The 49,407-nt window shown below is 41.6% G+C and carries 33 protein-coding genes, 18 tRNA genes, 3 rRNA genes and 6 pseudogenes; 6 read left to right on the top strand and 54 right to left on the bottom strand.

Features of this window, described 5'->3' with window-relative positions; all coding sequences use genetic code 11:
* From MHH90_RS10155 to MHH90_RS10105, 11 genes and pseudogenes are all read right to left on the bottom strand, one after another.
* Positions 1-634, bottom strand: a pseudogene (locus MHH90_RS10155) (IS3 family transposase); the annotation flags it as partial.
* 172 nt (positions 635-806) lie between these two features.
* On the bottom strand, positions 807-2,354 hold the full coding sequence (gene purH / locus MHH90_RS10150) for a bifunctional phosphoribosylaminoimidazolecarboxamide formyltransferase/IMP cyclohydrolase (RefSeq protein WP_100262638.1): 1,548 nt from the start codon (positions 2,352-2,354) through the stop codon (positions 807-809).
* 68 nt (positions 2,355-2,422) lie between these two features.
* Positions 2,423-2,977 carry a phosphoribosylglycinamide formyltransferase gene (gene purN / locus MHH90_RS10145; RefSeq protein ID WP_084828409.1) on the bottom strand — a complete coding sequence of 185 codons (555 nt, stop codon included), beginning with the start codon at positions 2,975-2,977 and terminating at the stop codon, positions 2,423-2,425.
* Complete coding sequence (gene purM / locus MHH90_RS10140; RefSeq protein ID WP_282473546.1) at positions 2,977-3,999, bottom strand: phosphoribosylformylglycinamidine cyclo-ligase; 1,023 nt, start codon at positions 3,997-3,999, stop codon at positions 2,977-2,979. Before purM ends, purN begins: the two co-directional genes overlap by 1 nt.
* Positions 4,000-4,026: 27 nt before the next feature.
* Entirely contained in the window at positions 4,027-5,466 is a 1,440-nt protein-coding gene (gene purF / locus MHH90_RS10135; protein WP_011680591.1) for an amidophosphoribosyltransferase, read from the bottom strand.
* A gap of 168 nt (positions 5,467-5,634) precedes the next feature.
* Positions 5,635-9,360: a phosphoribosylformylglycinamidine synthase gene (locus tag MHH90_RS10130; protein ID WP_340725926.1), complete on the bottom strand. Its 3,726-nt coding sequence runs from the start codon at positions 9,358-9,360 to the stop codon at positions 5,635-5,637.
* Between the two features lie 55 nt (positions 9,361-9,415).
* Positions 9,416-10,123: a phosphoribosylaminoimidazolesuccinocarboxamide synthase gene (purC, locus tag MHH90_RS10125; RefSeq protein ID WP_011680589.1), complete on the bottom strand. Its 708-nt coding sequence runs from the start codon at positions 10,121-10,123 to the stop codon at positions 9,416-9,418.
* A gap of 284 nt (positions 10,124-10,407) precedes the next feature.
* Entirely contained in the window at positions 10,408-10,653 is a 246-nt protein-coding gene (locus tag MHH90_RS10120; protein WP_002949008.1) for a phosphopantetheine-binding protein, read from the bottom strand.
* Positions 10,653-11,657: a phosphate acyltransferase PlsX gene (gene plsX / locus MHH90_RS10115; protein WP_014727281.1), complete on the bottom strand. Its 1,005-nt coding sequence runs from the start codon at positions 11,655-11,657 to the stop codon at positions 10,653-10,655. The genes MHH90_RS10120 and plsX overlap by 1 nt, the downstream gene beginning before the upstream one ends.
* Positions 11,658-11,872: 215 nt before the next feature.
* Positions 11,873-12,646, bottom strand: a complete 774-nt coding sequence (gene recO / locus MHH90_RS10110; protein WP_002946256.1) for a DNA repair protein RecO — start codon at positions 12,644-12,646, stop codon at positions 11,873-11,875.
* Positions 12,633-13,808: a pyridoxal phosphate-dependent aminotransferase gene (locus MHH90_RS10105; protein ID WP_014607821.1), complete on the bottom strand. Its 1,176-nt coding sequence runs from the start codon at positions 13,806-13,808 to the stop codon at positions 12,633-12,635. Before MHH90_RS10105 ends, recO begins: the two co-directional genes overlap by 14 nt.
* Positions 13,809-13,962: 154 nt before the next feature.
* Between MHH90_RS10105 and MHH90_RS10100 the strand changes: the two genes are divergently transcribed.
* A protein-coding gene (locus MHH90_RS10100) for an IS3-like element ISSth1b family transposase (protein ID WP_113870474.1) occupies positions 13,963-15,533 on the top strand; the annotation gives its coding sequence in 2 pieces (ribosomal slippage) (positions 13,963-14,608 and positions 14,608-15,533; 1,572 coding nt in all).
* A gap of 174 nt (positions 15,534-15,707) precedes the next feature.
* Positions 15,708-16,553: pseudogene (locus tag MHH90_RS10095) on the top strand (transposase).
* 48 nt (positions 16,554-16,601) lie between these two features.
* On the opposite strand, the gene MHH90_RS10090 reads toward MHH90_RS10095, so the two are convergent.
* The 33 genes from MHH90_RS10090 to MHH90_RS09930 form a co-directional block, all read right to left on the bottom strand.
* Positions 16,602-17,567, bottom strand: coding sequence for a ribose-phosphate diphosphokinase (locus MHH90_RS10090; protein ID WP_002948994.1), 966 nt, complete (start codon positions 17,565-17,567; stop codon positions 16,602-16,604).
* Between the two features lie 213 nt (positions 17,568-17,780).
* Positions 17,781-19,205, bottom strand: a complete 1,425-nt coding sequence (locus tag MHH90_RS10085; RefSeq protein WP_046206377.1) for a CHAP domain-containing protein — start codon at positions 19,203-19,205, stop codon at positions 17,781-17,783.
* An 84-nt stretch (positions 19,206-19,289) separates the two neighbouring features.
* Positions 19,290-19,814 (bottom strand): rod shape-determining protein MreD, encoded by a 525-nt coding sequence (gene mreD / locus MHH90_RS10080; protein ID WP_002948139.1) that lies wholly within the window; start codon positions 19,812-19,814, stop codon positions 19,290-19,292.
* A 1-nt stretch (position 19,815) separates the two neighbouring features.
* Positions 19,816-20,646, bottom strand: a complete 831-nt coding sequence (gene mreC / locus MHH90_RS10075) for a rod shape-determining protein MreC (RefSeq protein WP_340725925.1) — start codon at positions 20,644-20,646, stop codon at positions 19,816-19,818.
* Between the two features lie 56 nt (positions 20,647-20,702).
* A tRNA-Ser gene (locus tag MHH90_RS10070) sits at positions 20,703-20,790 on the bottom strand.
* Between the two features lie 4 nt (positions 20,791-20,794).
* Positions 20,795-20,868 (bottom strand) — tRNA-Ile (locus MHH90_RS10065).
* Between the two features lie 33 nt (positions 20,869-20,901).
* Positions 20,902-20,972: transfer RNA gene (locus tag MHH90_RS10060), tRNA-Gly, on the bottom strand.
* A 12-nt stretch (positions 20,973-20,984) separates the two neighbouring features.
* Positions 20,985-21,057, bottom strand: a tRNA-Phe gene (locus MHH90_RS10055).
* Positions 21,058-21,060: 3 nt separating this feature from the next.
* Positions 21,061-21,134: transfer RNA gene (locus tag MHH90_RS10050), tRNA-Met, on the bottom strand.
* A 9-nt stretch (positions 21,135-21,143) separates the two neighbouring features.
* A tRNA-Ser gene (locus tag MHH90_RS10045) sits at positions 21,144-21,233 on the bottom strand.
* Positions 21,234-21,252: 19 nt separating this feature from the next.
* Positions 21,253-21,326 (bottom strand) — tRNA-Ile (locus MHH90_RS10040).
* A gap of 14 nt (positions 21,327-21,340) precedes the next feature.
* Positions 21,341-21,414, bottom strand: a tRNA-Met gene (locus tag MHH90_RS10035).
* Between the two features lie 5 nt (positions 21,415-21,419).
* Positions 21,420-21,493 (bottom strand) — tRNA-Pro (locus MHH90_RS10030).
* A gap of 7 nt (positions 21,494-21,500) precedes the next feature.
* Positions 21,501-21,574: transfer RNA gene (locus MHH90_RS10025), tRNA-Arg, on the bottom strand.
* Positions 21,575-21,588: 14 nt separating this feature from the next.
* Positions 21,589-21,674, bottom strand: a tRNA-Leu gene (locus MHH90_RS10020).
* Positions 21,675-21,680: 6 nt separating this feature from the next.
* Positions 21,681-21,752 (bottom strand) — tRNA-Gly (locus MHH90_RS10015).
* A gap of 6 nt (positions 21,753-21,758) precedes the next feature.
* Positions 21,759-21,831: transfer RNA gene (locus MHH90_RS10010), tRNA-Thr, on the bottom strand.
* Between the two features lie 14 nt (positions 21,832-21,845).
* A tRNA-Leu gene (locus MHH90_RS10005) sits at positions 21,846-21,927 on the bottom strand.
* 5 nt (positions 21,928-21,932) lie between these two features.
* A tRNA-Lys gene (locus MHH90_RS10000) sits at positions 21,933-22,005 on the bottom strand.
* A gap of 19 nt (positions 22,006-22,024) precedes the next feature.
* Positions 22,025-22,097: transfer RNA gene (locus tag MHH90_RS09995), tRNA-Asp, on the bottom strand.
* Positions 22,098-22,099: 2 nt separating this feature from the next.
* Positions 22,100-22,172 (bottom strand) — tRNA-Val (locus MHH90_RS09990).
* Between the two features lie 5 nt (positions 22,173-22,177).
* A 5S ribosomal RNA gene (gene rrf / locus MHH90_RS09985) occupies positions 22,178-22,293 on the bottom strand.
* Between the two features lie 83 nt (positions 22,294-22,376).
* A 23S ribosomal RNA gene (locus MHH90_RS09980) occupies positions 22,377-25,276 on the bottom strand.
* Positions 25,277-25,422: 146 nt separating this feature from the next.
* A tRNA-Ala gene (locus MHH90_RS09975) sits at positions 25,423-25,495 on the bottom strand.
* Between the two features lie 54 nt (positions 25,496-25,549).
* A 16S ribosomal RNA gene (locus MHH90_RS09970) occupies positions 25,550-27,097 on the bottom strand.
* Together the 16S, 23S and 5S rRNA genes with 18 tRNA genes alongside form the textbook arrangement of a ribosomal RNA operon.
* Positions 27,098-27,511: 414 nt before the next feature.
* Positions 27,512-27,910, bottom strand: coding sequence for a transcriptional regulator Spx (gene spx, locus MHH90_RS09965; RefSeq protein WP_002949058.1), 399 nt, complete (start codon positions 27,908-27,910; stop codon positions 27,512-27,514).
* 176 nt (positions 27,911-28,086) lie between these two features.
* A complete protein-coding gene (gene recA, locus MHH90_RS09960) occupies positions 28,087-29,226 on the bottom strand; it encodes a recombinase RecA (protein WP_011680606.1) in 1,140 nt (379 codons plus the stop codon).
* A 35-nt stretch (positions 29,227-29,261) separates the two neighbouring features.
* Positions 29,262-30,533, bottom strand: coding sequence for a competence/damage-inducible protein A (locus tag MHH90_RS09955; protein WP_340725924.1), 1,272 nt, complete (start codon positions 30,531-30,533; stop codon positions 29,262-29,264).
* 95 nt (positions 30,534-30,628) lie between these two features.
* Positions 30,629-31,183: a DNA-3-methyladenine glycosylase I gene (locus tag MHH90_RS09950; protein ID WP_014621014.1), complete on the bottom strand. Its 555-nt coding sequence runs from the start codon at positions 31,181-31,183 to the stop codon at positions 30,629-30,631.
* A gap of 6 nt (positions 31,184-31,189) precedes the next feature.
* Complete coding sequence (ruvA, locus tag MHH90_RS09945; protein ID WP_011680603.1) at positions 31,190-31,780, bottom strand: Holliday junction branch migration protein RuvA; 591 nt, start codon at positions 31,778-31,780, stop codon at positions 31,190-31,192.
* A 151-nt stretch (positions 31,781-31,931) separates the two neighbouring features.
* Positions 31,932-32,153, bottom strand: a complete 222-nt coding sequence (locus MHH90_RS09940; RefSeq protein ID WP_011680602.1) for a hypothetical protein — start codon at positions 32,151-32,153, stop codon at positions 31,932-31,934.
* 129 nt (positions 32,154-32,282) lie between these two features.
* Positions 32,283-34,226: a DNA mismatch repair endonuclease MutL gene (gene mutL, locus MHH90_RS09935; RefSeq protein ID WP_113870458.1), complete on the bottom strand. Its 1,944-nt coding sequence runs from the start codon at positions 34,224-34,226 to the stop codon at positions 32,283-32,285.
* A gap of 51 nt (positions 34,227-34,277) precedes the next feature.
* Positions 34,278-34,583 carry a hypothetical protein gene (locus MHH90_RS09930; RefSeq protein WP_014621013.1) on the bottom strand — a complete coding sequence of 102 codons (306 nt, stop codon included), beginning with the start codon at positions 34,581-34,583 and terminating at the stop codon, positions 34,278-34,280.
* A gap of 223 nt (positions 34,584-34,806) precedes the next feature.
* Between MHH90_RS09930 and MHH90_RS09925 the strand changes: the two are divergent.
* Positions 34,807-35,198, top strand: a pseudogene (locus tag MHH90_RS09925) (LytTR family DNA-binding domain-containing protein).
* The gene (locus MHH90_RS09920; protein WP_011680598.1) at positions 35,195-35,650 is read left to right on the top strand and encodes a DUF3021 domain-containing protein; all 456 of its coding nucleotides are present in this window, start codon (positions 35,195-35,197) and stop codon (positions 35,648-35,650) included. Before MHH90_RS09925 ends, MHH90_RS09920 begins: the two are co-directional and overlap by 4 nt.
* Before the next feature lie 33 nt (positions 35,651-35,683).
* On the opposite strand, the gene mutS is transcribed toward MHH90_RS09920, so the two are convergent.
* From mutS to argR, 3 genes are read right to left on the bottom strand one after another with little or no spacing between them, the layout of a single operon-like run.
* Positions 35,684-38,242: a DNA mismatch repair protein MutS gene (gene mutS, locus MHH90_RS09915; protein WP_011680597.1), complete on the bottom strand. Its 2,559-nt coding sequence runs from the start codon at positions 38,240-38,242 to the stop codon at positions 35,684-35,686.
* A complete protein-coding gene (locus MHH90_RS09910; RefSeq protein ID WP_011225277.1) occupies positions 38,235-38,594 on the bottom strand; it encodes a YlbF family regulator in 360 nt (119 codons plus the stop codon). The genes mutS and MHH90_RS09910 overlap by 8 nt, the downstream gene beginning before the upstream one ends.
* Positions 38,594-39,022, bottom strand: coding sequence for an arginine repressor (gene argR / locus MHH90_RS09905; protein ID WP_024704313.1), 429 nt, complete (start codon positions 39,020-39,022; stop codon positions 38,594-38,596). Before argR ends, MHH90_RS09910 begins: the two co-directional genes overlap by 1 nt.
* Positions 39,023-39,176: 154 nt before the next feature.
* On the opposite strand from argR, the gene argS reads away from it, so the two are divergent.
* Positions 39,177-40,868 (top strand): arginine--tRNA ligase, encoded by a 1,692-nt coding sequence (gene argS / locus MHH90_RS09900; protein ID WP_014607827.1) that lies wholly within the window; start codon positions 39,177-39,179, stop codon positions 40,866-40,868.
* Positions 40,869-41,731: 863 nt separating this feature from the next.
* On the opposite strand, the gene purB is transcribed toward argS, so the two are convergent.
* The 6 genes and pseudogenes from purB to purD form a co-directional block, all read right to left on the bottom strand.
* Positions 41,732-43,030 carry an adenylosuccinate lyase gene (gene purB, locus MHH90_RS09895; protein ID WP_340725922.1) on the bottom strand — a complete coding sequence of 433 codons (1,299 nt, stop codon included), beginning with the start codon at positions 43,028-43,030 and terminating at the stop codon, positions 41,732-41,734.
* A 278-nt stretch (positions 43,031-43,308) separates the two neighbouring features.
* A pseudogene (locus tag MHH90_RS09890) lies at positions 43,309-43,536 on the bottom strand (phosphoribosylaminoimidazole carboxylase).
* Positions 43,537-43,544: 8 nt separating this feature from the next.
* Positions 43,545-44,456 (bottom strand): annotated as a pseudogene (locus tag MHH90_RS09885) (ketopantoate reductase family protein).
* Between the two features lie 36 nt (positions 44,457-44,492).
* The gene (gene purK, locus MHH90_RS09880) at positions 44,493-45,584 is read right to left on the bottom strand and encodes a 5-(carboxyamino)imidazole ribonucleotide synthase (RefSeq protein WP_023909294.1); all 1,092 of its coding nucleotides are present in this window, start codon (positions 45,582-45,584) and stop codon (positions 44,493-44,495) included.
* Positions 45,571-46,059 carry a 5-(carboxyamino)imidazole ribonucleotide mutase gene (gene purE / locus MHH90_RS09875; protein WP_002948169.1) on the bottom strand — a complete coding sequence of 163 codons (489 nt, stop codon included), beginning with the start codon at positions 46,057-46,059 and terminating at the stop codon, positions 45,571-45,573. Before purE ends, purK begins: the two co-directional genes overlap by 14 nt.
* Before the next feature lie 345 nt (positions 46,060-46,404).
* Complete coding sequence (gene purD, locus MHH90_RS09870) at positions 46,405-47,667, bottom strand: phosphoribosylamine--glycine ligase (protein WP_002948170.1); 1,263 nt, start codon at positions 47,665-47,667, stop codon at positions 46,405-46,407.
* A gap of 307 nt (positions 47,668-47,974) precedes the next feature.
* On the opposite strand from purD, the gene MHH90_RS09865 reads away from it, so the two are divergent.
* Positions 47,975-48,814: a CHAP domain-containing protein gene (locus MHH90_RS09865; RefSeq protein ID WP_084828411.1), complete on the top strand. Its 840-nt coding sequence runs from the start codon at positions 47,975-47,977 to the stop codon at positions 48,812-48,814.
* Between the two features lie 104 nt (positions 48,815-48,918).
* On the opposite strand, the pseudogene MHH90_RS09860 reads toward MHH90_RS09865, so the two are convergent.
* Positions 48,919-49,407 (bottom strand): annotated as a pseudogene (locus MHH90_RS09860) (IS3 family transposase); the annotation flags it as partial.

The following is a 49,407-nucleotide window of genomic DNA, read 5'->3' as shown; positions in this document are numbered from 1 at the left end:
ATTTCCACTTTGATAGATTGATTTTTATCTACTTGATTCAGTTTCTTTAAGTGGTAATAATAGGTTGAACGAGCAAGTTTGATAATGTTTAGAAGGATATCTAAAGGAAACTCTGTTACCAATCCTTGAACAATTTCTGTTTTTCTTCTTGCTCCTTTTCGTCCCTCAATCGGAGTTCTCTCAACTTTTTTAGAATAGCATTCTCCGCTCTCAGGTACTCATTTTCTGCTTGAAGACGTTCTAACTCTGTCATCTCTTCGGGTTTCTTCTTTGGTTTACGCCCCATTTTAGGTACTCTCCCTCCTCTTTTCTCAAGAAGAGTATACCCATTTTTCTTATATTGTGCTATCCAATTAGGCAACATTCCACCACTTGAAAGACAATAATCAAGACTTACACTTTTTTGTGAACGACCTTCAAGTAGCACTTTATCAATCATTTCTTGTTTTAAGTCTGGAGAATCGTAACGATGCTTACCTTTCTTGATAATTTCTATTCCGTAACGTTCAATCAATCTCGTCATATATCTTAATCCAGAAGCATCCACACCAAATCGTTTTGAAAGTTGGTTGAAGGTTTGACCTTGCTTTCTCAATTCATATATTTGAACTTTATCTTCATAAGTTAATTTCATAATAAAAACACCCCAAAAGTTAGATTTTTCTGTCTAACTTTTGGGGTACAGTTCATTTTAGGAGATTTATGAAAAAAAAGTTTTTTAGGATGACCTTAGTATAGCTTGGATAGCTTAAAGAAAGCTTAAGGCATCTTAAAAACATCCAATTACTTAGATGCTTCGTAATTTTTTAATGACGGAAGTGACGAACGCCTGTAAAGATCATCGTTAATCCATATTTATCAGCTGCTTCGATAGACTCTTGGTCACGTACTGAGCCACCTGGTTGGATAATAGCCTTGATACCTGCTTTGGCGATTTCTTCCACGTTATCTGCAAATGGGAAGAAGGCATCTGAAGCAAGAACAGCACCGTCAAGACGCCCTTTGGCTTGGTCAATAGCGATACGGACGGAAGCCACACGGTTAGTTTGGCCAGGGCCAACACCAAGTGTCATGTGGTCGTTAGTCACGATGATACCATTTGATTTGACGTACTTGACGGCTTTCCAAGCAAACTCAAGAGCTGTCGCTTCTGTATCAGTTGGTTGGCGTTTAGTAACCACTTGCCAGTCAGCTGGACTTTCTTTAACAACGTCTTGGTTTTGAACAAGGAGACCTCCAACAACACCAGTGTATTCCGCTTCCACTCCACTAGCATCTTGAGCATCAAATGGCAACTCAAGGATACGTAAATTTTTCTTCTTGGTAGTCAAAATTTCAATCGCTTCATCTGTATAGCTTGGTGCAATAATGATTTCAAGGAAGACACCATGCATTTTCTTAGCTGTCTCAGCATTCACTTCACGGTTAAGAACTACAATACCACCGAAGATTGACACTGGGTCAGCTTCATAAGCGTAGTCCCAAGCTGTTTCGATGTCATCAGCTTGACCGATACCACATGGGTTCATGTGTTTGAGAGCCACAACTGTTGGACGGTCTTTGAAATCACGGATGATACGGATAGCGGCATCAGCGTCACGGATATTGTTGAATGACAATTCTTTACCGTTAAGCTGTTTTGCTGAAGCAATTGAGTAAGCCGTTGGCAAACCTTTTTGGTAGAAGTCTGCGTCTTGTTGAGGGTTTTCACCGTAACGCATTGGTTGCTTAAGGTCATAAGTCAAAGTGAGTTTTTCAGGTTTTGTTTCACCCACTTGAGCTGTGAAGTATTCCGCAATCAAAGCATCATATGAAGCTGTGTGACGGTATACTTTCGCTGCCAAACGTTGGCGAGTTTCGTAACTTGTTTCACCGTTTGCTGACAATTCGTCAAGAACAACAGCATAGTCAGCAGGATCTACAACAACTGTTACGCTAGCGTGGTTTTTAGCCGCTGAACGAAGCATTGATGGCCCACCGATATCGATGTTTTCAACTGCGTCAGCGTAAGTCACGTCTGGTTTGAGAATGGTTTCCTTGAATGGATAAAGGTTTACCACAACAAGGTCAATCAATTCGATATTATTGTCCTTAGCCGCTTGAAGGTGGCTATCGAGGTCACGACGAGCGAGGAGACCACCGTGGATATTTGGGTGAAGGGTCTTAACACGTCCGTCCATCATTTCTGGGAAACCAGTCACATCGTCGATGGCGATAGTGTCTACCCCAGCATTGTCAAGGGCAACTTTAGTACCACCTGTTGAGATGATGTCCCAACCTAGTTTTTTGAGTTCTTGGGCAAATTCAACGATGCCCGCTTTATCTGAGACACTAATTAGTGCGCGTTTAGTCATTTTATTTTCCTTTTTTAGAGTTCTTTCTCTGCTACAGTCGAAAATTTTCATTCAACTCTAGCACTTCCTCATTTTCTCGCTACTCCCAAACTATCCAATACTTCTGGATAGAGCTTGTACTCTGTTTCGTGGATGCGAGTCTCGAAAGTATCAAGGGTATCACCTTCAAGGCGTGGGACACGGACTTGTTTGATGACCTTACCGGTATCAACGCCAGAATCCACCCAGTGAATAGTCACGCCAGACTGGTCAACACCTGCATTCCAAGCATCCTCAATGCCATGAGCTCCCGGAAATTCAGGAAGATAAGCCGGGTGAATATTGATGATACGGCCTTCATAAGCTGCTAGCAAGGTTGGACCGACGATTTTCATATAACCGGCCAAACAAACCAAGTCAATCTGGTGTTCATCCAAGAGTTTGACGATGGCTTCTTCATAAGCTGCTTTATTGTCAAATTCCTTGAGTTCAAAGGCATGGCTAGCCACGCCTAGATTTTTGGCACGTTCTAAGACATAGGCATCACGGTGATCTGAAAAGACAAATTCTACTGGAAATTGTTCCGCAATCACCTGGAAGTTTGAGCCGTTGCCAGAGGCAAATACAGCAATCCTTTTAGCCATTATTTAATCACCACACTTGCGCCATCCTTCTTCACAATTCGACCGATTTCATAAACAGGTTCGTCAAGAAGTTCTTTGACACGTTCCACATTTTCTGGTTTCACCGCAAGCATGAGACCAATACCCATGTTGAAGATTTCAAACATTTCTTCATGTTTGATTTCACCATATTTTTCAAGAGCTTTGAAAATTGGAAGTACTGGGACCTTGCTTTCGTCAATCTCAGCAGCCAAGTCATCTGAGAACATACGTGGTACATTTTCGATGAAACCACCACCTGTGATGTGGGCAATACCGTTAACCAATTCTTCTTTAATCAATGGCAAAGCTGCTTTGACGTAGATACGAGTTGGTTCAAGAAGAACGTCTTTAAGTTTTTGGCCTTCAAGTTCTGGGAGGACTTCTTCACCTGTGTAATCAGCAAAAACACGACGAACGAGTGAGTAACCATTTGAGTGGATACCGCTTGAGGCAAGTCCAAGAAGCACATCACCTTCGGCTACTTTTGAACCGTCGATGATTTGTGATTTTTCAGCGACACCTACTGCGAAACCAGCCAAGTCATAGTCGTCTTCGCCATACATACCAGGCATCTCAGCAGTCTCACCACCAATGAGGGCCACACCAGATTGCACACAACCCTCAGCCACACCAGCAACGACTTGTTCCAATTTAGCTGGTTCATTTTTACCAGTTGCTACGTAGTCAAGGAAGTAAAGGGGTTCAGCACCTGCAGCGATAATATCGTTAACACACATAGCCACACAGTCTTGACCGATAGTATCATGCTTATCATACTTGATAGCAAGCATGAGTTTAGTTCCGACACCATCTGTCCCTGAAATCAAAACGGGCTCTTTGACACCTGTTTTTGAAAGGTCAAACATACCACCAAAGCCACCAAGACCTCCCATGACACCTGCACGCTCTGTACGGGCAACGTGTTTTTTGATACGTTCAACAACTTCATAACCTGCTTCAACGTCTACACCAGACTGCGCGTAAGCATTTTTAGACATAATTTTTCCTCTTTTTCTTCTGCACTGCTCTTAATAGAAAGAAGTGTGTTCTTCCAAACTTTCCAAATAGCTTTTTTCGTAGTCATACAATGGTGTTGAATATTTGCCAGTGAAGTAGTCCACACAAAGGCCACCATTTGGTTCATCTGTGTCAATTCCAATGGAATCAATCAAGCCATCGATAGACAAGTAAGTCAAGCTATCCGCACCAATGATTTCACGGATTTCTTCTACTGTGTGATTGGCAGCAATCAATTCCTTACGTGTTTGAATATCGATACCGTAGAAACATGGGTAAGCAAGGGCTGGACTTCCGATAGCCACGTGAACCTCAGTCGCCCCTGCTTCTTTCAAGAGTTGAACGATACGACGGGACGTTGTTCCACGAACAATGGAATCGTCAATCATGACCACACGTTTTCCTTTAACAACACCTGATACGGCAGAGAGTTTCATACGAACTCCTTGCTCACGCAATTCTTGTGTTGGTTGGATAAAGGTACGTTGGGTGTATTGGTTTTTTATCAAGCCCATTTCATTTGGCAAGCCTGATTCTTCCGCAAATCCCATGGCTGCACTAAGTGATGAATTAGGCACACCAACGACAATATCTGCTTCATGTTTGAACTCACGTGCTAATTGAGCACCCATACGTTTACGAGCTGTATGGACATTGACCCCTCGGATATTTGAATCAGGACGGGCAAAGTAGATATACTCCATTGAGCAAACAGCCAATTGAGTGTCCGTTGTATAGTTATCGTAAGTGATGCCGTTATCATCGATGATAACAACTTCACCTGGATTTACATCGCGAATCCACTCTGCTCCAACTACTTCAAAGGCACAGGTTTCAGATGAAACCACGATAGCTCCATTGGCCATCTTACCAATAGAAAGGGGACGAAAACCATTTGGATCCAAAGCTGCAATAAGCTTGTCCTCAATCATAAGAAGGTAAGCAAATCCACCTTTGACAGTGTTCAGAGCTTCTTTTACTTTTCCCATAAATGATGGGTTATGGCTACGACGAATCAAGTGAGCTAAGATTTCTGAATCAGAAGTTGAGCTAAAAATGGCCCCATTCTTCTCCAACTCACGTCTTAGTGACACTGCATTAGTCAAATTCCCATTATGAGCAAGACCAAGCTGTCCATCGTGAAACTTAAACATGAATGGTTGAATATTGTCTACAGAAGCCTCACCGGCAGTCGCATAACGAACATGACCGATAGCAGCCTTACCAGTCAGCTTGTCTAAGTTGGCTGGATCACGGAAAACTTCTGAGAGAAGCCCCATATCACGATGACGCTTCAATTGACCCGCATCATTTGAGAGAATTCCTGCCCCCTCTTGGCCACGGTGTTGAAGACTATAAAGTCCGAAATAAGTTAATTTGGCAGCATCTGGGTGACCCCAAATTCCAAAAACACCACATTCTTCATTAAGAGATTTAACTTCGTATGTCATTTTATATACCTTTTATTTGTGATATTTTTCTTAGGTAACATGAACGAGTGTAGCTATCTCTAGCGTCTCATTCTTCCAATTTGATCTCGATTTTGCAAAATTCTCCAGTTCTCTAAGAATATCGCTACAGCGAAAAATATCATTACTGAGTGCGCTAAACTCACTCTATTATTTTCCAGTGAAGTATTTAACCGCTGACGCAAATAGGTGCTGTTCTTTATTTCCTGGAATATTTTTGAAGAGACCATCTTCGAAACGTTCTGAGTGTCCCATCTTACCAATAATTTGACCGTTCTTGCTTGTGATACCTTCAATAGCATTGACAGAACCATTTGGATTATATTTAGAATCCATGCTAGGTTTGCCTTCGAAGTCAACATATTGGCTAAAGATTTGACCATTATCGCGAAGCTCCGCAAATTCTTCAGTCGTCACGACAAATTTACCTTCACCGTGTGATACTGGGATGGTATGGATGTCACCAACTTTCACTCCAGCAAGCCAAGGTGAGTTAGTATTGGCAATACGTGTTTCAACCATCTTAGCCACGTGTTGGTTGGCATCATTGTAGAAGAGGGTTGGACTAGTACTGCTTGCATCTTCAAAGTTACCGTATGGAAGGAGACCTGATTTGACAAGAGCTTGGAACCCGTTACAGATACCGATGATTAAACCACCACGTTCGATGAAGCTATCAATAGCTGCACGTACTTTTTCATTGAGCAAGATGTTAACGATAAATTTAGCTGCTCCATCTGGTTCATCCGCTGCTGAGAAGCCACCTGCAAGGAAGATAATGTTAGCTTTTTCAATATTGTCAACCATGGTGTCAACAGACTTGACAATCGCTTCTTCATTCAATGTTACAAATGGTACTAAGTTGACTTTGGCACCTTCTTTTTCAAAGGCCTTAGCAGAGTCATACTCAGAGTTAGTACCTGGGAATACTGGGATGTAAACCACTGGTTTCTCAACTACTTCTTTAGCTTTTATAACAGTATCTGATGTCACAGCAGGTACTTCTTCTAACTCAGTTGCTTGTGCAAATTCAGTTGGGTAAACCTCTTCCAATTTACCTTGAAAGGCACTGTCAAGTTTATATCCATCAAGCGTTACACCGTTGACAGCAAGTGTAAAGTCAGCTACTGTTTGTCCAATCTTGCCAACACTTGCAATCTCTTCCGGAGATGTGAAGATGAATCCTCCCAATTGAGCTGTTAAGGCAGTCTCAAGATTTTCAAGGGTTACAGTCGCCCCGATATGGTTCCCAAACGTTGCAAGTGCAAGAGCTTCAATGACACCACCATATTTGACAGCTGATGCAGCTGTCACTTTGTGATCAGCTTGGATAGCTTCAAACTGAGCAAAGTTAGACTTGATGAGATCAAAATCAATCTCTTGGGCCAAAGCTTGACCTGGGATGTAGTAGATATTTTCACCAGCAGCCTTAAATTCTGGAGAAAGGACCTTATGACTGTCTGCTGTTGTCACCCCAAAAGCAACCAAGGTTGGTGGTACTGTCAATTCTTCAAAGGTGCCTGACATAGAGTCCTTACCACCAATAGATGGCAAACCAAGTTGAATCTGAGCTTCGATTGATCCAAGAAGAGCTGATACTGGTTTACCAAAACGCTCTGCTTTTTTATCCATACGCTCGAAGTATTCTTGATAAGAGAAACGAGCCTTAGACCAATTTGCACCAACAGCAACCAAACGAGCTGTTGCTTCGATGACTGCATATGCAGCACCATGATATGGAGACCATTCTGCGATGTATGGGTTAAATCCTTGGGCTATGACAGAGGCAGTTGTTGTCACGCCATATTGGACTGGCAATTTCTGAACGGAAGCTTCAGTTGGAGTAATTTGGTATCGACCACCAAGTGGGTGATTGACTGTTGAACGACCAACCGAGCTATCAAACATAGTTTGTAAACCTTTTTGACTTGCATGGTTAAGGTCAGCCAAAACTTCAAGCGTATCTGCTTCAAGGGTTTCAGCAGAGGTTTTGCGTTCTTCTGGAAGCTTGACATCCTTGTCAACCACCTTAACATCTACTACTGTACGCACACCATTTGTATCAAGGAAACGACGTTCCAAATCAACAATTGTTTTACCATTCCAGTGCATGACGAGATTTGGTTTTTCAGTCACGGTTGCAACGACAACTGCATCAATATTTTCTTTGTTACATTCAGCAACGAAGATATCTACATCTTCTGGACGAACCACCACAGCCATACGTTCTTGAGATTCAGAGATGGCAATTTCGGTACCGTTCAAACCTTGGTATTTCAATGGCACTTTGTCTAGATCAATTTCAAGACCATCTGCCAATTCACCGATAGCCACACAGACACCACCAGCACCAAAGTCATTGGATTTCTTGATAAGACGTGTTACTTCACCATTGCGGAAAAGACGTTGAATCTTACGTTCTTCGATAGCATTACCTTTTTGAACCTCAGCACCAGCTGTTTCAACTGATTCAACCGTTTGAACTTTTGAAGAACCTGTCGCACCACCGATACCGTCGCGTCCAGTCTTACCACCGAGCAAGATAACCACATCTCCAGCTTCAGGTTTTTCACGGACAACATTCTCCTTAGGAGCTGCACCGACAACTGCACCTAGCTCCATACGCTTGGCAACGAAACCTGGGTGGAAGTATTCACGAACATAAGTTGTTGCAAGACCAATTTGGTTACCATATGAAGAATAACCATGAGCCGCTTTTTTAGAAATGACTTGTTGTGGCAATTTTCCAGCACGTGTTTCAGCGATTGGTGTTGTAATATCACCGGCACCTGAAATACGCATAGCTTGGTAAACGTATGAACGACCTGACAATGGGTCACGAATGGCACCACCGATACAAGTAGCCGCTCCACCAAATGGTTCGATTTCCGTTGGGTGGTTATGAGTTTCGTTCTTGAACATAAGAAGCCATGGTTCTTTGACACCATTGACATCTACTTCAATTTCAACTGAGCAGGCATTGATTTCGTCAGAAACTTCCATGTCATCCAAACGGCCATTGGCACGCTCATAACGACCAAAAATAGTCGCCATATCCATTAAGGTTTGAGGCTTTTCTGCACGTCCCAACTCATCACGCATGGCAATATATTTGTCATAAGTTGCTTGCAATTGTTTTTGGAATTTAGAAGCTGAGAAGTCGATGTTTTTCAACTCAGTCTCGAAAGTTGTGTGGCGGCAGTGGTCAGACCAGTAAGTATCCAAAACCTTAAGTTCAGTCTCAGTTGGCACACGTCCAATTGACTTGAAGTAATCTTGAATGAAGAGCAGGTCATCCACTTCCATGGCCAATCCTTGATCTGCCTTATACTGTGCAAAATCTTCTGCTGTATAAGTTTCAAAGAAATCCAAGTTTGGAATCGTTTTGTCAGACTCAGAGAAATCCTGTTTAGCAATACCAACAGTGATATCTTTGAAACGAGAGTCCACTGGGTTCAATAGATAATTTTTAACAGCTTCCAATTCATTAGCAGCAATGTCCTTGTTAACCAAGTACAATTGAGCAGTATTAACCGTTACATCACTTGAGCTACCAAGCAAAAGCAAAGCTTCTTGTGAAGATGCTGCACGTTGATCAAATTGACCAGGCAAGCTTTCGATAGCAAAGAAAGCATACTTCTCAAGGTCAGTCTTAACTGTAGCTTCATCCAAAACAGTATCGGTCACTTGCTCAGAAAAGATATATTTTTCCGCACGGGCAAACAAATCCTCTGCCAAATTAAAGACATCGTAAACTTGTACAATACGAAGATCATTCAAGGTTTTCAACTGAATATTATGCTGTAATTCTTTTAATAAAGAGCGAGATTTCACACGAAAATCAGCTTTTTTCTCAACGAAAATACGTTTATCCATTTTATTTCCTTTATCTATTTCCACTAAAAGATTGTAGTGACGACCAAGTAAAACTTTACTTCAATCCTTGCAATTTTTCCAATACAACTTCATACACATCTGTCAAGCTACCGAGATCACGACGGAAAACATCCTTATCCATATGGTGCCCTTCCGCATCCCAAAGACGACAGTTATCTGGTGAAAATTCATCTGCCAAAATAATCTTGCCATCCTTATCAAAACCAAATTCCAATTTGAAGTCAATCAAACGAAGACCAATTTGCTCAAACCAATCTTTTAGCAATTCGTTGATACGACGTGTTTCATCCTTGATATAAGCAATTTGCTCATCATTAGCAATATTCAAAAACTTCACATGCTCATCATTGATAAATGGATCATCCAAATCATCGTTTTTGTAGTAAAATTCAACAATTGGAGTTTTCAAGTCCAGACCTTCTTCCACACCGAAACGTTTTGAGAAAGAACCCGCAGTCACGTTACGAAGCACAACCTCCAAAGGAATGATTGTAACCTTCTTGTTAAGTTGTTCTGTATCAGAGATACGTTCGATAAAATGAGTAGCCACACCCGAAGCGTTCAATTTTTCAAAAATAAGAGACGAAATCTGATTATTAAGCACGCCTTTCCCTTTAATGGTCTCCTTACGAGCACCATTAAGCATGGTTGCCTGGTCCTTATAGACCGACTTAATCACATTTTCGTCTTCTGTACTATAAATATCTTTAGCTTTCCCAGTATAAATCAGTTGGTTTGACATAGAATCGTTCGCCTTTCAAGTTTGTCCATCTTAATTATATCACACAAAAATCCAAAAACAAACATATATCAAACTTTTTTGTTTTGTTAAACAAATAACGTTCGGATTTTTAGTGTTGGTTAGAGTTTTTTAATAAAAAAGTATAGAAAAAAGGAGTGAGATAGTGCTAAATCAATGTAACTTTTAGCTTTTTATCTCACTCCAATAAAATGAAAACATGCAACAACATATAGTTGCTTCATTATTATATTCCTCTAGAATCTAACAACTAGAGTCTAGTTTTCTTATTTGTTATTCAATTGCTCAGACAAATAGTCTAACAAATCTGATACCTTATCCATATGATCAATGGTATTATCAGAAATCTCTAGGGAAAACTCATCCTCCAAATTAATAATGAACTCCATAAGCTCTATTGAATCTACACCCAAGTCATTTAATTTGGTAGCTTCGGTTAAAACAATGTCCTCTCTATCCAATTGCTCTTGAATAACGAGCTGCATTTCCTGAAGAATTTCTACTCTACTCATCAGTTAACCTCCTCTTTCGGGTCGAAAGCGTCAACTAGTTGCTCCACCACCTTAGTATCGAGCATCTTACGAACCTGCTTAATGGTATAGTAGACTGCTTTAGCATCACTAGATCCATGACATTTTACTACAGGAGCCTTGAGCCCAAAAAGAACAGCTCCACCGGCACTTGAGTAATCCATCGTCTCTTTCATACCTTTAAGTCTATCCTTCAATAGGAAGGCACCTAACTTAGCTTTGAGACCACCATTCATTATGGCTGACTTAAGAGTCTTCATTGTGCCAAGTCCAGTTCCTTCAATTGCCTTAAGAACCGCATTTCCTGTGAAACCATCAGCCACTACCACATCAGCAGCTCCAGACATGATTTCACGCGCCTCGACATTACCAATGAAGTTAATACTTGCTTCCTTGGATAAAAGCTCAAAAGCCTCCTTACGAAGACTATCCCCCTTTGTTTTCTCAGTCCCATTATTAAGGAGGCCTACACGAGGGGTGGCAATTCCACGTACATTTTTAGCATAGAAAGAGCCTAAAATAGCATATTGATGCAAGTGATTAGCTGTATTTTCAGCATTAGCTCCTAAATCAAGCATATCAAAGGGTTGACCAGTAAAACTTGGCATCGTTGACATAAGACCTGGTCTTTCAACTCCCTTAATACGTCCAACAACAAAAAGACCGGCGGCCAAAAGAGCACCTGTATTCCCTGCAGAGATTACAGCATCCGCTGCTTTCTCCTTAACAGCTTGTGCACCCAAAACCATCGAAGCTTTCTTTTTCTTTCGAATTGCTTTGACGGGCTCGTCATCCGAATTTATCTTTTCATCAGTATGTACAATGCTCACACGTTCATTCGCTATCAAATAGTTTTTGATTTTAGCTTCGTCACCATAAAGCTGGATTTCAATATCTTTGAACTCTGCTAAAGCTTGGTTAACTCCCTCTACGATCGCTTGTGGCGCATTATCGCCACCCATAGCATCCACTGCAATTACAGGCATAGCATTCTCCCTCTCATCCTCTGCTCTTAAACAATAGACTCAAATTCTATTAATAAATCACTCTGTATCAAAGATAGACATCCCTCGGTCACTATCCCCAGCAGAGTCTTTCAGCTTATTGTCCTCTTATTATAGCACGAACTGACCTGCATTTTAACCCCTGAGACTGAAAACCTCTACATTCCTGTTTCACGTGAAACAAAAGAAGACAATGCTTAATCAGCATTATCTTCTTTACTCATAATATGACCCCAAGAATTTAGATTATCAATAAACTTCTTGCTTTTAAGATGAATCCCAACATAATTATCATAAAGCTCATCAATAAATTGTCTCAACTTTCGTTTCATTTCATCCTTAACAGATATGCTTCTCAATTCTTCAAACGAAAGACCCTGGAAACGATCCAAAAGATAAGGCACATTAGGGTCCAAATGACTACGCCTTTCATCTTCTTCGTAATGATTGGGACAAAGTAAACCTGAGAACTTATACGAGAAATCAAAAGGAAGACCAACACGATGACAAAAGACACATTCATGAAAATTCAATCGTACGCCAAAACGGTCCAAAACTTGAATCTCAAAGATATTAGTCAATATTTCATAATCTAAGCCCTCTTCCATTAACACAAGGGTTTTCTCTAAAAATGCAAATAATTGTGCATCTACCACACCGTCAGCAATAGCAGCATCAGTCAAGGCAGCTAAATAGGTCGCGTAAGACAGTTTAAAAATATCACTTGTAATTTCCTTAAAAGACTCTGCCTGACTATAATCCTCTATGAAAGATAAACCTTCATCATTTACAGTCATCATAAATTCAGCGATGTTTAAAGGTTGAATCACAGCACTCAATTTACCTGACCCACCACCTCTAACAAAAAACATCCGTTTACCAGCTTGTTTAGTAAAAATCTTAACCAGCTTATCATTCTCACGATAATTACGATTGAAGAGGATAAACCCCCTACTCTCAAGCTTCTGCATGTTCTTCCATAAACTCTTTCAAACGAGTCATAGCTGTTTCAATAGTGTCCATGCTAGCTGCATACGACAATCGAACATAACCTTCGCCATATTTCCCAAAAGCAACGCCAGGAATAATAGCAATAGCTTTTTCACGAGCAAAGTCTTGACAGAACTTAAAGGAGTCTTGATTATATCCTTCTGGAATCTTAGCAAAGATATAGAAGGCACCATCAGGTTTAATAATTTTGAAACCAAGTTCAGTCATTTTTTCAAGAATATAATCCCGACGTTTCAAATACTCAACTTTCATTGGTTGTGCATCATCCTTACCAGCAGATAATGCTTCGATAGCTGCAAATTGTGCCATAGTAGCTGCAGCCGTCACCAAATACTGGTGACTCTTAATCAACTGAGCCGTCAAACTTTCTGGTGCAAAAATAAAACCAATACGCCATCCTGTCATCGCATGAGATTTCGACAAGCCGTTGATTAAAATAGTTTGCTCAGGCAAATATTCAGCAATAGAAACATGTTGATCTACATAAGTTAGTTCTGAATATACTTCATCACTAACAACAAAAATATCATATTTTTTCAGAACTTCAGCAATATCCTCAATCTGTTGGCGTGAATAAGTCACACCTGTTGGGTTGGTTGGGTAGTTAAGTAAAACAGCCTTAAGCTTATCACCTTGCTCTAAAATTGCCTTTTCTAACATCTCCGGTGTCAAAACAAAATCATTAGCTGTTGTATCAATTTCAACAATTTTAGCCCCAACTAGATTTGCAATCGGCTCATATCCTGGATAGGCTGGTGCAGGCAAAAGAATCGTATCACCTGGCTCCAAAATAGCTGTTAAAGACGCAGAAAGAGCTTCTGTGGCCCCAATAGTTACCAAAATTTCATTATCGGGATTATAAGTTAGATTGTATTTTTCCTTAACAAAATTCGCAGCAGCTTGGCGCAAATCAGGAAGTCCAGCCATACCTGTATAGTGTGACTGGTTCGCATCAATCGCAGTTTTAGCTGCTTCTTTCACATGATCTGGAGTCGTAAAATCAGGTTCTCCAAGCGTCAACTTTTTAATACCTGGAACATCTGAAATTGATTGGTCAAACTGACGAATCATTGAGACTTCAATCTTATCTAAATTTTTATTAAAACGTTGTGTTAAATCCATCACAGTCACCTCTTTGCAATTATTCCTAACATTATATCAAAAACTCAAACGCATTTAAACACCAAAAAACTGTCCTAGGCTATGATATACTCCCCTTATAGTGGACAGTGAAAAAATAAAAATTTTCACTAGAAACTATAAGGGGAGTTTTATTATGTCCAAAAGAAGTCCAAAATCTGTATCTGAGAAACTAGAAATTGTTCTGCTTCACTTGGAAGAAGGTAAATCACTTAGTTGGTTAACTAGAAACCAAGGTATCTCTAAAGACACCCTATCGAACTGGGTTCGGAAGTACAAAGAAGCTGGTGTTGATGGGCTAGAGGAAAGCCGTCAATGGAAGAAGTATAGTAAGGAACTAAAGGAACAAGCTGTTTCCGACTATCTTAATGGCTTGGGAAGTCTCAAAGATCTGACCAAAAAATATGGAATTTCTGACCCTTATGTTCTCAGATCATGGATAAAAAGTTATACTAGTGGTAAAGAACTGAAAGCTACTAGTAAAGGAATGAGACGCATGAAGCAAGGACGCAAGACAACATTTGAAGAACGAATTGAGATTGTCAATTTTACCCTTGCCCACGAGAAAGATTACCAAGGGACTGTTGAGAAGTATGGTGTTTCCTACCAGCAGATCTATTCTTGGGTCAGAAAGTTCGAGAAGGACGGTTCTAACGGTCTCCTAGATCGTCGTGGAAAAGGTCTTACAAGTAAACCAAACCTTACTCCAGAAGAAGAGTTACGCCTCAAAATCAAGCAACAGGAAGAGCGGATTAAGTATCTTGAAATGGAGAACGGCCTGCTAAAAAAGTTAGAAGAAATCAAACGACGAAACCGACGGTAAGACTTGGTCGGCACTTGGAAACCTTCCAAGCGATTAAAGAATATGCGGATGAGTATGAAGAGGTTTCTATCAGCCACTTGTGCCATATTCTAAAGGTATCTCGCTCAGGCTATTACAAGTGGTTACAACATCAAGAAACAACTTCTGAACAGGAAAATTTAGGCTTGATGGATATCATCAAGAAACTTCATAGCCAGCATAATGGTATTCTTGGTTATCGTCGTATGACGCTATTTGTCAATCGCAAGCTTGAAACAAACTACAACAAGAAGCGGATTCGACGCTTGATGCACATTCTAGGTCTACGTTCCATTATCAGAAGAGCCAAGGGCTATTGTACTAAAACTAGCTTTGTCAATGTAGAAGACAACATTCTCAATCGTAATTTTACAGCCACTGCTCCAAATCAGAAATGGTGTACAGATGTGACTTTCTTGAAGTACGGTTTCAGCTGTAAAGCCTATTTGAGTGCTATTAAGGATCTTTACGACGGCTCAATTGTCGCCTATGTAGTTGGTCAATTTAATGATAACGAATTGGTATTGGAAACACTTCGTAAAGCACAAAAAGCTAACCCTAATGCGACACCATTAATTCACAGCGACCGAGGTTCGCAGTATACTTCGAAAGATTATTACCGTTTAACTACCCAGTATCAGATGACCCGCTCCATGTCTCGTGTTGGTAAGTGTATTGACAATGCACCAATTGAGAGTTTCTTTGGGCACTTTAAGACGGAGTGCTATGATTTGAAGAAGTATAAGACTTTTGAGGAGCTAGTTTCAGATATTGATGCCTACATCTATTTTTACAATCATCAACGTTTTCAAGAGCGCAATAACGGCCTTGCCCCTCTTGAAATGAGGAACAAGGCCGTCGCCTAATATTTTATTATTTCATTGTCCACTTGACAGGGAGCTGTTCACTAGCTTTAATGGCTCTATAATTTCTGTAGGGGGTAAAAACCACTGTAGAGATTATGGAGCTTTTTAAATGCAGACAAAAAGTTCCATAAGAACTATAATGAAAAGCGACTAAACCATCATTAGCAAGAACTCATGAGATCTATTAAGAATACCACAGAGTTAAATCCCTTAACATCATTACTTCTCTTGTTTTCGAAAAAGATACCTACATCGAGGTTCAAGCAAAACTGGAACTCCAACACTACGACGCCTGAAGAAACATCGCTTACAGTGTAAAGATTGTAGAAAAGTCACGGTTGCTGAGACATTAATCGTTGAGAAAAACCACCAAATCTCCAATCTTATCCGACAAAAGGTAAGGTTTATCACGATGGACATGTCAGGAGCTTATATTCCACTAGTTCGAAGACTTTCCTAAATGCCCAAATCATTATTGATCGTTTCCACATCATCCAGCAGCTTGATCAAGCCTTTTTAAAGACAAGAATTGCCATTATGAACCAGTTCAATAAGAAGCCACTACCTTATCGATCTTTAAAAATCACTGGAGACTCGCCGTAAGTTATCTTGTAAATCATTTCACTCGAAGACCTTTTGTCAAACCTTAAACCCACATGAAGTCGTTGAGAAGACACTGAATTTCTCAGAAGAGATCGCTAATTATTACAACCTCTATCAACCTTTGCTTTTTCACTTTCAGGATAAGAGGGTGAATGAGTTTTTTCACCCCATAGAGGAGAAAATAAGCAAGGTCAATTATTACTTCAAAACAGTCTTTAGGACCTTTCTTAGACACAAACGATACATCAAAAATGCACCAAAAACACAGTCCTCACATGCAAAATTGGAGGGGACCAATAAGCTTATCAAAGATATTAAACGTCTGGGCTTCGGTTTTAGAAATTTTATTAACTTTAGGAAGCATGTTTTCATCACTCTTAACATACAAAAAGAGAAGACCTATCTGATCCTCTCTAGATGTTAGCTTTTCGTCACCCACTACAGTTGACAAAAAGCCGCTTTAATCTATTTATGACCCATTTCGAACAATGGTGACAATGGGCGTTTTTCATGACTACGAATGATTGCTTCAGAAATCAAATCAGCAATAGATATTTGTTCAATTTTATCAATCAAACGCTCTTCTGGAAGATAAATCGTGTCAAGCACAACAAGCTTTTCAATAGCAGATTTTTGAATATTATCAAGAGCTGGACCTGACAATACAGGGTGAGTACATGATGCAAAGACATTTGTAGCACCAGCTTCAGCAAGTGCATCCGCTGCATGGCAGATGGTACCCGCAGTATCAATCATATCATCAATCAAGATACATGTTTTCCCTTCAACATTACCAATGATATTCATAACCTCAGAAGTGTTCATTTTATCAACACTACGACGTTTATCAATGATAGCGATTGGTGTTTTCAAACATTGAGCAAGTTTACGCGCTCGAGTAACACCACCATGATCTGGAGAAACAACAACCACATCATTACCCGTAAGACCAGCACGATCAAAATAATCTGCGATAAGAGGCGCTCCCATCAAATGATCCACTGGGATATCAAAGAATCCTTGAATTTGAGGAGCATGAAGGTCAACTGTCAAAAGACGGTCAACACCTGCTACCTCGAGCATATTAGCAACCAACTTAGATGTGATTGGTTCACGTGAACGTGCCTTTCGATCTTGACGTGCATATCCATAATAAGGCATAACAACATTGATTGTCTCAGCGCTAGCACGTTTTAGCGCATCAACCATAATCAAGATTTCCATCAAATTATCATTTACAGGAGAGCTTGTAGATTGAAGAATAAAAACGTGATGACCACGAATAGACTCTTCAATATTAACTTGAATCTCACCATCTGAAAATTCACGAACACTTGATCTTCCAAGTTCAATACCAATTTTATCAGCAACTTTTGCTGCTAATTCTTGGTTAGACGACAAAGCAAATAACTTTAAATTCGTATAAGACATGATTTCCTCCAAAATATCTACTAGACCATTCTACCCTTTTTTAAGTTGATTTTCAACGCCAAATAAATGGTGTCACATGAACTTAACAAGGATAAAAATACTTCCCCTTAGTCTAGAATTTTTTTCAAACACCATTATTTTCTCAGGCTAAATATATTATTTACATAAAATAAAAACGATTCGGGAATAGCCGAATCGCTTTTGTTATACTCATTATGGGTAAATATAAAATACAGAACCACCATGCGCTGATGATGTTGGATCAAATGTACCACGGTAGTTACTGATTGACATGTTACCAGCGTAGTTCGATTCCATAACTTGAATTGAATTTGCACCTGATGCTGATGTAACATAAGCTACGTGACCATAACCACCACCATCATTTGGCCATACCGCAATCGCACCGGCTACTGGAGTTGTACCTACTGAATGACCAGCTGCTCGCGCACTAGCAATCCAGTTTTTAGCATTCCCCCAATTATTACCAGCCCATGGAGCCAATGATTTCACACCCCAAGTACATTGTCCAACTGGATATGTATTAGGAGTTGATGCTGCTGACACTTTATGTGTTTCAGCAGCTGGTGCAGGAGCTTCTGAAGCAGCTGGTGCAGCTTCTGATGTTACGACAGGTGCTACGCTAACAGGAGCTTCTGAAACAGCTGGTGCAGCTTCTGGTGTTGCGACAGGTACTACGCTAGCAGGAGCTTCTGAAACAGCTGGTGCAGCTGATTCTGGTTGTACTTCTGATGTTTCTGATGAAGCCGGCTCCTGTGCAGCCTCAGAAGCTGTCGATGTTTCAGAAACTGGTGCCTCTGAAGGCTGAGCTACAGCTTCAGAAGTAGCAGCTACTTCTGAAGAAGCTACTGATGTTGCTGCTTCTGAAGAATCTACAACTTGTGCAGTTGCCTCTGATTCAGCAATTGCTTGAGACTGTGCCACTGATGCAGCCGTCGAGGCAGCTACAGATTCAGCAGTTGATTTAGCAGAGACAAGTGATGTCTTCTCATTTTGAGCTGTTGCCAATTCAGCAGCCAAAGTAACTTGTGCTGCTTCAAGTTCTGCTTGTTGAGTTGTCAAACCAGCTTCTGTTGTTTCAAGTTCTGACTTATTAGCTGCAATAGTATTAATTGCAGCTTGATTTTCTACTTGTTTAGCAGCAAGCTCTTTTTGATCTGACTCTTGTTTAGTCAATAAATCATTATTAGCTGTAACAACTTTTGAAATAGCTGTGATACGAGTAATAGCTTCAGAGATTGACTTAGAGTTCAAGATAGAGTTAATGTAGCTAGTAGCAGTGTTATTTTGTTGAGCACTACGAGCTTGTTTCGCCAAAGAATCTTGACGAGCTACAATCTTACTTGATAATTCTTGAATTTCAGATTCCAAATCTGCAGATACTTTTTCAAGTTCGGCATTTTTAGCTTCCAATTCAGTTTTTTGTGTTCTGAGAGTTGATACTTGAGATTGGATTGTAGCAACTTGTGCTTGCGCAGCCTCTTGTTGAGAAGCAAGGTTACTAATTGCGTTATTTGTAGCAGCGATTTGCGAATCATAATCCTCTGCATGTACTGATGCAGCTGCTGATAAAGTCACACCACTTACCAACACTGCTGAAAGAATGCGTTTTTTCATAATATAAAATACTACTCCTTTTCGATAAGACTCCTTAATTGTATCAAAAAATGGCGCAAACTTTGTTACGCCAATATTACAGTTTTATTTAAATCTATCAACTGAAAGATACAAAAATAATTTTTCGACAAAAGGTTTGATCAAAATAAAAATCAAAAGATTAAACACTAGACTAGGACTGAGTTGATAGATAATAAAATCACTAATATACTCATTTGTGAAGCCATAATATAAGGCAAAACCAAAATTTAAAGTATCAAAGAGAAATAAGAATAAAAAAGCCAGTAAACAATCAACATAAGCATTTCTCTTGACAAAACGCAATAGTTGAGAAAACAAATAGGATAAAAGTGGGAGAGTTATAATTACTATACCGAGTGTTTTGAAATAATATGTATCATATAGAAATCCTAAACAAACAAGGTATAGAAGTGAAAAATTATAAGGACGGCTGAGAGTTAAGATGAATAGGTAGATAATAAAGAGGTGGGACGATAGAAATAATTCTGGAGAAAAATAATAGTTAAGTAGCATCGAAATATGACCATCCCATAGAAAAGGAATAATACTCAACCAGTATGGAGTAACAGAAAACTTGAAAAACTTCATATTATTTACCCTCTCCAACAAAAGTGACATAAGAAATTTTATCAAAATCAGCATAAGGTTTAACTAAAATCGTACGATTCCCTTCATAATCAATCACAGATTCAGCCTTACCAATTGGAACATCTTTTACTGAAACTTCATCTAGGCCACTTGTTACCACTTCAGAACCAACCTTAACATCAGAAGATGAATTTAGCTGAGTCATTTCCAAAAGCTTCTTTTTATTATCATAACTTGATATAATTCCAAAAATCTGACTTCCATCCTCACCTTTTACACTACAAGCAATATAAGAATCATTTGAGCTATTGGAGAGTAAGGAGATAGTTGTACTATGATCATAAATTTTAGTTATAAAACCAATTACTCCACCATTAGAAGTCGCCAACATAGACTTACTAACACTCTTAGACTTTCCAACATTAATCGTTAACTCCTTCAACCAGGTGACAGATGGACGCATTGAAACCTCAGCAGTAATTACATTGTTACGACTAAGTTTATCCGAAAGATTTAAAGAAGCTCTCAAAGAGTCATTTTCTTCTTGTAAATTAGAGATGACAGCAGATTGATTTTCTAAAGTAGATAATGATTTCTTTAAATCACGATTCTCAGAATAGGTTGACAAAAAATCAGAAATAACATCATGAGATTTTGCTAATGCAGTAAATGGAACTGAAATAACAGAATCTACTTTAGACACAACTACCGAGACATTAGAAGAAACATCCCTGGACAATTTATAGTTTCTAAAAACAAAAGAAATAAGCATTACAAAAAATAGAATAAGAACAAACGCGTATAGAAGAAATCGATAAAAACTATTTTTCATTTTGCCACCTCTATAAAAAAGAAAACGAATTATCTAAATGATAATTCGTCATAATACGGAGAATGGGGGATTCGAACCCCCGCGTCAGTTACCCGACCTAACGATTTAGCAAACCGTCCTCTTCAGCCTCTTGAGTAATTCTCCAATATGGGCACGAGTGGAATCGAACCACCGACCTCACGCTTATCAGGCGTGCGCTCTAACCATCTGAGCTACGCGCCCAAGCTAAATGCTTGGATATTTGTTTCCAAATAAAGCGGGTGACGAGAATCGAACTCGCGACAACAGCTTGGAAGGCTGTAGTTTTACCACTAAACTACACCCGCTTAACAACAAAATGGCGCGAGACGGAATCGAACCGCCGACACATGGAGCTTCAATCCATTGCTCTACCAACTGAGCTACCGAGCCATATTGCGGGAGTAGGATTTGAACCTACGACCTTCGGGTTATGAGCCCGACGAGCTACCTAGCTGCTCCATCCCACGTTAATTATAAGGAGGATGTGGGATTCGAACCCACGCACGCTTTTACACGCCTGACGGTTTTCAAGACCGTTCCCTTCAGCCGGACTTGGGTAATCCTCCCAATATTATAAATAATATATGGACCTTGTAGGACTCGAACCTACGACCGCTCGGTTATGAGCCGAGTGCTCTAACCAGTTGAGCTAAAGGTCCAAGTAATCCATATATAGCGGCGAAGGGGATCGAACCCCCGACCTCCCGGGTATGAACCGGACGCTCTAGCCAGCTGAGCTACACCGCCATTAATCGGGAAGACAGGATTCGAACCTGCGACCCCTTGGTCCCAAACCAAGTGCTCTACCAAGCTGAGCTACTTCCCGATAAAAATGCACCCTAGAGGAGTCGAACCTCTAACCGCCTGATTCGTAGTCAGGTACTCTATCCAGTTGAGCTAAGGGTGCTTATTATTAAGTTATGCCGAGGACCGGAATCGAACCGGTACGAAAGTTTCCTTTCGCAGGATTTTAAGTCCTGTGCGTCTGCCAGTTCCGCCACCCCGGCTCCTCAAGCGAACGACGGGATTCGAACCCGCGACCCCCACCTTGGCAAGGTGGTGTTCTACCACTGAACTACGTTCGCGTTTTATGCCGGCTACATGACTTGAACACGCGACCCTCTGATTACAAATCAGATGCTCTACCAACTGAGCTAAGCCGGCTAACTTTTTTCTAATGCGGGTGAAGGGACTTGAACCCCCACGCCGTTAAGCGCCAGATCCTAAATCTGGTGCGTCTGCCAATTCCGCCACACCCGCATATATGACCCGTACTGGGCTCGAACCAGTGACCCATTGATTAAAAGTCAATTGCTCTACCAACTGAGCTAACGAGTCTCAAATATTTCTACTTGAACGGTCCCGACGGGAATCGAACCCGCGATCTTCGCCGTGACAGGGCGACGTGATAACCGCTACACCACGGGACCTATGGGAGTTAACGGGATCGAACCGCTGACCCTCTGCTTGTAAGGCAGATGCTCTCCCAGCTGAGCTAAACTCCCTATTTGCTAAGCGACTACCGTATCTAACAGGGGGCAACCCCCAACTACATCAGGCGTACTAGGGCTTAACTTCTGTGTTCGGCATGGGAACAGGTGTATCTCCTAGGCTATCGTCACTTAACTCTGAGTATTCTCAACTCAAAATTGAATATCTATACTGTATCAAGAAACCAAATCGTTGTCAATATATCTCAGTTACATTCGTTGGATAAGTCCTCGAGCTATTAGTATTAGTCCGCTACATGTGTCACCACACTTCCACTTCTAACCTATCAACCTGATCATCTCTCAGGGCTCTTACTGATATAAAATCATGGGAAATCTCATCTTGAGGTGGGCTTCACACTTAGATGCTTTCAGCGTTTATCCCTTCCCTACATAGCTACCCAGCGATGCTCTTGGCAGAACAACTGGTACACCAGCGGTAAGTCCACTCTGGTCCTCTCGTACTAGGAGCAGATCCTCTCAAATTTCCTACGCCCGCGACGGATAGGGACCGAACTGTCTCACGACGTTCTGAACCCAGCTCGCGTGCCGCTTTAATGGGCGAACAGCCCAACCCTTGGGACCGACTACAGCCCCAGGATGCGACGAGCCGACATCGAGGTGCCAAACCTCCCCGTCGATGTGAACTCTTGGGGGAGATAAGCCTGTTATCCCCAGGGTAGCTTTTATCCGTTGAGCGATGGCCCTTCCATACGGAACCACCGGATCACTAAGCCCGACTTTCGTCCCTGCTCGAGTTGTAGCTCTCGCAGTCAAGCTCCCTTATACCTTTACACTCTGCGAATGATTTCCAACCATTCTGAGGGAACCTTTGGGCGCCTCCGTTACCTTTTAGGAGGCGACCGCCCCAGTCAAACTGCCCGTCAGACACTGTCTCCGATAGGGATAACCTATCTGGGTTAGAGTAGCCATAACACAAGGGTAGTATCCCAACAACGCCTCACTCGAAACTGGCGTCCCGAGGTCATAGGCTCCTACCTATCCTGTACATGTGGTACAGATACTCAATATCAAACTGCAGTAAAGCTCCATGGGGTCTTTCCGTCCTGTCGCGGGTAACCTGCATCTTCACAGGTACTAAAATTTCACCGAGTCTCTCGTTGAGACAGTGCCCAAATCATTACGCCTTTCGTGCGGGTCGGAACTTACCCGACAAGGAATTTCGCTACCTTAGGACCGTTATAGTTACGGCCGCCGTTTACTGGGGCTTCAATTCATGCCTTCGCTTACGCTAAGCACTCCTCTTAACCTTCCAGCACCGGGCAGGCGTCACCCCCTATACATCATCTTACGATTTAGCAGAGAGCTGTGTTTTTGATAAACAGTTGCTTGGGCCTATTCACTGCGGCTGACCATCAGTCAGCGCCCCTTCTCCCGAAGTTACGGGGCCATTTTGCCGAGTTCCTTAACGAGAGTTCTCTCGCTCACCTGAGGCTACTCGCCTCGACTACCTGTGTCGGTTTGCGGTACGGGTAGAGTATAATTAACGCTAGAAGCTTTTCTCGGCAGTGTGACATCACTAACTTCGCTACTAAACTTCGCTCCCCATCACAGCTCAATGTTAAAGATATAAGCATTTGACTCATATCACACCTCACTGCTTGGCCAGACACTTCCAATCGTCTGGTTTAGTTAGCCTACTGCGTCCCTCCATCACTATATACTCTAGTACAGGAATATCAACCTGTTGTCCATCGGATACACCTTTCGGTCTCTCCTTAGGTCCCGACTAACCCAGGGCGGACGAGCCTTCCCCTGGAAACCTTAGTCTTACGGTGGACAGGATTCTCACCTGTCTTTCGCTACTCATACCGGCATTCTCACTTCTATGCGCTCCAGCACTCCTCACGGTACACCTTCTTCGCACATAGAACGCTCTCCTACCATACCTATAAAGGTATCCACAGCTTCGGTAATATGTTTTAGCCCCGGTACATTTTCGGCGCAGGGTCACTCGACTAGTGAGCTATTACGCACTCTTTGAATGAATAGCTGCTTCTAAGCTAACATCCTAGTTGTCTGTGCAACCCCACATCCTTTTCCACTTAACATATATTTTGGGACCTTAGCTGGTGGTCTGGGCTGTTTCCCTTTCGACTACGGATCTTAGCACTCGCAGTCTGACTGCCGATTATATCTCATTGGCATTCGGAGTTTATCTGAGATTGGTAATCCGGGATGGACCCCTCACCCAAACAGTGCTCTACCTCCAAGAGACTTAACATCGACGCTAGCCCTAAAGCTATTTCGGAGAGAACCAGCTATCTCCAAGTTCGTTTGGAATTTCTCCGCTACCCACAAGTCATCCAAGCACTTTTCAACGTGCCCTGGTTCGGTCCTCCAGTGAGTTTTACCTCACCTTCAACCTGCTCATGGGTAGGTCACATGGTTTCGGGTCTACGACATGATACTAATGCGCCCTATTAAGACTCGGTTTCCCTACGGCTCCGTCTCTTCAACTTAACCTCGCATCATATCGTAACTCGCCGGTTCATTCTACAAAAGGCACGCTCTCACCCATTAACGGGCTCGAACTTGTTGTAGGCACACGGTTTCAGGTTCTATTTCACTCCCCTCCCGGGGTGCTTTTCACCTTTCCCTCACGGTACTGGTTCACTATCGGTCACTAGAGAGTATTTAGGGTTGGGAGATGGTCCTCCCAGATTCCGACGAGATTTCTCGTGTCTCGCCGTACTCAGGATACTGCTAGGTATAAAGACTATTTCGAATACGAGGCTATTACTCTCTTTGGCCTACCTTCCCAGGTAGTTCTTCTATAATCTTTAAGTCCACGTTGCAGTCCTACAACCCCGAAGAGTAAACTCTTCGGTTTGCCCTCTTGCCGTTTCGCTCGCCGCTACTAAGGCAATCGCTTTTGCTTTCTCTTCCTACAGCTACTTAGATGTTTCAGTTCACTGCGTCTTCCTCTACATTACCTTAACAGTAATGAGTGACAGGCATTACCTGCCGGGTTCCCCCATTCGGACATCTCTGGATCATTGCTCACTTACAGCTCCCCAAAGCATTTCGTCGTTAGTCACGTCCTTCATCGGCTTCTAGTGCCAAGGCATCCACCGTGCGCCCTTATTAACTTAACCTTATTTTGGCCTTTCGACCTAACTCATTAAATATTCACAGCGTTTCGGTTTATTTTCTTGTTACTATCTATATGTAATTACTTACATATGGAATTTGATATAGATATTCAATTTTCAATGGACAATACTTGAATCTTTCGATTCAATGGAGCCTAGCGGGATCGAACCGCTGACCTCCTGCGTGCAAAGCAGGCGCTCTCCCAGCTGAGCTAAGGCCCCACAAGACCTCTCAAAACTAAATAAGAAACTCAAGTACATTCCGTTTTTCCTTAGAAAGGAGGTGATCCAGCCGCACCTTCCGATACGGCTACCTTGTTACGACTTCACCCCAATCATCTGTCCCACCTTAGGCGGCTGGCTCCAAAAGGTTACCTCACCGACTTCGGGTGTTACAAACTCTCGTGGTGTGACGGGCGGTGTGTACAAGGCCCGGGAACGTATTCACCGCGGCGTGCTGATCCGCGATTACTAGCGATTCCGACTTCATGTAGGCGAGTTGCAGCCTACAATCCGAACTGAGATTGGCTTTAAGAGATTAGCTCGCCGTCACCGACTCGCAACTCGTTGTACCAACCATTGTAGCACGTGTGTAGCCCAGGTCATAAGGGGCATGATGATTTGACGTCATCCCCACCTTCCTCCGGTTTATTACCGGCAGTCTCGCTAGAGTGCCCAACTGAATGATGGCAACTAACAATAGGGGTTGCGCTCGTTGCGGGACTTAACCCAACATCTCACGACACGAGCTGACGACAACCATGCACCACCTGTCACCGATGTACCGAAGTAACTTTCTATCTCTAGAAATAGCATCGGGATGTCAAGACCTGGTAAGGTTCTTCGCGTTGCTTCGAATTAAACCACATGCTCCACCGCTTGTGCGGGCCCCCGTCAATTCCTTTGAGTTTCAACCTTGCGGTCGTACTCCCCAGGCGGAGTGCTTAATGCGTTAGCTGCGGCACTGAATCCCGGAAAGGATCCAACACCTAGCACTCATCGTTTACGGCGTGGACTACCAGGGTATCTAATCCTGTTCGCTCCCCACGCTTTCGAGCCTCAGCGTCAGTTACAGACCAGAGAGCCGCTTTCGCCACCGGTGTTCCTCCATATATCTACGCATTTCACCGCTACACATGGAATTCCACTCTCCCCTTCTGCACTCAAGTTTGACAGTTTCCAAAGCGAACTATGGTTGAGCCACAGCCTTTAACTTCAGACTTATCAAACCGCCTGCGCTCGCTTTACGCCCAATAAATCCGGACAACGCTCGGGACCTACGTATTACCGCGGCTGCTGGCACGTAGTTAGCCGTCCCTTTCTGGTAAGCTACCGTCACAGTGTGAACTTTCCACTCTCACACCCGTTCTTGACTTACAACAGAGCTTTACGATCCGAAAACCTTCTTCACTCACGCGGCGTTGCTCGGTCAGGGTTGCCCCCATTGCCGAAGATTCCCTACTGCTGCCTCCCGTAGGAGTCTGGGCCGTGTCTCAGTCCCAGTGTGGCCGATCACCCTCTCAGGTCGGCTATGTATCGTCGCCTAGGTGAGCCATTACCTCACCTACTAGCTAATACAACGCAGGTCCATCTTGTAGTGGAGCAATTGCCCCTTTCAAATAAATGACATGTGTCATCCATTGTTATGCGGTATTAGCTATCGTTTCCAATAGTTATCCCCCGCTACAAGGCAGGTTACCTACGCGTTACTCACCCGTTCGCAACTCATCCAAGAAGAGCAAGCTCCTCTCTTCAGCGTTCTACTTGCATGTATTAGGCACGCCGCCAGCGTTCGTCCTGAGCCAGGATCAAACTCTCATTAATACTTTAATAATTGTTCGAGCGTTAACTCATTACCGTCGTCTGACGATTTATTCTTGTAAATTGACAGGTTATAATTCTTCTATCATAACCCTGCACTTGGTTTCTTATTCAGTTCTCAAAGGTCTTTGCCTCTCTTGAGACAACTTCTATATTCTATCAAAGACAGAATATCTTGTCAACACTTTTTTTGAAGTTTTTTCTCTTCTTCGTGCTGGCCGTCTCTCACGAAACAGCTTATTTATAATATCATCCCTTCTTAAACTTGTCAATAGCTTTTTTTAAAGTTTTGGAACTTTTTTTATTGCTGAACAAGTTATTTGGGACTTTACTAGTTTATCAAGTTTAAGTAATAAAGTCAACAAATTCTTCTTTAGAAAAACAAAAAGAAGATACTAGTAACCTTCTTCTAGAATTTTATAGTGCTGCACGCATGCGTGCTTGTGAATTTTCGACATTACGGATTGAACGTGGTAAAAAAGCACGAATATCATCTTCTTTATAACCCACTTGTAATCTCTTATCATCAATCAAGATTGGACTCTTCAAAATTCTAGGATTTTCTTGAATCAAATCAATTACTTCACTGACGCTAAGCTCATCAATATCACAATTTAGAGCTTTGGCATAGCGATTTTTTTTTGAAACGATGCTCTCAACACCATTCTCTGTTTTTGAAAGGATAGTAAGGATTTCTTCTTTTGTAAGTGGTTCTTTACCAAGATTTTGTTCTTTATAAGGAAGTTGATGCTTGTTCAACCATGTTTTTGCTTTTTTACAACTTGTACAACTTGAAATTGTATAAATCTTAATCATGTTAATTCTCTCTTTCTGTCACATGATACTATTATCTTATCACCTTCTTTGATTTATTAAATCGGTCTAGCGACCTATTTTGAATCTGGGGTGTATTCGCTTTTTTAACTTATATTGCTCATATTTTCTTCTTAATTCAAATCAAAAAGAAAAGAACCTTTTGGGCTCTTTGACACTTATTCTTCGATTTCAATGGTTGAATCAAGATCTAGAATGAGTTCATCAGACGTGTCTTCAACTTGTGTATCTTCAACAACATCGTCCTCATCTAGCTCAATCAGACCGTAGTGTACGCGTACTTTATGATCGATTTCTGCAAAAATCTCAGGGTGATCTGCTAAATACTTTTTAGCATTTTCAGATCCTTGACCAATTTTCTCCCCATTATATGAGAACCAAGCTCCGGCTTTCTGAATAATGCCTATATCACTTGCAATTTTTACAAGTTCACCGGTTTGTGAAATTCCTTCGCCATACATAATTTCAACAAAAGCTTCTTTAAATGGTGGAGCAACTTTGTTTTTAACAACCTTAATCTTGGTTTCCTTACCAACATTTTGGTCCTTTTTGTCACCGGTTCCTTTAATTTGTGTATTACCACGTACATCAAGACGTACTGATGCATAGAATTTTAAAGCACGTCCACCTGGGGTAGTCTCTGGGTTACCAAACATGATACCAACTTTTTCACGCAACTGGTTAATAAAGATAGCAATCGTTTTTGTTTTATTAATAGATGCAGAAAGTTTACGCATGGCTTGACTCATCATACGCGCTTGAAGTCCTACATGACTGTCACCAATATCTCCATCAATTTCTGCACGTGGTACCAAGGCCGCAACTGAGTCAACAACAACTAAATCCACTGCACCAGAGTCAATCAGCTTACCTGCAATTTCGAGACCTTGCTCACCAGAATCAGGCTGCGACAAAAGAAGCTCATCGATATTAACACCTAGAGCTGCTGCATACGCAGGGTCAAGAGCATGCTCGGCATCGATAAAAGCTGCGATGCCACCTTCTTTTTGAGTCTGAGCAACTGCATGAAGGGCAACAGTTGTTTTACCTGATGATTCTGGTCCGTAAATTTCAATAATACGACCTTTAGGGTAACCACCCGCACCAAGAGCAATATCCAAAGCTAGCGAGCCTGAGCTCATAACCTGAACTTTTTGCTCTGCACGCTCACCAAGACGCATAACTGCACCCTTACCAAAATCTTTTTCAATGTTTTTTAATGCATCGTCGAGTGCTTTGCGACGCTCATCACCAAACTTCTTTGTGATTTCTTCTGTTTTCTTTGTTTTCTTAGCCACTTAATTTCCTCTTCTTTCTGTGTTAAATGACAAACTTAAATTAAGTTGTCCTCTTGTAATAAAGCTTGGCGAACTAGGTTAAAGGCATAGAGTGTACTGATATATCTAACATCAGATCGACTTCTTCCACCTATAACAACCTTAATTGATCGCACTTGGTTTCTATCGGCAATACCAATAAAGACTGTACCTGCTTGATGCCCTTCCAAAGCATCTGGTCCTGCTACTCCAGTAAGCGCAATTCCGTAATCACTATCTGTCTTAACTCGGGCACCCTCAGCCATTTTTTCTGCTGTAAAATGACTAACAACACCATGCTCTTCTAATTTAGATAAGGGAATACCCAACATTTTAGCTTTTTCTTCCATGCTATAGGTGACAAAACCACCCTTGAATACTTGTGAAGCTCCAGGAAAATCAGCAACACTAGCTTGAAATAAGCCAGCTGTTAAACTTTCAGCTGCAGTAATAGTTTTGCCATATTTCTTAAGCAAATAGAACACTTCATAAGCTAAGCTATTTGATTCTCCATATCCATAGATGAGATAAGACAAGCTTTTTCCATCTAGAGTTTTAGTAGAACGAATTTGTTCTTCTAAAACATCTAGTTTTCGATCCGCTTCTTCTTGCGACGATGCCTTTGTTGATAAGCGAAGGGTCACTTCTCCCACTTTAGCATAGGGCGCAATGGTTGGGTCTGTTTGGTTAACAATGAGATCTTTAATAATAGTCACCAATTGACTTTCTCCAACACCAAAAAACCTTAGGACTCTAGAATAAAGCGTAGTATGATTCTCTGTGAGAGCTGGAATAAGCTCTTGGTTCACCATAGGTTTGAGTTCACTTGGCGGACCAGGCAAGACAACATAGGTCACTCCTTCAACAGTAATAATTCCTCCAACTGCCAGACCTGTGAGATTTTGCAAGGGGACAGCCCCCTCAACAATTTGCGCTTGGCGTTCATTATTAGGCGTTCGTGTATGTTTAGGACGAGTAGCAAAGAAACTATCCAGTTTTTTACTTGCCTCCTCATCAAAAATGAGTTCTTTGCCTAAAAACTTAGCCAATGTTTGTTTGGTTAAGTCATCCTCAGTAGGGCCAAGTCCTCCACAGAGTATGACTAAATCGCTACGTTTACTAGACTGGTCTAAGACTGAAAGTAGACGGTTTTCATTGTCTCCTACCGCTGTGTGAAAATACACGTCAATTCCTAATTCAGCTAGTTTTTCAGATAAAAATTGGGCATTGGTATTGGTGATTTGCCCTGTAAGAATTTCAGTTCCTACTGCAATCAATTCAGCTTTCATTGGTTCACCTATATTACTATTCGTAAAATAATCTCAGAAACATGTTTGTTTATAAACTAACACGTTTCTTCCGTCTTGTCAATCAAATCTACTCATTATTTGAAGTCGCAATCATTTTCATGATCATTCACAAATCCAGCTGCTTGTAAAAACGAGTACATGGTAGTCGGTCCTAAAAATTTGAACCCTCTCTTTTTTAGATCTTTTGCAATTTGTTTAGAAAGGTCAGTTAATGATGGAACATCTTTATATGTGGGAACATTATTTATCAAGGGTTTTCCGTCAAAAAAATGCCAAAAATAATGAGACAGGGAGCCAAATTCATCTTGGAGTTTAAGCACTTGTTTGGCATTATTTACGGTTGCTTCTAACTTAAGTTTGTGACGGATGACATCCGGATTTTGAAGCGCTTCTTCCAGTTCACTTAGGCTAAACTGGGCAACTCGACTAATATCATAGTTATGAAAAACACGATTAAAAGCCTGGCGTTTTTTTAAAACCGTTAGCCAGGAAAGCCCTGACTGATAACTTTCTAAGCAAAGAAGCTCAAAAAGTTTTTCATCGTCACCAATAGGCTTTCCCCACTCCTTATCATGATAATCACAATAAAGTTTATTGTCTGTCGGAACCCAACGACATCGATTGACCATTGCTACTCACTTCATCAACATTTTAAGAGCGGACTTAATATATTGCTCTGCCGTTTCATTGGTATCCTCAAAGAAGGCTTTCACTTTCTTAAGCTCTGTGGCTTTGTACCCAAGAGCAAGCAAAGCTTCCATAGCTTCATCCAACTGTTGATTTCCTGCAGTCTGATTTGCCGTAGTATTGGTCGTTTCTGCTGGTAACTCTGCAAATTTTCCTGCCAGATCAAGAACCATTTGTTGAGCAGTCTTTTTACCAATCTTTGGAAATTTCATCAGGTATTTGATGTCACTATTATCAATAGCAGCAACAAGTCCCTGATTATCATCCACAGCCACTATGGCTAGAGCAGTCGTCGGACCTATCCCAGAAACAGAAATCAACTTAAGAAAAACTTCTTTCTCATCTTCAGTATGAAAACCAAAAAGTAGGTGGGCATCATCTCTAATAACTTGATGAAGATACACTTGGATAGTCTGATTCATTTGATCAGAAAAGCTGTAGGGATTAGCCACAGTGACAATATATCCTAGACCATTTGTTTCTATGACAATGTGTTTGGCTGTGATTTTTACTAGGGTGCCCTTGATATAATCATACATAGCTTGCGAGTTCCTTTCTTTTTAAATGTTACATGATGGTTATATAGTTTTTAAACCTACAAAACTTACCTTGTTTTTTACTAATCTCAATCACTGCTGTACTATTGTAACAAAAAATCCACTCGAAAGTGGATTCTATTTGCTCCCTTTTTTAAGAATGGCTACTCATCTTTAAAGTATCGGTAATCATCTCCAATCCCAAGAGAACATATGTTGAAATACCTAAGGTGAAGGCAATGCTAGAAACATTTACTAAGGTATTCTCCAAACTTGGTCGACCTAACCAAGCCAAAATATAGAAAATCAAACTAATCGCTAAAAATGTTAAGCCAACAAGTAAAAAGTTTTTATAAGTTTTTGTTAGGTGTCTCATCACTCTATCTCCTAACTTAAAGATCAGACCATCATCCTACAATGATATGCTAAAACATTAGAAAATTCCGTATCTTCACCACGATTATAAAACTAACATCTCTATTCGTAAAGCAAGACGAAAAAAGTTTTAATACTTTCCTAAATCACGTAGGCTGGTATGGTTTTCTTGAATACGACGGAACATTTTTTCCATATCAGACTTGGTAAAGTTGACAAGTACTGGACGGCCGTGAGGACAATTATAGGGATTTTTGCACTGTGCAAGCTGTACTAGAAGGTCACGCGCAGAGTAATCATCAAGAGCATGATTGGCCTTTATTGAACGTTTACAACTCATCATGATGGCTAACTCAGCACGATAGGTCTTGACGGATACTTCGTTCGTCAAAAGAAGCATATCACACATCTCATAGACTGCAGATTCGATTTCTTCTTCCTTCATCCAGATAGGGTGCTCTCGAAGAATGAAGGTATTATTCCCATAAGGCTCCAAATAGATGCAAACTTGGTTAAGAAGAGGCATTTTTTCTTGTAAACTAATGTAATCTGAACCTGAAAATTCAAAAAGATAGGGAACCAAAAGTTGTTGTAAACTACTATCAACCACACCTATCTTTTCGCGATAGTACTCATACTTGACACGTTCTTGGGCAGCATGCTGGTCAATGATGTAAAGGCCACCTTGTCCTTGGGCAAAGAGGTAGGTTCCATGCATTTGACCAAAGAACTCCAATTCAGGAAAGGTTGATGTTTCCTCATTGGTCAGATTTTCAAGCATGCGCTTCAATTTCGATTTATTTTTATAGTCAAGTTTTCCGTGTTCGCTATCACTATCATCTGCTGAACGCTTTGCCTGTTTAACAGTAGGTTGCTGTTTGTTTGCTACCGATGAAACTGAAGACTCTGACTTTGATACAAGAGGTTTGATATCCTCTTGAACTGTCTCTGGCGTGACAAAGAAATCATTACGGCTACTGTCATAGTAAAGATTGGTTTGTTTGAGTGGGAGACTCGTCTGAACTGACCTAGTTGCACCTCTAGTACTTGACTTTGCTAGATTTTCAAGGGCATCAGGAATCAAATCCTGCTCTCTAAGGCTTTGAGCAATGGCAGATTTGATAAGGGCCATGAGCTCCTTTTCTTTAGAGATACGTACTTCTTGCTTTGTTGGGTGAACATTGACATCTGCCAAATAAGGATCAATCTGAATATCAATAACTGCAATTGGGAAGCGTCCCACCATAAGTTTAGAACCATAACCATCAAAAATAGCACGGTTAAGGAGGAAGTTTTTTATATAGCGTCCGTTAATAAGAATCGTGATATAGTTACGGTTAGCACGCGTTAATTCAGGGAGACTGACATAACCAGAAACTTCAAAATCAAGGTCGGAATTTGAAATTTCCACCATTTTTTTTGCTGTTGTTAAGCCATAAATCCCTGCAATAGCTTGGCGAAGGTCTCCAGTACCTGATGTCTGTGTCAACTGACGACCGTCATTAAGCAAGGTGAAGGCTACTTCGGGGTGGGCTAAACTCAAACGGTTGACAACATCGACAATATGAGCCAACTCAGCCTGTAAACTCTTCATATACTTGAGACGAGCTGGGGTATTATAAAACAAGTTTTCAACTGTAATCTTTGTTCCCACTGGGGTTGAAATAGGATCTTGACTCTCAATTTCTCCACCCTTAGCAACAAGTTTGGTCCCATAGACTTCTCCACCCGCTGCTGTCACAATGGTAAGGTGACTAATAGAAGCTATAGAGGGTAGGGCTTCACCTCGAAAACCAAGTGTTCGAATACGAAAGAGATCTCCTTGATTTTTGATTTTACTCGTTGCATGACGGCGCAAACTCATAGCTACATCAGCTTGAGCCATTCCTTCGCCATTGTCTGTGATTTGAATTTTTGAGAGGCCTGATTCTTCAACTTCAATAGTAATCTGGGTGCTGCCTGCATCAATAGCATTTTCCACCAGCTCTTTAACTACACTAGCTGGTCGCTCTACGACCTCACCAGCAGCAATCTGATTGGCTAGAACTTCAGGCAATTCGATAATTTTTGGCATAATTAGTTTTTCTCCCTTCTAAAAGGTTGATAGATCACTGGCGTTGACTTGTTACTTATGCTGACTATAAAGCCACAACTCACACACAACTGTTAGCCAAGATAAGGCTGTAGCAATAACAATCATATCTCCATGACGAAGGTTGAACCAAATGAGTCCAGAAAAAATCAATAGATAAATAACTTGAAAAATCCATTGATAGGTTCTAGGAGAGCTTGTCGAATCCAGAAACTGCTTCACAAAGAAATAAAGCAAGAGCAAATTCAGTGTTAGTACTTTTTCAAAAGGTGTAAAAAAGCTCAAAATCAGGCTAAAAGCAAGAAAAATTCCTGCTATCCATTTCATTATCGATTTCATGTGATTACCTCGTCAGTGCGTTTTCATTAAGTATAGGGGTTTTCTAGAATATTTTCAACCACTTAAACACCATATAGGACCACATAGACAAGTGCTATTGCTGTGGACTAGTAAATAGTGTTTAATGAAGATGTGAAAGGGAGGAGGCCTCCTCAATCAAAAATAAGAAAGTATAGTTATGAAAATAAAAATTTAGACTGACTCGGCATTTCAAGAAGAAACGTTGCAGGTTCAAGCACCTAGACGGACACCAAAGATTCAACAAGTCGTCGAGTTTGTCGAATCTTTGGATGACAACCACCGACTCAAGGGAAAAGAGGATGGCGAGACTTATCTCATCGAGCCTAATGCTATTTCCAGAATTTACATCGAAAATCGTCAAGTTCTATCTGAAACTACTCAAGGAGACTATCACTTAGGCCTACGTCTCTATCAAGTTTTAGAAATATTACCGTCCTACTTCATCAAAATCTCACAGTCAGAGATTGTCAACCTCAAAGAAATTGAACGCTTCAACATCACCCCTAACGGACTCGTAGAAATTCACCTAAAAACAAGAAAACTACCTACTCATCACGCCGTTACCTCAAAGCAATAAAGGAGAAACTACAATGAAAAAACAACTCTTTAAATCAGGCACAAATGGCATCCTTCTCGGACTTGCCGTATCCATGGTCATGTTTCTTATCTTGGCGCCAAGCTACATGCCTCTAAATCCCCACTCAGCGGTTGGACAATGGATGACCTCTCATCAGATTCATGGATCTATTATCTTAGCCTATTGCCCCATCACTTGGTTTGCTATCGGTATCCTCTTTGAAGTCGCTAACTATATTTTCCGTAAGGCTGAGTGGAGTTTACTTCGTGCAACCCTCACTCACTATGCTTTGACCTGTCTTGGTTTCATTCCACTAGCTACCCTCAGCGGATGGTTCCCTCTACGTTTGACTTTCTACTTGGAGCTAGTCATTGAATTCAGCCTTATCTATCTGCTCGTTTGGGCCTTCTCTTATTGGAAAATGAAAAAGGATATTGAACAACTCAATCAAGAATTGAAACACCTATAAAAGACAAGAAGCCTGTCAATCGACAAGCTTCTTTTATAGTTTCTGTTTTAAATCTGCTACAGCCATCATGACTTGCATCGGTGTCATGTTGTAAATGTCCAAATCACGCAACTCTTGAAGAACCGGATTTTCAGTAAAGTCATCAAAGAGAGAGATTTGCTCGTTGACATGCGTTTCAATGGCAGGCTTTTCTTGAGACGATACCTTTTCCTGAGGTTGGATTACAACTGTCTCTCCTTCTAATTGTGTCAATATGGTGTCAGCACGGTTCAATAAATCTGTTGGTAAACCTGCAATTTTAGCTACATGAATACCATAAGATTTATCGGCTGGACCATCGACAATTTTGTGGAGGAAAGTCACTTCGCCATCCTTTTCAAGTGTCGCAACATGGACGTTGACAAGGTGTGTCAAACTGTTTGACAGCGCAGTCAACTCATGATAATGGGTAGCAAACATGGTCTTAGCCCCAACCTTGTCATGAATAAACTCAATAATAGACTGGGCCAAAGCCATACCATCATAAGTGGCTGTCCCACGCCCCAACTCATCAAAAATAATCAAGGAATTAGGTGTCGCTCGCTTAATGGCCTGATTAGCCTCCATCATCTCAACCATGAAGGTCGACTGACCTGAAATCAGGTCATCTGCGGCACCTATACGTGTATAGATGGCGTCAAAAACAGGTAAATCAACACTATCTGCTGGTACGTAAGCCCCCATTTGAGCCATAACTACTGACAAGGCTAACTGCCGCATATAGGTAGATTTACCACTCATATTTGGTCCTGTGATGAGCTGAATATTGGTCTGACTGTCAAAGGTAATCGTATTTGGAATGTATTCCTGAACGCCCATAACCTTCTCAACCACCGCATGACGGCCCCGATCAATAGCGATACGATGCTCATCATTAAAAACAGGACGAACATAATGATTTGTCTCCGCTGTAACAGCCAAACTCTGAAGCACATCGACTGTTGCAATGGCCTTAGCCAAAGACTGCAAACGGTCGATATAGCGTTCAACCTGCTCACGGACACGCATGAAAATATCATACTCTAGGGTTGACGATTTTTCACGTGCTTCTAGCATTTCACCTTCAATCTTAGCCAACTCAGCAGTTCCAAAACGCTCCGAATTTTTCAGTGTCGCCTTACGGAAGAAATGGTCAGGAACCAAACTAAGGTTAGAGTTGGTCACATGGAAGTAATAACCATCTTTACGGTTATAATCAATTTTTAGTGTTGTAATACCAGACGCTTCGCGTTCTTTTGCTTCGATATCCGCAATCCATGACGTCCCCTCGCTCATCACTTTGCGATACTTGTCCAAGGTCTCATCAAAACCATCACGAATAATACCACCTTCTGTAATTGTTGCTGGAGCATCAGGATCAATAGCCGAACGAATCAAACTCTCTAATTCTGGCAAAGCATCTAACTCTTGTAAAAGACCTGACAAGGCATCGTCATTAAAGGACTCCAAGATTGCCTTAATGATCGGAACCTGAGCTAAGGTATGACCTAGCTGAATTAAATCTTTAGGATTAGCCTTGCCAAAGGAAACACGACTGGCCAGACGCTCAATATCGTAAACACCTTTTAGACTCTCGGTCAAGTCACTACGCTCAAAGAAATTGTCCAAGAAAACTTGGATAATATTCTGACGCTCTATGATGCTGGCTTGATTCACTAAAGGACGATCAATCCAAGTTCGCAAGAGACGCATTCCCATGGCTGTCTTGGTTTTATCCAAGAGCCAGAAAAGAGAACCGTGTTTCTTGCCCGTTCTAGCATTTTCCAGTAAATCCAAGCTTGACTTGGTCGCATAGGACATCTGCAAGTAATCCTTTATCTCATAGTGCTGAGCTTTTTGTAAATGACTGAGCTCACGCATCTGAGTGCGATGAACATACTGGAGAAGTTTACTTGCCACACTGCTTTCCAAATCTGTCAAGCTATTACCAATCAAGTGAACATCATCGTAACCTTCTGTTTCCTTGGAGAGAAGTAGGTTAAGTTGGTTCACTAAAACTTGTTCGTCAGTTTCAAGTAGATCATATCCAACCACTACTTCACGTGCCTTAAGGTTCTGAATTTCACTACAAACTGAACTAAAATCATCCAACTCTGTCGCAAAAAATTCACCCGTTGACACATCCATATAGGAAAGACCAAAACGACTTCCAACCTTGTCAATGGCCACCAAGAAATTGTTGGCACTATCAGGTTTAGAGCTGTCAACCACTGTACCTGGTGTGATAACCTGAACAACCTCACGCTTTACCACACCGACAGCCTGCTTAGGATCCTCCATCTGCTCAGCAATGGCTACCTTGTAGCCCATCTCAACCAAAACATCAATGTATGCTTGAGCTGAATGATAAGGCACACCTGCCATAGGAATGGGATTATCTGCATTCTTATTACGGCTAGTTAGGCTAATTTCCAAAATCTGGGCAGCCTTAACAGCATCATCGTAAAATAATTCGTAAAAATCCCCCATCCGAAACAGCAAAAAAGCATCTGGATAATTTTTCTTGATATCCAAATACTGCTGCATTCCTGGAGATATTTTTTCCTTAGCCATGTCTTAACTCCTCGTTAATCCTTTCTTCGATAGACTTGGTCACATATTGAATCAAGTCACTGGCATCTTGCATCTTTTGACGGTAATCCTGAACAATGGGCAAATTTTCCAACTCATGCTGAATTAAATCTGCCTGCTCACCAGCCTCCTCATAGGCACGTTGTTTCTCGATCTTTTGAAAAAGAACCGCTTCTTGTTGATAGGCCTTCATCTGTCCAGCCAGATCGCTGATCTGAGGAATCTGTCCAATAGATTCCTCAGCCTCTTGAAAAGCAAGAACCGCCTCATGGTGTTTGAGGAGGTCAATTAACTCTTCTTTGGCTTTTTGGAAATCCTGATGAGGAGTGTTCATCAGTGAAACTCACTTTCCAATCTTTCAGCAACCACTGCGTCCTTACAGATTACCAATAGGGTATCTGCGCCAGCAACGGTTCCTAAAATTTCAGGATTTTCATCACTATCAATTATGTTTGCCAAGACATCTGCTTCACCCAATTCTGTATGGAGAACCAGCATAAACTGAGCACGGGAAACTGATTTAACATAGTCCTTAACCGTAGGATCCAAACTTGGAAGCACATGCTCAGACAAACTATAGTAAAGTTTACCTTCCTCATCACGAAGCTTCAACAGGCCAATCTCACGTAAATCACGTGACAAGGTAGCTTGGGTAACCGTGATACCTTCCGCCTCTAGGCGTTGCTTAATTTCCTCTTGTGTCCCAATCTTATCTCTTGAAATCATCTGTTTGATAACAGCTTGACGATCTCTCTTCATTATCTTTCCTCTTTTTATGTATATTCCTTGCATATTATAACAAAATTTTTGTATTTTTTCATGGAATACTTTTTAAGAGATACTTTCTTGTCTCTACCCTATTAACTAAAATAATGGTAAAATAGATTTGAATGACAAGATTTGAAATGGAGTACCTATGAATACTAAAGAACTCATTGCAGCAGAAATTGCTAAAGTTGTTCCTGAGTTGGAACAAGAAAACATTCAAAATCTGCTTGAAACCCCTAAAAATGCTGACATGGGAGACCTCGCCTTTCCTGCCTTCTCATTGGCAAAAGTCTTGCGCAAGGCTCCTCAAATGATTGCAGCAGACATCGCTGAAAAAATTGATGCCTCAAACTTTGAAAAAGTTGAAGCTGTTGGTCCTTATATTAACATCTTCCTCGATAAATCAAAAATTTCAGCGGATGTTCTTGGACAAGTCATCGCTCAAGGTAGCCACTACGCTGACCAAAACATCGGTAACGGACGTAATATTGCCTTTGATATGTCTAGTCCTAACATCGCCAAACCTTTCTCTATCGGTCACTTGCGTTCAACGGTTATCGCTGATGCTCTTGCCAACATCGTAGCTAAACAAGGTTACAAACCAGTCCGCATCAATCACTTGGGCGACTGGGGTAAACAATTTGGTATGCTTATTGTTGCCTATAAGAAATGGGGTAGCGAGGAAGCTGTCAAAGCCAATCCTATCAATGAACTCCTTCAACTTTATGTGCGTATCAATGCCGAAGCTGAAGAAGACCCATCTGTAGACGAAGAAGCTCGTGAATGGTTCCGTAAATTGGAAGCTGGTGATGAGGAAGCAACTGCCCTCTGGCAATGGTTCCGTGACGAAAGCTTAGTGGAATTCAACCGTCTCTACGATGAACTTGGTGTTTCATTTGATAGCTACAATGGTGAAGCTTTCTACAATGATAAGATGGATGAAGTCGTAGACATTTTGACAGAGAAAGGACTTCTCCAAGAATCTCAAGGTGCCCAAGTGGTTAACCTTGAAAAATACGGTATCGAACACCCAGCCCTCATCAAAAAATCAGATGGTGCAACACTCTACATCACACGTGACTTGGCTGCTGCCCTCTACCGTAAACGTACTTATGATTTTGCCAAAGCCATCTATGTAGTTGGTAATGAACAATCTGCCCACTTCAAACAGTTGAAAGCTGTTCTTAAAGAAATGGGCTACAACTGGTCTGACGACATGACTCACGTTGCCTTTGGTCTTGTAACTAAGAACGGTAAGAAATTGTCGACTCGTAAAGGTAACGTTATCTTGCTTGAGCCAACTATCGCTGAAGCTGTTAACCGTGCCCAAGCTCAAATCGAAGCTAAGAATCCAAACTTACCTAACAAGGAAGCTATTGCTCACGCTGTTGGTGTTGGAGCTATCAAGTTCTACGACCTTAAAACAGACCGCATGAATGGTTATGACTTTGATCTTGATGCTATGGTATCTTTCGAAGGGGAAACTGGACCTTACGTTCAATATGCACACGCTCGTATCCAATCTATCTTGCGCAAGGCTGACTTCACGCCATCTGCAGATGCTACATACAGCTTAAACGACGTTGAAAGCTGGGAAATCATCAAACTCTTACAAGACTTCCCACGTATCATCAACCGTGCATCAGACAACTTTGAACCATCTATCGTTGCTAAATTTGCTATCAGCTTGGCTCAAGCCTTTAACAAATACTATGCGCACACACGTATCTTGGACGAAAGCCCAGAACGTGACAGCCGTTTGGCTCTTTGCTACGCAACAGCAACAGTCCTCAAAGAAGCCCTTCGCCTTCTCGGTGTTGAAGCTCCAGACGAAATGTAATCTATACTTAAAACGCCTAAGGGCGTTTTTTAGTAACCAAAAAAAGAACCCAACACATCATGTTGAGCTCTTTTGGAGATTATGAAAAAGAAAAGTTCGTTGTTCTACAAAAAGTGTAAGCCAACGAGACTTACTGAAAAGTGTTCAGTAAAAGTTATTTAGGGGATTTACAGTATAACCTCCCTACCTTAAAGAAACCTTAAATCGCAGCACAAAAAAACCTAAGGGATTTTCACAGCAGTCCAAAGACCACTGAAAAGATACGATTGTACAGGCTTCCCAACCTAATCTTCAAAGGTGACCGCTTGTCCAATAGAATCTTTATATAACTATATCACCTTTTTCTGGAAGGGTTTTCAAGTGTTTTCTTAAAATATCCTAATAAAACATCAAAAAGAAGAAAAAAGCCTAGATTACTAGACTTTCTTCGGGGAAATTTGTTATGAAAAAATTATGTTCACCTTCTAGCTCACAAAAGCTAGCTGCTTTACTAGGATGGTTATAATATATCTTAATGAACTTAAAGGTTACTTAAAATATTATTCTCTTTCATCACTTTTTAAAACGATAAGCAAAATAAGTAATAGTAAGCACCCATTAGGAATATCCATATCTAAAAACCAAGAAGGAACTTTGATACTTCCTAAATCATTCATAATCCGGATGATATTATAAGCAAGGCTTACTATTAAGAGACTAAGTTCCGGCAAACAGTTAAATCGTCCTTTTAAGAATGATAACTCCTCCTTCCTGACAGTTTTCTTGCGATGACCCTATTGTAAAGCCAAAAAGAGAACAAAAATAGTGACATAGATATCACCATAAAAAAGCAGGGCGGTCCTGCTTTCTCTTATTCATATAAATCAGTCACCCAAACCGATGCGTTCGAAGATTTCATCAACACGTTTAGTATAATAAACTGGGTTGAAGATTTCATCGATTTCTTCTTGAGTGAGGCGAGAAGTTACCTCTGGATCTGCTTCAAGAAGTGGTTTAAAGTCTACTTGGTTATCCCATGATTGAGCTGTCTTAGGTTGAACAAGGTCGTAAGCTTGTTCACGCGTCATGCCTTTTTCAATCAAGGTAAGCATAGCACGTTGACTGAAGATAAGACCAAATGTGGAGTTCATGTTGCGGATCATGTTTTCTGGGAAGACTGTCAAGTTCTTAACGATGTTTCCAAAACGGTTAAGCATGTAGTCAATCAAGATGGTTGTGTCTGGTGCGATGATACGCTCAGCTGATGAGTGAGAGATATCGCGTTCGTGCCAAAGAGCTACGTTTTCATAAGCTGTTACCATGTGACCACGGATGACACGTGCAAGACCTGTCATGTTTTCAGAACCAATAGGGTTACGTTTGTGAGGCATTGCTGAGGATCCTTTTTGACCTTTTGCAAAGAACTCTTCCACTTCACGTTGTTCAGATTTTTGAAGACCACGAATTTCAGTTGCCATACGCTCGATAGAAGTTGCGATGCTGGCCAGAACTGCAAAGTACTCAGCGTGAAGGTCACGAGGAAGCACCTGTGTAGAGATTTCTTGAGCACGGATACCAAGCTTGTCGCAGACGTACTTTTCAACAAATGGTGGGATGTTGGCAAAGTTACCAACCGCACCAGAAATCTTACCAGCTTCCACACCAGCAGCCGCATGCTCGAAACGCTCGATATTACGCTCCATTTCACTGTACCAAGTCGCTAATTTAAGACCAAAAGTTGTAGGCTCAGCGTGCACACCGTGCGTACGACCCATCATGATCGTAAACTTGTGTTCCTTCGCTTTGTCAGCGATGATATTAAGGAAGTTTTCAAGATCCTTGCGGATAATATCGTTGGCTTGTTTGTAGAGGTAACCATAGGCAGTATCTACCACGTCAGTAGACGTCAAACCATAGTGAACCCACTTACGCTCTTCGCCAAGAGTTTCAGAAACCGCACGTGTGAAAGCAACCACATCGTGACGAGTTTGCTGCTCGATTTCCAAAATACGGTCGATGTCAAAGTCCGCCTTTTCACGAATCAAAGCCACATCTTCCTTAGGGATTTCCCCCAACTCAGCCCATGCTTCGTCAGCCAAGATTTCCACCTCAAGCCAAGCACGGTATTTATTTTCTTCAGTCCAAATGTTCGCCATTTCTGGGCGAGAGTAACGTTCGATCATAATTAAGATATTAAGGGCGTTAAGCGGACACAGTCAAAATAGGAGTTTAGACGAAGAAGCATCAGCTTCTAGGAAAAACTATCTTTTCGACCAAGTCCGTAAGCCCGTATTCAGTTTTAGTGAATACGAGTGCCCTTGTTCCTTTCTTTTTTTGTTTATTTATTCTATCAAAGATTGGACGTTTAGCTCATCTTAATCGAATCCTATGTCCGCTTCTTTTTAGTTTTACGTGCAATATTCTTTTGATGTTTCACATCAATTAACAACCGACAGTCGGTTTATTCAAATTCCTCTTTTCCAATCCACACTGACGGATAGTGATTTAGTGTATTCAAATCCGTATCCATCGGCAAATCATAGATAGCTAAATAGTTTTCAGGATATTGAGCAATCAACTCTTCATACTTAGCTCTCACTTTTTCGTGATTGCCACTAGCATACAAGACTTAAACGACTGCTACTGTCTTATCTTTTTCAACAAATGCATTAACGATGAGTTGAATCATAAAACCTCCTAAAGTGAAATTCCCTTCATATTTGCTTCCAGAATGGGAATCTTCACACCTAACTCCTGACCGGTTTGATAAACACTTTGACAACAATAGAAGATGTCCTGTTTATCATTGTGTAAGGTCATAATTTTTCGGGTCAGCTCATTTTTTGCAAACATGATTTTCATGGCTTTCCCAGCAATCCATGCGGGAATTTTGTACGGCAAGAGCTCAGCTTTGTAAAGCTTCAAATTTACGCCACGCGCTTCTACGACTTTCAAAGCTTCTCGAATGGTCTTGATGACTAATGATAATTCCGAAGAACTATTCATCAAGTTCAGAGCCAGCTGTTCTGGATTTTCCAGATTCCCCGAACGTGCAGCTGTCGAAGTGACACCTGTGTTAATCGCCATGTGAATCCAAATCCACTCGACCATATCATGAGGCACTTCCCACTTTAAATCTGCAGAAGTCAGTAAAGCCGTCAAATCAGTATAGTTAGAAATGTATGCTTTTTGCTCACCTTCTAGCATTAAATAATCGAACAAGACCCCATCCAAATGGTCATCCTGCATCTGGCCTCCAGCAGTTGGAAAAGCTAGAATATAAACGTAGTCTCCTGCCCACTCCTCTACCTCTTTTCGAGTATTCCAGAAATTACAGAAGAAAACAAGGGTGCCTTTGACATTATTTTTTCGCAAGATTTCCAAAGCTTCTTTGACAAAGCCATGACTCACACTCAGAAAAATAAAATCGTATTCTGAATGAGCTTTCGCCACATGTACCTCATAGGTGTCATGTTTGTTTTCACCCTTGGAATGATAGTGACCATCTAGCAGGTCAACCGAGAGAGATTTTTGATCATTGTTTCGCTTACTCTCTCAATACATGTTCTACTTGGTGGCCAGCTTTTTGAAAGGCGTAGCATAAGTCATTCCAATGACTTCGAGTCCTAGAATTGCTATTTTTACCTAAAAATCAATTCCTTTCCCAAACTCAACCACATTATCTGGCTCATTACTAAACAAAGTCACATGACCCATCTTTCGGTTGTGCTTCGCTTCTAGTTTACCATACATGTGGAGGTGGGCGCTTGGATTTTCTGTGACATAACGCTCAGCTGCTTCGACGTGTTGGCCGAGGATGTTGAGCATAACAGCAGGTTCATGGAGGTTGATTGCTGGAAGTGGTGCTCCGAGAATGCCCAAGATATGTGTGTCAAATTGTGAAAAGTCGCAGGCTTCGATTGAGTAGTGCCCTGAATTGTGTGGGCGTGGCGCAATTTCGTTGACAATGATGTCATCAGCTGTCGCAAACATTTCTACACAAAGGGTACCAGAGAGGTTAAGTTGCTCAGCAATCTTCACAGCAATAGCTTTAGCTCTGTCTGCTAGTCTATCAGAAATACGAGCTGGAACGATAGTCTTAGAGAGGATGTTGTTGCGGTGGATATTTTCCTGAACTGGGAAAACCGTCACATCCTTGCCGTTACCAGACACGATAACCGAAATTTCAAGGTCGAAGTTGACGAACTCTTCCAAGACACACTCAGCTGAGTTAGCAAGTGCATTTGCCTCTTCCAAATCTTCGGCTGATGTGATGACTTTTTGACCGTGGCCATCGTAACCACCTGTCGCAGTCTTGAGGACGTAATTTTTAGAAAGATCAATATCTTCCAAATCAAGGCTAGAGGTCACGACCTTGTAAGGTGCCACCGTTACTTGAGCCTTGTTTGAAAGGAAGTCCTTCTCAAAGATACGGTTTTGTGAAATGCGAAGCAGTTCTGTTCCTTGTGGAAGTTGTCCATCCTTGATGACAGCGTCAAGACCGTCAGCGTCGACATTCTCAAATTCATAAGTGAGAACATCACAGCGGTCCGCCAACTGACGAAGAGCATCTACGTCATCGTAGGGTGCCGCGATAACCTCAGACACACGAGAAGATGGACAATCTGATGCAGGATCAAGGGTGATAACCTTGTGGCCCATATAGATAGCAGAAATGGCCATCATCTGACCAAGCTGGCCACCACCGATGATACCAATGGTTTTAGTTGAGCTCATTTGTAGACTCCTCTGCGATTTTTCCTTGTTCTTCAGCAAAGTTAGCAAGTGCCTCTGCAATAGCCTTGTCTTCTACTGAGAGAAGACGAAGGGCAAAGAGGGCTGCGTTGGTCGCACCTGCTTCACCGATCGCCATAGTTGCGACTGGTACTCCACCTGGCATCTGAACGATGGAATAAAGTGAATCCACACCGCTAAGAGCACGAGATTTGACAGGTACGCCAATGACTGGAAGGGTAGTTTTAGCTGCTACCATCCCTGGCAAGTGAGCTGCGCCACCCGCACCAGCGATGATAACCTTGATGCCACGACTACGAGCTTCTTCGGCATGTTTGAACATGAGGTCCGGTGTACGGTGTGCAGAAACAACTTTCTTTTCGTAAACGACACCGAAGTTATTGAGGACTTCAGCGGCTTTTTGCATGGTTGCCCAGTCGGATTTTGAGCCCATGATGATGGAAATTACTGGTTTCATATTAAGATACAAAGGGACGATTCGCTTGCGAAAACTCCCGTAGAAAAATAGGGAAACTAACGACGACGTTACGTCTAGGCAGTTTTATCTTTTTTCCTAGGGATTTAGTCCCGTGTTCGGTTAGGAAAACTAACTGAACATTCCCTTTCTTATATTATTTCTTTTTTGATAATGGTCTTAGGTGGTGGGGACGGAAGCAAACCTTCGGTTTCATCCCTAAACTTTTAGCCTAGGGTCTCAAAGTTCCCTCGACCAGAACAGGATCTGTTCTGGTCTTTTCACCACGGTAACCATTATCTTAGTTTGGCTCGCTTTCGCTCGCCTTTTACAACCTACGGTCACTTATTATTTGTTAGCCTTGCTACCGATATCTGTACGGTAGAACAAGCCTTCTGTGTTTTGGTTGTTGAGTTCGCTGTAGATGATATTTTGACCATCTTTGACGGTGTCTGCTGTTGTGACCAGCATGTAGACACGTCCGCCGTTTGAAAGGAGGTCTTGGCCATTTTCAGCGAATTTAGCACCTGCATAGTAAGTGACGATGTCGCCCTCTGTCTTGGCTGGAAGCTTGACGCCTTTCTCATAAGCGAGTGGGTAACCGTTTGATGCTACAACCACACCAAGTGTCACACCCTTGTCGGTCCAAGTGATTGCTGGCTTTTTGCCATCCAAAATGTCAGTGATATTTTGCGCAAAATCAGATGTCAAACGAGGCAAGATGATTTGCGTTTCAGGATCACCAAAGCGAGAGTTGAACTCGATGACTTTAGGGCCGTCAGCTGTCAAGATAAGACCAGCGTAAAGGACACCAGTGTAGGGACGACCTTCTTTGATCATGCCTTCAAGAACCGGCTTGACAATAGTGTCAACCGCTGTGTCAACCACACTCTGTGGCAAGTGAGGAACTGGCGCATAGGCACCCATCCCACCAGTGTTAGGTCCCTTGTCACCATCATAAGCACGTTTGTGGTCTTGAGCCGTTGGCATAATGTAGAATTTGTCCCCATTGACAAAGGCAAAGAGAGAGAACTCTTCCCCATCCAGGAATTCCTCGATGACCACACGCGCACCTGAGTCACCGAATTTATTGTCCAAAAGCATCTCGTGAGTGGCTTCTACTGCTTGCTCAACTGTTTCAGCAACGACGACACCTTTACCTAGGGCCAAGCCGTCTGCCTTGACGACGATTGGAGCGCCTTTTTCCTCAATATAGGCTTTAGCTTCCTCGAAATCTGAAAATGTGCCATAGGCTGCTGTTGGAACATCATATTTGACCATGATTTCCTTAGCAAAATCCTTAGACCACTCAAGTTCAGCCGCAGCCTTGGTCGGACCAAAGGCTTTGAGTCCTGCCGCATTGAAATCATCCACGATACCAGCCGCAAGGGCATCGTCTGGACCGATAAAGGTCCAAGCAATATCGTTCGCTTTTGCGAAGTCAATAAGCTTAGAATGTTCGGAAATTCCGATATTGATCAAATCAAGACCGTCCAATGTCATCCCATCATTACCAGGAGCCACGAAAACCTGCTCAACGTCCTTAGACTCCAATAATTTCTTGGCAATCGCATGTTCACGACCGCCAGAACCAACAACCAAAAGTTTCATTTGAAAGATACCTCAATATCAAATAAGACTAGGGGCAAATGCCCGTTAACGACCATCATTCGGAAAAATTAGTTATTTTCACGAATTATATGTAAACATTATAACATATTTGTTCGGAGATATGGGTGTGTAGCCAAATTTGAACATAAAAAAGGCGACCACTTGGACCGCCTCTTAGGAGATTATGAAAATGAAAAAAGTTATTTAGGATTAATGATAGTATAGTCTAAATAGCTTAAGAGAGACTTAAATTCAAAAATCATCTTCATTTTCCTGAAAAACTGCGAATAGGTAGGTGGAGGTTGAAATGAAGAAAAAATTACTAAATTATCTCATACTGCTAGCTTGTCTAGCGACTGTTTCGGTTTCGTGCAGCGGCTCTGCTCAGGCAGCTGTCCTCGGAGATGACTACCCTTTTTCTTGGAAATATGGTGGCTTCGGCGTGGACCCTTGGACTATGTACTGGCGTCAGTGTACTTCCTTTGCGGCCTACCGCCTTAGCAACACCAATGGATTCACCTTACCTATAGGTTATGGAAATGCCATCACTTGGGGTAATATCGCACGTGCGAATGGCCACCGTGTTGACATGAATCCTGCCGTAGGGAGCATCGCCTGGTTCTCAGCTGGTGTTAATGGAGCTGGGCACATGGGGCATGTCGCTTGGGTTGCAGAAGTACATGGTGATCAGGTAACTATTGAAGAATACAACTACGATGCGGGTCAGGGGCCTGAGAAATATCACAAACGTAGCTTCCATAAGAGTCAAGTGTCTGGATATATCCATTTTAAAGACCTCGAATCAGGAACTCAAAATGGAAATCCTACTAATTCTTCTATAAAAGCTGGCGATTCAGTCCGATTCACAGGTACCTTCCGTGTCACCTCTGTGTCAGGAAATACCATCACCAGCCAAGATTTAGCTGGAGGTACACCAACCAAACACAATATCGTTGACCCTAGCCCCGTTCTTGAAGTTGATGCACAAGGTAATCCAACATCAGACCAGTCCCTCAATCCTGGTGAGACCTTTACTATTCCAGGTAACTTCAAAGTTCTTGCCATTGACCCACCTAGCGATGGCATCCTCGTCCAAATCGGAAATCTCAAGACTTGGGTAACCCAATCTGTCCTTGAAAAGATTTAAATTTATTGAACAATCGTGAGAACGGTTGTTTTTTAATACACTGAAAAAAAAAAACCAGCGGATGCTGAGCTCTTGTACTGACCCCAAAAAGTTAGACAACTAATTTATTCAAAGGATTTAGTTCTGTATTGCACAGGACTGAGTACTTTTAATTTTACCTTAATGCGTTTGTTGTTGTAATAATCAATATAGTCTACAATAGCTTGTTCCAATTGCTCAAGTGAGTGAAACGTCTTCTCGTAACCATAAAACATCTCAGACTTAAGAATACCAAAGAAGGATCCCATCATGCCATTGTCTGGACGATTCCCCTTACGTGACATTGACGGTTGGGGGTCCCTTTATCCTCTAAAAATTGATGATAATACTGATGTTGGTATTGCCAACCTTGGTCACTAAGGTTATCTGCTTTCTTGCCAACTTCTCCTTGGTATGAAGAATACTTGCGTTTACGACGAATTTGGGAACTTAAACCAAGGAGCTTCATCAGACGTTGGACCTTTTTCTGGTTCACTACAAAACCACGATTCCTCAATTCAAGAGTTATTCGACGATATCCGTAATTTCCCTTATGTTCATCATAAATGGCTTGA

Origin of the sequence: Streptococcus sp. FSL E2-3488 (assembly GCF_038003585.1) — a bacterium.
GTDB lineage: Bacteria > Bacillota > Bacilli > Lactobacillales > Streptococcaceae > Streptococcus > Streptococcus thermophilus.
This window is presented reverse-complemented; position numbering and strand designations above follow the sequence as displayed.

Bases quoted from the DNA above. Each gene is read 5' to 3' on its own strand.
- purH (WP_100262638.1), bottom strand. From the start codon at position 2,354: ATGACTAAACGCGCACTAATTAGTGTCTCAGATAAAGCGGGCATCGTT.
- purN (WP_084828409.1), bottom strand. From the start codon at position 2,977: ATGGCTAAAAGGATTGCTGTATTTGCCTCTGGCAACGGCTCAAACTTC.
- purF (WP_011680591.1), bottom strand. From the start codon at position 5,466: ATGACATACGAAGTTAAATCTCTTAATGAAGAATGTGGTGTTTTTGGA.
- MHH90_RS10130 (WP_340725926.1), bottom strand. From the start codon at position 9,360: ATGGATAAACGTATTTTCGTTGAGAAAAAAGCTGATTTTCGTGTGAAA.
- purC (WP_011680589.1), bottom strand. From the start codon at position 10,123: ATGTCAAACCAACTGATTTATACTGGGAAAGCTAAAGATATTTATAGT.
- MHH90_RS10120 (WP_002949008.1), bottom strand. From the start codon at position 10,653: ATGAGTAGAGTAGAAATTCTTCAGGAAATGCAGCTCGTTATTCAAGAG.
- plsX (WP_014727281.1), bottom strand. From the start codon at position 11,657: ATGCCTGTAATTGCAGTGGATGCTATGGGTGGCGATAATGCGCCACAA.
- recO (WP_002946256.1), bottom strand. From the start codon at position 12,646: ATGCAGAAGCTTGAGAGTAGGGGGTTTATCCTCTTCAATCGTAATTAT.
- MHH90_RS10105 (WP_014607821.1), bottom strand. From the start codon at position 13,808: ATGGATTTAACACAACGTTTTAATAAAAATTTAGATAAGATTGAAGTC.
- MHH90_RS10090 (WP_002948994.1), bottom strand. From the start codon at position 17,567: ATGTCTTATACGAATTTAAAGTTATTTGCTTTGTCGTCTAACCAAGAA.
- MHH90_RS10085 (WP_046206377.1), bottom strand. From the start codon at position 19,205: ATGAAAAAACGCATTCTTTCAGCAGTGTTGGTAAGTGGTGTGACTTTA.
- mreD (WP_002948139.1), bottom strand. From the start codon at position 19,814: ATGAAGTTTTTCAAGTTTTCTGTTACTCCATACTGGTTGAGTATTATT.
- mreC (WP_340725925.1), bottom strand. From the start codon at position 20,646: ATGAAAAATAGTTTTTATCGATTTCTTCTATACGCGTTTGTTCTTATT.
- spx (WP_002949058.1), bottom strand. From the start codon at position 27,910: ATGATTAAGATTTATACAATTTCAAGTTGTACAAGTTGTAAAAAAGCA.
- MHH90_RS09955 (WP_340725924.1), bottom strand. From the start codon at position 30,533: ATGAAAGCTGAATTGATTGCAGTAGGAACTGAAATTCTTACAGGGCAA.
- MHH90_RS09950 (WP_014621014.1), bottom strand. From the start codon at position 31,183: ATGGTCAATCGATGTCGTTGGGTTCCGACAGACAATAAACTTTATTGT.
- ruvA (WP_011680603.1), bottom strand. From the start codon at position 31,780: ATGTATGATTATATCAAGGGCACCCTAGTAAAAATCACAGCCAAACAC.
- MHH90_RS09940 (WP_011680602.1), bottom strand. From the start codon at position 32,153: ATGAGACACCTAACAAAAACTTATAAAAACTTTTTACTTGTTGGCTTA.
- mutL (WP_113870458.1), bottom strand. From the start codon at position 34,226: ATGCCAAAAATTATCGAATTGCCTGAAGTTCTAGCCAATCAGATTGCT.
- MHH90_RS09930 (WP_014621013.1), bottom strand. From the start codon at position 34,583: ATGAAATCGATAATGAAATGGATAGCAGGAATTTTTCTTGCTTTTAGC.
- MHH90_RS09920 (WP_011680598.1), top strand. From the start codon at position 35,195: ATGAAAAAACAACTCTTTAAATCAGGCACAAATGGCATCCTTCTCGGA.
- mutS (WP_011680597.1), bottom strand. From the start codon at position 38,242: ATGGCTAAGGAAAAAATATCTCCAGGAATGCAGCAGTATTTGGATATC.
- MHH90_RS09910 (WP_011225277.1), bottom strand. From the start codon at position 38,594: ATGAACACTCCTCATCAGGATTTCCAAAAAGCCAAAGAAGAGTTAATT.
- argS (WP_014607827.1), top strand. From the start codon at position 39,177: ATGAATACTAAAGAACTCATTGCAGCAGAAATTGCTAAAGTTGTTCCT.
- purB (WP_340725922.1), bottom strand. From the start codon at position 43,030: ATGATCGAACGTTACTCTCGCCCAGAAATGGCGAACATTTGGACTGAA.
- purK (WP_023909294.1), bottom strand. From the start codon at position 45,584: ATGAGCTCAACTAAAACCATTGGTATCATCGGTGGTGGCCAGCTTGGT.
- purE (WP_002948169.1), bottom strand. From the start codon at position 46,059: ATGAAACCAGTAATTTCCATCATCATGGGCTCAAAATCCGACTGGGCA.
- purD (WP_002948170.1), bottom strand. From the start codon at position 47,667: ATGAAACTTTTGGTTGTTGGTTCTGGCGGTCGTGAACATGCGATTGCC.
- MHH90_RS09865 (WP_084828411.1), top strand. From the start codon at position 47,975: ATGAAGAAAAAATTACTAAATTATCTCATACTGCTAGCTTGTCTAGCG.